Source organism: Roseateles chitinivorans (assembly GCF_002761755.1).
GTDB lineage: Bacteria > Pseudomonadota > Gammaproteobacteria > Burkholderiales > Burkholderiaceae_C > Roseateles > Roseateles chitinivorans.
Genome location: NZ_PEOG01000018.1, coordinates 1 through 57,671 on the forward strand (window position 1 = coordinate 1; position 57,671 = coordinate 57,671).

Consider the following 57,671-nt stretch of genomic DNA (forward strand, 5'->3'; position numbering starts at 1 on the left):
CCGCGCCGACGGCGCCGGCATCGGCGTAGCGATCGCCACCCGCGGCTGCGTCCGCAGCAGCCCCAGCAGGCGCCGCTCGGCCACACTGAGCCCCGCCAACGCTGGCGGCGCCTTCATCCAACGCTGTGCGGGCAAGGCGGCCAGTCGGTCCGACTGCGCCCAGTCCAGCACGGCGGGATGGATGTAGGACTTGCGACAGACCGCGGCGGTATTGCCCAGGCGCGCGGCGACGTCCTTCACCGTCTGCTTCAGCGCATCGACCGGCGCGGTGCCGGCGCGCGCATGGGCCAGCAGCAGGTCGAGCGCGAGCACGCTCGCATGCCAGGTGCGGAACACCTTGGCGCTGCAGGTCGGCCCACCGGCCTCGGCGAGCCAGTCGTTCACATCCGAGGCGTCGATGCGGTGCGCGATGCCGGCCTCGTCCTCGTAGCCGAAGAGTTCCTGCCCCGGCAGGTCGCGGCAGCGGCGCACCAGCGCCGCCACGCGGTCGTCGCGCACGGCCAGTTGGTGCCGCACGCCGCTCTTGCCGGGGAAGCTCAGCAGCAGCGCGTCGCCCTTCACCTTGACGTGGCGCGACAGCAGGCTGCTCAGGCCGTAGGAGCCGTTGCTCCGGGCGTATTCGCGATGGCCGATGCGCATCCAGGTGCGGTCGAGCAGCCGCACCAGCGCCGCCAGCACCCGCTCGCGATCGAGTCCGCCCTCGCGCAGCCGCCGCTGCACCTGTCGGCGCAGCCGCGGCAGGCGATGGCCGAAGTCCATCAGCAGACCGAACTTGTTCTCGCCTCGCAGGGCCATCCAGTCGGCGTGGTAGCGGTATTGCTTACGCCCGCGCGCATCGCGCGCCGTGGCCTGGATGTGCCCGTCGTCGCGGGCGCAGATCCAGACGTCCACATAGGCCGGCGGAATGGCCAGCGCGCGGATGCGCCGCAGCGTGGCCTCGTCCTTCACCGGACGACCCTCCGCATCGACATACCGGAAGCCATGGGCCGCGCGCACGCGGCGCAGGCCCGGTTCCTCATCACATACCCAGCGCAGTCCCATCGGCTCGTCCTCCTGCCTTCCCCAGGCAGGTCGCATGCCGAGCCGCGCGGCGGGCCGCGCAGGCGCCCTACTGCGCGGCCTTGTCGGCGGCCGTTGCGTCTTCCGCCGCGTACTCCTTGAGCCGGTTGTAGAGCGTCTTCAGGCTGATGCCGAGCACCGCCGCCGTCTGCTCCTTGTGATGCTTGTAGTGCTGCAGCGTGGCCAGGATGAAGGCCTTCTCGACCTGCGCCATCGAGCTGCCCAGCGGCATCGTGATCGACGGACCGGACGATTCGCCCGAAGCCGCGACCACCGTCGGCACCGCGGGCGCCGGCGCGGGCGCGCCGGACGCCGCGCCGAAGCTGGTCACCGCCGCGGCCGAGGCGGCCGTGGCCTGGACATCGGCGCCCTCGCCCTTGGGCAGCCACTGCTCGTCGACGATGTCGCCGGCGGCCATCACATACGCGCGCTGGACCGCGTTGCGCAGCTCGCGCACGTTGCCCGGCCAGTGGTAGGTCTGCAGCTGCGCCAGCGCCTTCGCGGTGAAGCGCTTGTTCTTGCCCTCCTTGGCCGCGATCTGGCGCAGGAAGTGGTCGGCCAGCAGCGGCACGTCGTCCAGGCGGTCGCGCAGCGGCGGCATCTCGATCGGGAAGACGTTCAGGCGGTACAGCAGGTCCTCGCGCAGCTTGCCCGCCTGCACCGCCTGCAGCAGCGGCCGGTTCGACGCGGCGATCACCCGCACGTCGGCATCCAGCGTGGTGGTCGAACCGACGCGCATGAAGCGGCCGGTCTCGAGCACGCGCAGCAGCTTGACCTGCAGCTCCATCGGCATCTCGGTCAGCTCGTCCAGGAACAGCGTGCCGCCGCTGGCGCGCTCGAAGAAGCCTTCGTGCTGCTTGTCCGCGCCGGTGAAGGCGCCCTTCTCGTGACCGAAGATCTCGCTCTCGATCAGGTTGGGCGAGATCGCGCCGCAGTTGACCGCCAGGAAGGGCTTCTTGCGGCGACGGCTGAGGTCGTGGACGGTCTGCGCCACCAGCTCCTTGCCGGTGCCGCTCTCGCCGTTGATGAAGACCGACACGCTGGTGCCGGCCACGCGCGAGATCTGCTCGTAGATCCGCTGCATCGGCTGGGTGCGGCCCCACAGCAGGCCGAAGTGGCCGCTCTGTGCCAGGTTGGCATTGAGCTCGGACACCTCCGCCTGGAGCGCGGCGGGCTTCATCACCCGCGACAGCACGCCTTGCAGCTGGGTGATGTTGATCGGCTTGACCAGGTAATCGGCGGCGCCCAGGCGCAGCGCCTGGATCGAAGTGTCCAGGCTGGCGTGGCCGGTGATCAGCACCACCTCGGAATTGGCGACCAGCTGCGGGTCCTGGAACAGCTCCATCCCGTTGCCGTCGGGCAGTTGCAGGTCGAGCAGCACCACATCGGGTTGCTGCAGCGCGATGTGCCGCCGGGCATCGCGCAAGGTGTGGGCCACCGACACGGTGAATTTCTCGCTCGCAATCAGTTCCTGCAGGGTGGCGACGGAATCGACATCGTCATCCACGATCAACGCATGGGTCACCGGTACATCCTTGTGTGTGGGAGGGAACACGCCTGGGCGTGGGGTTCGACGATCCGTGATGAATGTCTGTCGAACCGAGATAACTCATTCTTGCAGCAAGCGGCCGGCTTGCCAGCCCCTGCCCGAGTTCATTTGAAAAAAATTCCGGTGACGACCTGGCGATCATCAACCAGGCACGCACGACATCCGAACAATGGCGCATGAAAACGGCACCGGGAGGCGGTCAGCGGACCGCGCCGGTGCCGGCCAAGGGAAGGTCGGGTCAGACATCCCGACGGCGACGCTGGATCCATCCCACCAAGGCCAAGGCGACGACCAGGGTGAAGAAATTGCGGATCTCGAAGCTGGCGTCGCCGGGCTCGTCTTCCGTGTCGATCGCGGAAGACGGGCTGGGCGGGGCGACTGTCTGCAAGACCGGCGTCTGGGCTGGAGAGGCGGTTCTGACGCTGGCCGGGTGGCGGTGGGAGGGGCTGTGCGCCGGGGCCGCAGCCTCCGGTCGGCTCAGCGCCGCGAGCTTGGCACCCTCCAGGAAACTGCCGGAGCTGTCCGCCTGGGCCGCAGTCGCGGCCAGCATCAGCGGCATCGCCCAGGCGAGCTTGCGCAGGTGCATGAAAAACCTCCTGTGAAGAAAGACGGGGTTCGATCGGGGGATCGAGCGCGGCCCGGACATCCGTCCGACCACGCGGGCGCCGCGCGTCCGCGCGCAGCCCGCGACAAGGGCAACCGTCATGCCCGGCGGAACGTTCGGTGACGATTTCGCACCGTTTTTCGGGACACCCGCGGGTGGTTTTCGGACGGGATGCCGCCCGTGCGAACACGAGCGGGACCGTTTGAGAACACGTAGGGGAGCGTCGCCCGGAACGCGCGCCTCGGGTTCAGGAGAACGTCGCCTCTCGTCGCAGGGCCTGGCCCGGCAGCACCGCCGGCACGCGCGCCGCGGCGGCGATCGTCAGCGGCAGGTCGTCCGCGGCGATCATCACGCGGGCATCGGCGGCGAGCGCCGCGAGTTCGCCGATCGAGGCGACCGGTGGCAAGACCTGTCCCCGGGCGGGCATCGCGGCACGGAGTTCGGCCAAGGCGGCCTCGTCGCCCGGCCGCGCGCACAGGACCACCGCGGTGTCGTCGGCCCAGGTGTCGATCAGCACATCGACCGCCGCGGCGTAAGCCGCCACCGGGCAGTACCGCGGGCCGCCGCCACCCGGGCACACCAGCAGGTAGCGCTGACCGAAGCGCAGCCCGGCTTGCTGCAAGGCGTTCCTCATCTGGTGGCTGTCCTTGGGCAGCAGCCGCAGCCGTGGCCGCTCATCCGCCGTGCGCATGCCCACATGGGCGACCAGATCGAGCTGGCGACGGGTGTCGTCCTGGGCGGTGTCCTCGCCGAGCAGTTCATCGCTGAGCAGCCCATGCGCCGGCTCACGCACCTGCGCCAGCGTCAGCGGGATGCCCGCCATCCGGCACAGCAGCGCCGCCGGCAATGCCGCCTGCGACGAGGCGGCGAACAGCACCGCCGCGTCGAAGTGGCTGCGACGCAGCTTGCGCACCAGGTGCATCTCGGCATCGCCGCGCATCGTCGACGGTTCGGCGTTCAGCGCGGCGGCGCCATCGGCGGTCCAGGGGGCATTGAAGGTGAGCACCTCGTCGACCGCCTGCAGGTGGGGCCGCAACGCCAGCGCTTCGGGCGCGGCGAGCAGCGTGCGCTGCGTCCACGGCATCGTCTCGTGCAGGGCCGCGAAGGCGGCCGTCGAGGCCAGCACGCCGGCCACGCCGTCGAGCCTCACCAGCAGCACACGGCGCACATTGCACCAGCGGCGGTGGCGGGCCTCGGCCAGCGACCGTGCATCGATCGGCGCCGTGCCGTCGAGCACGGGAACGCCCGCCTCGCCGGGTCCCGGGGGACTTGGCGGGCGGGCGCGCTGTTCGAGGCTCGTCGCGATCATGAGGCTCGCGCGGCAAGCGGCATGCCGCACCGACAACGAGCATTCACGCGGCTTGCCGCGTGATCACCCGCTCGCGTCCGGTGACCGCCCGCGACGCGCGCCTCAGCCCGGACTCACTTGGTCTTGTTGGACGACGACCCGGAAGAGCTGGACGACGACCCCGGCGTGGTGCTGCTGCTGGAAGCTCCCGGCGTGGTGCTGCTGGAGGCGCCCGGCGTGGCGCCGGTGGAGGCGCTGGAGAGGCTCGACGAGCCGCTCGACGTCGACAGGCCGCTCTCATGCGTCCCGGTGCCGCTGCCCAGGGTGTTGCCGCCCTGCCCGAAGCGCGTCGCGTCGTTGGTGTCCTGCTGGCTCATCGACTGTCCCGACGACGAGGAACCGGTGCCGCTGGACGAGCCCTGCCGCGAGGCGCGCTCCGAGCGCCACTTGTTGAAGTCCTCGGAGAACTTCTGGTAGCGGTCCTGGCGCCAGCCGTGATAGTCGTTGTCGAGGCTGCGCATCTGCTCGGCGCGCCACTGCTCGTAGTCCGGGTCGTAATGCTGCCGGCGTTGCGACTGGGCGCCGTAGTCGCCACCCTGCTCGCCGCCGTAGCCACCGGACCCGCCATAGCTGCCCGACCCGCCGTAGCTGCCGGACCCGCCGTAGCTACCCGACCCGCCGTAGCTGCCAGACCCGCCATAGCTGCCCTGCTGGCCGCCATAACCGCCGCGCTGGCCGCTGCCCGGATAACCGCGTCCCTCGAGGCTGCGCCCTTGCGAATCCTGGCTGCCGCCGTAATGCTCGCCGAGCGACGCCCCATAGCTGCTGCTCGAGCTGGAGCCGGCCATGCCGCCATAGTCGCCGCGGCGGCCGGCATCCTCGCGCCAGCCTTCATGCCGCGGTCCCTGGTCGCGATAGCCGCCGGAGCCACTGCTGTCGCGCCCGTAGCCGCTGGACGCGCCGTAGCTGCGGCTGCCGTAGTCGCCCGACCCGCTGTAACCGCCATAGCCACCGCTGTCGCCCTGGCTGCCGCCGCCGTAGTTGCCGCTCATCGAGCGCCCACGATCGCCGCCCCAGCCTTCGTTCTCATAGCCGCCGCGATAGCCGCCCTGGCTCTGGAAATCGCCGTGGCTGCGGTAGTCCTGGCGGTAGTCGTCGCGCTCGTCGCGACCCTGGCCGTAGCTGCCTCCGTAACCGCCGCCGTAGGAGCCGCCGCGGGTGTCCTCGCGGTCCGCCTGGAAGCTGGAGCCCTGGTAGGCCGCCTGCTGGTCGTCGCGCGAACGGTCCTGACCGCGCGAACTCCCGGTCTGGGCGCCGTAGTGCGAGCGATCGCGGTCGCCCTGGCCCCATTGGTTGTCCTGACGCTGATCCTGTCTGCCTCGTTGCCCATACTGGTTCATGGCACATCCTTTCAGGCGTTTCGCCGGTTGTACAAACCCGGCGGCCGATGCCGCCGAATCCACAACGGAACAAGGCAAACCTCATGCCGGCGACCGAGGCCCCCGTCGGCCGGGATGCCCGTGTTCATCGGGCATTCCCGTCATGCCCGATCAGCCGGCATGGAGGGCGCGGGCCGCGGTGGCGGCGGCCTGCTCCCGCAGGCTGTGCCGCTTGGCGAAGGCCCAGCTGAGCTCGGCGCCCATCAGGAAGACCTGGGTCGAGTAGTAGACCCACAGCATCATCACCACCAGCGAGGCGGCCGCGCCGTAGGCGGAGCTGACACCGCTGCGGCCGATGTAGAGCCCGATCAGCGTCTTGCCCAGGCTGAACAGCGCCGAAGTGATCAGCGCGCCGACCCAGACATCGCGCCAGCGCACCGGGACGTCCGGCACCCACTTGTAGATGACGGCGAACATCACGGTGATCAGCGCATAGGCGAGCGTCGCGTTCAGCACCTGCGCGAGCAGCACGAACTCCGCGCCCAGCCAGCCGGTCCACCATTTGCTGATGGCCGCCAGCGCGGCGCTCGCGACCATCGAGACCATCGACAGGAAACCCAGGCCGAGGATCAGCCCCAGCGACAGCAGCCGCTTGCGCAGCAGCGTCAGCAGGCTTTTCCAGACGGGGCCGCTGCGCACCGGCGGCGCCTTCCAGATGCGGTTGAGCGAGTTCTGCAGCTCGGCGAAGACTGAGGTCGCGCCGACCAGCAGCACGACGGTGCCGATCGCGGCGGCCCAGCCGCCCTCGTCGGGCCGGTTCACCCGCTTGAGCAGGTCCTCCACCGCCATCGCGCCCTGCGTGCCGAGCAGGTCCGAGAGCTGCGCCATCACCTCGCCGCGCGCGGCCTGTTCGCCGAACACGAGCCCGGCCACGCTGATGACGATCAGCAGCAGCGGCGCGATCGAGAACAGCGTGTAGTAGGCCAGCGCCGCGCCCATGCTGGGCGCGTTGTCGTCGCTCCAGCCCTGCGCGGCTTCGCTGACGATCTCGACGGCTTCACGGACGGCGGTGGGCAGCTTGAGCATGCTTGGAGCCGCGACGCGGCGATGAAAGGTTCCCTTGTTCAGGCAAGGGAAATTCCCGGTCGCTTCGCGTACGGGGAAGGCGGCGGCTGGCAGGGGCTAGCGGGTGGATCGCAGGCCGGCGGGGCACGCGATTTGCCGCACTGCCTGTATCGCAACTGACTAGGAGAGCCCCTCATGGCCAGCACCACCATCGCTTCGGACCGCGTCGAAGGCACGAAGGTCTACAACGGCAACGGCGACAAGCTCGGCACCATCGACAACCTGGTGATCGACAAGCGCTCCGGCCTCGTCCGGTATGCCGCGCTCGAGTTCGGCGGCTTCATGGGCATCGGCACCGACCGGTATCCGATTCCGTGGAACATGCTGAAGTACGACACCAGCCTGGACGGCTACGTCGTGCCGCTGCGCGAAGACCAGCTCGAGAAGGCCCCGCGCTATGCCCAGACCGAACGGCCCGAGTACACCGACGAGTACGGCCGCAAGGTCTACGACTACTACGGCGTCGCCTGGATGTGACGCCCGCCGCGGCGCCGGGCTGGGCGCGCGGCGGCGTTGCGGATCCTCGCCATAGCGCCGCTATGGCTCCGGTCCGCGCCTAGCCGCGCATCCCAGCCCGGCACCGCGGCAGGCATCACATCTGGTGCCGCCTCGACGGTTGAGGCCGGGAGAACTTGAAGAAGAACGCCCCGCGGCTGCGGGGCGTTTTCTTGTTCGGCCGTCAGGGGGCGGGGGGGCTGTCTTCGGATGGCCAGTCGCGGATGTAGGCCTTGAGCATGCGGTTCTCGAAGTCCTGCGAATCCACCACCGTCTTGGCGACGTCGTAGAACGAGATCACACCCATCAGCTGCTTGCCGTTGAGCACCGGCATGTAGCGCGCGTGACGGCCCAGCATCATCCGGCGCACCTCGTCGATCTCGGTCTCCGGCGTGCAGGTCAGCGGCGCGTCGTCCATGACACTGCGCACCAGCCGCGTCCCGACACTGCCCCCATTGCCCACCACCGCCTGGATGACCTCACGGAAAGTGAGCATGCCCACCAGGTCACCGAACTCCATCACCACCAGGGAACCAATGTCGCGCTCGGCCATGGTCTCGGCGGCTTGCGCCAACGGCGTGTCGGGAGAGACGGTGAAGAGCGTGCTGCCCTTGACGCGCAGGATGTCGGAGACTTTCATGGTCGCCTGAGAAAAACATGAGGAAAAGTTGGCTGCCAACATAGCACACAATGCCCGGCGCCAGACCTCACCACACCGCATAACAAGCAGGAGACCCCCAATGTCAGGTCCTTCCGACCCGGGCTTTGATACCTTGGCGCTACACGCCGGCGCCGCGCCCGACCCGAGCACCGGCGCCCGCGCGGTGCCGCTGCACCTGACGACCTCGTTCGTGTTCGAAAGCGCCGAGCAGGCCGCCGGCCTGTTCAACATGGAGCGCAGCGGTCACGTCTATTCGCGACTGTCCAATCCGACGACCGCAGTGCTGGAGGAACGCATCGCCGCGCTGGACGGCGGCGTCGGCGCGATCGCCACCGCCAGCGGCCAGGCGGCGCTGCACCTGGCGATCGCGACGATCGCAGGCGCCGGCGACCACATCGTGGCCTCCAGCGCGCTGTATGGCGGCTCGCACAACCTGCTGCACTACACCCTCAAGCGCTTCGGCATCTCCACCACCTTCGTGCGGCCCGGCGACCTCGACGCGTGGCGCGCGGCGATCCGGCCGGAGACCCGGCTGCTGCTCGGCGAGAGCCTGGGGAACCCCGGACTGGACGTCCTGGACATCCCCTCGATCGCGCAGATCGCCCATGAGGCACATCGGCCGCTGCTGGTGGACGCGACCTTCGCGACGCCCTACCTGCAGCAGCCGATCGCGCTGGGCGCCGACCTGGTCCATCACTCGGCCACCAAGTTCCTGTGCGGCCATGGGACCGTCGTGGGCGGGCTGCTCGTCGACGGCGGCCGCTTCGACTGGGACCGCGCGCATGCGGCCAGCGGCGACCGCCGCCGCTATGCCGAGCTCTGCGAGCCGTACGACGGCTTCCACGGCATGGTCTTCAGCGAGGAAAGCACGGTCGGCGCCTTCCTGCTGCGCGCGCGCCGCGAGGGCCTGCGCGACTTCGGCGCCTGCATGAGCCCGCACACCGCCTGGCTGATGCTGCAAGGCATCGAGACGCTGCCGCTGCGGATGCAGCGTCATGTGAGCAACGCCCAGCGGATCGCGGAGTTCCTGGAGTCGCAGGACATCGTCGAGCGCGTCAACTATCCCGGCCTGCCCTCGCACCGCGACCATGCACTGGCGCAGCGCCTGATGCCCAAGGGCGCTGGCGCGGTGTTCAGCTTCGACCTGAAGGGCGGCCGAGAACCCGGCCGGCGCTTCATCGAGTCGCTGCGGCTGTTCTCCCATCTGGCCAATGTCGGCGATGCCCGGTCGCTGGTGATCCATCCGGCGTCGACGACCCATTTCCGCATGGACGACGCGGCACTGGCCGCCTCGGGCATCGGCGCCGGGACGATCCGGCTGTCGATCGGCCTGGAGGACCCCGAGGATCTGATCGCCGACCTCAAGTCCGCATTGAAGGTGGCGTCCAAATGAGCGCGATGAAGCTGAACGTCCAGGGCCGCCCGGCCTATGCCTACACCGGCGGCAAGCGATTCGACGCCGCCCTGCCCGTCGTCGTGTTCATCCACGGTGCCCTGCATGACCACAGCGTGTGGACGCTGCTGGCCCGCTACTTCGCTCACCACGGGCGCGGCGTGCTGGCAGTGGATCTGCCCGGTCATGGCCGCAGCGAGGGCCCGGCGCTCGGCGACGTCGAGACGCTCGGCGACTGGATCAACGCGCTGCTGGACGCCGCCGGAGTGACCGGCGACGGTGCGGTCGCGCTGGTCGGGCATTCGATGGGATCGCTGATCGCGCTCGAGGCCGCGGCGCGGCGTCCGGCGCGCGTGGCGCGGCTGGCGATGGTCGGCACGGCCTGGCCGATGAAGGTCTCCGACGCGCTGCTGAGCACCTCTCGGGAACGGCCACGGGCAGCGATGGCGATGGTCAATGCGTTCTCGCACGCGACGACGGCCGGCAAGCCGTCCTATCCGGGCCCGGGGGCCTGGCTGCACGGCGGCAATCTCGCGCTGATGGAGCGCATGCAGGACGGCTACAACGAGCGGGGCAACCTGTTCGAACATGATTTCCTGGTCTGCGATCGCTACCAGGGCGCGCCCGACGCCGCCGCGAAGCTGGCCGCCGCCGGCGTGCGGGCCGAGTTGATCCTGGGCGCGAAGGACGCGATGACGCCGCCCAAGGCGGCGAAGCCACTGGCCGAGTGGCTGGGCGCCCGGGTGCAGACGCTGCCCGCCGGGCATTCACTGATGACCGAGGCGCCGGAAGGGATGTTGAATGCGCTGAAGGCGGCGCTCGGTTGAGCGCCGTACGGTGAGTCCCTCACCCCGCAGACGGCCCCGCGAAGGCCGCGCCAGGAGACGCCCATGAGCACCAGCCCCCTGCCCCATGCGCCGCACGAGCCGGACGCCGGCACGGACCGCGTGAAGGCGATGCGCAGCTTCGCCGAGTTCTATCCGTTCTACCTGGGCGAGCACCGCGACCGGACCTGCCGCCGACTGCATTTCGTCGGCTCCACGCTGGGGCTGGCCTGCCTGGCCTACGCGCTGGCGACGCAGCGCTGGGGCTTCATCCTGGTCGGGCTGTTGTGCGGCTATGCCTTCGCATGGGTCGGACACTTCGGCTTCGAGAAGAACAAGCCGGCCTCGTTCAAGCGCCCGCTCTACAGCTTCATGGGCGACTGGGTCATGTACAAGGACATCTGGACGGGGAAGATCCCGTTCTGATGCCGGTCTGAGTCAAGACGGCGACGCCAGCAAGGCCTTCGCCGCCTCGATCCGCATCGTCATCGGCAGCGTCGTGTCGTTCATGACGTGCAGCAAGAACGCACGGGGGTCGGTGAAGTTCGTTGGGGCCGCCGGCGGCGTGGCGATCGACGGCGTGGCCCGTGGCGCTTCTCGCGCCGTCTGCGGAGCCGATCGCCCGTCTGCGTCCTCGCCGTGAAGCGTGCTGCCGTTGTCCTGCGGCCCGTGCGGCGAGAGCGCCGCCAGCGCCGCTTCCCAGGCCTGCGGCGTGATCGACTTCAAGGACTTCAGCAGATCCGCCTGGCCTTCGGCGCCGGGCGGGATGTCCAGCCAGGTCGCCTCGACGAACACCGGCGCGAGATCCGGTGCGACGAACGCGGACCACTGGCCCTCCCGGACTTCGGTCGGCATCGCCGGCGGCTCGGTGAGGCAGCGCACGCGCGGGTCCGCGATGCCCGCCAGGTATCGGGACTTCAGGCCATCGAAGAAGGCGGCCGCCGCCTCCGGCGCGCAGCCTCGCTCCAGCGAGAACCACAGCTGGTAGCTGTTCTCGCCGGCGATCGCGATGGCCGGCGCCGGCAGTGCGAGGTCCAGCTGCACGCCGCGCCACACCTCCGCGAGCAGCTCCCAGTCCGACGGTCGCCCCACGTCGAGCACGAGCGCGCGCAGTGCGCCGTCAGGACCGGCGGCGTAAAGACGTTGGAATTCGGCGGCGAGTCGGGACACGGGAGCGCAGAGGGAAGTGAGGACAGCCCGCGACTCTACGCCCTCAGGCCTGCGCGGCGACGGCCGGCTGGTCCGCCCGCGCCTTCAACGACGCCAGCATGTCGTCGGCCATCGCATCCAGGTCGTAGCCCAGCTTCCATCCCCAGTCGCGCTGGGCGACGCTGTCGTCGATCGACTGCGGCCAGCTCGCGGCGATGTTCTGGCGGAAGTCCGGCGCGTAGTCGATCGTGAAGCCCGCGATGCGGCGGCGAATCGACGCGGCGATCTGCTCCGGCGTGAAGCTCACGCCCGCGAGGTTGTAGCTGCCCCACTCGGTGATGCGCTCCGCCGGTGCTTCCATCAACTCGATCGTCGCCCGCAGCGCATCCGGCATGTACATCATCGGCAGCGCCTGGTCCTCCTTCAGGAAGCAGGTGTAGCGGCCGTGCTTGAGCGCCTCGTGGAAGATCTCCACCGCATAGTCGGTCGTGCCGCCGCCGGGCGGCGTCTTCCAGCTGATCAGGCCGGGATAGCGCAGGCTGCGCACGTCCACGCCGTGATTGGCGTGGTACCAGCGGCACCAGCCCTCGCCGGCAAGCTTGGAGATGCCGTAGATGGTCGTCGGGTCCATCACCGTCGTCTGCGGCGTGTCGCGCTTGGGCGTCTGCGGTCCGAAAGCGGCGATGGAGCTCGGCCAGAAGACGCGTTCCAGCTTCGCCGTGCGCGCCAGCTCCAGCACATTGAGCAGGCCCTTCATGTTCAGGTCCCAGGCCCACATCGGATGCTTCTCGCCGGTGGCCGACAGTGCGGCGGCCAGGTGGTAGATCTGGGTGATGCCGTGGCGCTTGACCACCGCGGCCAGCGCGGCCGCATCGGTGACGTCCAGCATCTCGTGGGTCAGTTGCGGCACGCGACCCTGCGGGGCCACGTCGCTGGTGATCACATTGGCGTTGCCATGGCGCTTGGCCAGCTCCACCGCCAGTTCGGAACCGATCTGGCCGTTCGCGCCGATCAACAGGATCTTGGTCATGGGCTCTCTGCTTCTCTCGCTGCGACGACGGCTTACTTCACCAGGCCCAGTTCGCGGCCGGCCTGCGCGAAGGCGGCCACCGCCTTCTCCAGATGCTCGCGCTCATGCACCGCCGAGATCTGCACCCGCACCCGGGCCTGCTCTTTGGGCACCACCGGATAGAAGAAGCCGACCGCGTACACGCCCAGCTCCAGCAGGCGCGCGCTGAGCTGCTGCGCCTTGTCCGCGTCGAACAGCATCACCGGCACGATCGGGTGCGTGCCCGGCTTGATCTGGAAGCCCGCCTGCTGGATGGCCTCGCGGAAGTAGCTGGTGTTGGCCTCGAGCTTGTCGCGCAGCGCGGTGCTGCCCTCGAGCAGGTCCAGCACCGCGATGGATGCGCCGACGATGCTGGGCGCCACCGTGTTGGAGAACAGGTAGGGCCGCGAGCGCTGGCGCAGCAGCTCGATCACTTCCTTGCGGCCGGTCGTGAAGCCACCCGACGCGCCGCCCAGGGCCTTGCCCAGCGTGCCGGTGATGATGTCGACCTTGCCGAACACGCCGCGGTATTCGTGGGTGCCGCGGCCGGTCTTGCCCATGAAGCCGCTGGCATGGCATTCGTCGATCGCCAGCAGCGCGCCGAAGCGGTCGGTGATCTCGCGCATCTTGTCCAGCTGCGCGATGGTGCCGTCCATCGAGAACACGCCGTCGGTGAAGACCATCACATGACGCGCGCCGGCCGCGCGGGCCGCCGCCAGTTGCGCCTCGAGGTCGGCCATGTCGTTGTGCTTGTAGCGGAAGCGCCTGGCCTTGCACAGGCGGATGCCGTCGATGATGGACGCGTGGTTCAGCTCGTCGCTGATGATCGCGTCCTGCTCGCCCAGCAGCGGCTCGAAGAGCCCGCCATTGGCGTCGAACGCGGCGGCGTAGAGGATGGTGTCCTCGGTCCCCAGGAAGCGCGCCAGGCGCTGCTCGAGTTCCTTGTGGATGTCCTGCGTGCCGCAGATGAAGCGTACCGACGACAGGCCGTAGCCATGGGTGCGCAGCGCCTCGTGGGCTGCCTCGACCACCTTCGGATGCGAGGACAGGCCCAGGTAGTTGTTGGCGCACAGGTTGAGCACCTCGCGCCCGTCCCGCGTCTTGACGACAGCGCCCTGCGGGCTGGTGATGATGCGTTCGTTCTTGTAGAGGCCGGCGTCGCGGATGCCCTGCAGCTCGTTCTGCAGATGGCGGTAGAAGTCGTCGGTGGACGGCAAGGACGACGAGGGGGCGATGTTGGTCATGCGGTGCTCCTGCGGCACAATCCGTTAAATCGAACGCGTTCGTTATATCGAACAGCCGTGCAGTATCAAGGAAGAGCCGAGGCCGGTCAAGGCGACGTCTTCCGCTCCGACTTCCCTCGCCCCGCCGCCGATGTCCGCCAATCCTTCCGAGAAACTGGAACCTCCCCGCGTCGGCGCGACGCTGCAATCGCTGCGGCAAGCGCAGGGCCTGTCGCTGGACGAGCTGTCGCGGCGGGCGGGCGTGTCGAAGTCGATGCTCTCGCAGATCGAGCGCAACCAGGCCAATCCCACGGTGGCCGTGGTGTGGCGGCTTGCCAATGCGCTGCGGGTGGAGTTGTCGGAGCTGCTGGGCGGCGAGCGGCCCGCCGCACCGCCGATCGAGGTGGTCGCCTCGCATGCGACGCCGGCGCTGTCGAGCCCGGATGGCCTGTGCCGGCTGCGCATCCTCGGCCCCATCGACCTGGCCGGCAATTTCGAGTGGTACGAACTGACGGTGCAGCCCGGCGGCGCGCTCGAGTCGGCGGCGCACGAGCCCGGCTCCCGCGAGCACCTGAGCGTGCTGGCCGGCGAACTCGAAGTCACGGCCGGCGGTAGCCGCCAACTCGCCAAGACCGGCGAGACCGCGCGCTATGCGGTGGACGGCGCGCATGCGATCCGCAACCTGTCGAAGAAGGCGGCGACGGCGCTGCTCGTGGTGCTGCACGCCTGATCGCGCCTGATCGCACCGGACCGCCCCGATCACCTCCTGTTACTTGACCGGCGCGTCGCCGTCGAGACAATCGCCCGATTCGCGGAGGCGAGGGAGCGTATTGCAGTCAAGGCAGTCCACATGCAGCAACGCTCGTTTTCAGAGAAGCATCCCCACATCCCCACCCCGACCCAGCCAGCCACCGTCGACACCGAAACCCAGGCGAAGCAGCTTCAGTTGCTCGACGGTTCGGCGCGCCTGCGCGTGGCCGAGCAGCGCGCCCGCGAGCACCGCGCGCAGCCGCTGATCGACAAGGCCGCGCTGCCGCTGGGCGCGACGCCCAAGTACGGCATGAAGCCCACCGGCGCGACCCGGCCCAAGCCGCCCTACCGGCGGGCGGTCTATTCGATCGTCGCCTTGCTGGCGGTGATCGGCGGCGCCGCCGTCACGCTGTGGCGGTAGCCGCCGAGGCCGGCCGCTCGATCAGCGCGCCCAGCGTGGCGCGCCCCCAGGCCGCCTGCTCCCACAGTTCCCCCAGCCCGGGCTGGCGCTCGGCCAGCAGCGCGCGGATCAGCGGCTCGGCATTCGTCGACGTCGGCTCGCACAGCAGCACCACGCGCTGGGCGCCCTCCTCTTCGAGTCGGCCGACCCAGTCCAGCTTCTGCAGTTGCTGGATCACCGGCTCGAGCTGCAGCGGATCGACGCACAGGCGCTGCGACAGCGCGAGCATCGACAGCCCCGACTCCCCGCCCGCGCGCGCGGCATCGAGCTCGCGCACCACGTCCAGCGCCAGCGCCATCTGCATGCCGGGTCGATTGCGGCGCACGCTGACGCCACCCGCCAGGGCCGGCGCATTGGCCGCCAGGATCGCGCCGAGCAGCACGATCGACCAGCCGACGTAGATCCAGATCAGGAAGATCGGCACCGCCGCGAAGGCGCCATAGAGCGTCGAATAGGTCGGCACCTGCTTCACGTACCAGGCCAGCGCCTGCTTGGCGAGGTGGAAGGCCACCGCGACGAAGGCTGCCCCGGTCAGCGCGTGGCGCCAGCGCACGTCGGTGTTGGGCACGTAATGGAAGAGTGCCGCGATCGCGCCCCACAGCACCACCAGGTCCACGCTGTTGAGCAGCACGACGAGTCCGCGCGGCATGTTGTCGACGAGATCGCGGCTGTAGGTGATCAGCACGCTGGTCACGGCCAGGCTGCCGCCCAGCAGCAGCGGGCCCAGCGTCATCGCCGCCCAGTACACCAGCACCCGCTGCGCGATCGGGCGCGGGCGCTGCACCCGCCAGATCTGGTTGAGCGTGCGGTCGATCGTCAGCATCAGCGACAGCGCCGTCACCGCCAGCACGATCAGGCCGACGACGCCGAGCCGGTTGGCCTTGGCCGCGAACTGGGTCAGCGACATCAGCACCGGGCGCGCGATGTTGTCGGGGATCAGCGACTTGAGGAAGTACTTCTCCAGCGCCGACTGGAAGCTGGAGAACATCGGGAACGCGGTGAACAGCGCCAGCGCCACGGTCAGCAGCGGCACCAGCGAGATCAGCGTGGTGAAGGTCAGGCTGCCGGCGGTCAGCCCCAGGCGCTCCTCGCGGAAGCGCAGCACGAACAGGCGCAGCGTGCGCGCATAAGGCCAGGTCAACAGCTCCCGCCCGAGCTCGCGGATGCCCTCGCGCCAGCTCTGCGGCGGCGCCTGATCACTGCTAGGTTCCCTCAACATGCTGGCTATGATGCCAGCCATGTCAACCCTCGCCGCCCTGCGGATCGCCTCGCGATGACACCGACCGCGCCACCCGCGTCCGCGACGACCGCCCGGCCCCCGACCACCCGCACCGAGCCCACCGCCCGCGAGCGCAGCAGCCGCCAGGTCGCATGCCTCGCCACGCTGGCGCTGGCGCTGGTCTGCCTGGCCTGGGAGCTCTGGCTCGCGCCGACCGGACGCGGCACCCTCGCGATCAAGGCGGTGCCGCTGCTGCTGCCGTTGCCCGGCCTGTGGCGCTATCGCCTCTACACCTACCGCTGGGTCAGCCTGATGATCTGGCTCTACACGACCGAAGGCCTGGTGCGCGGCACCTCCGAAAGCGGCGCCGGCATGGCGCTGGCGTGGATCGAGGTCGCCCTGTCGCTGACGATCTTCATCGCCTGCGCGGCGCAGATCCGCCTGCGGCTGGCCGAGGCGCGTGCGGCGGACGCCGGATCGATGAAGGACGCCGCATGAGCGCCGCGCTGATCGAAGCGCTGCGCGACTGCCTGGGCCCGGCGCATGTCCTGCTGCCCGGCGAGCACGACCTCTCCGGCTACGAGCGTGACTGGCGCAAGCGCTACGCGGGCCGCGCGCTCGCGGTCGTGCGGCCGGCCGACACGGCGCAGGTCGCCGCCGTCGTCTCGATCGCGCGCGCGCATGGCGTGCCGCTGGTCCCGCAAGGCGGCAACACCGGCCTGGTGGGCGGCGGCGTGCCGGACGACTCCGGCACGCAGCTGCTGCTGAGCCTGCAGCGGCTGAACCGCGTGCGTCAGATCGATCCCGCCAACCTCACCATGACCGTCGACGCCGGCTGCGTGCTGCAGCAGGTGCAGCAGGCGGCGCGCGACGCCGGCCTGCTGTTCCCGCTGAGCCTGGCCGCCGAGGGCAGCTGCACCATCGGGGGCAACCTGGCGACCAATGCCGGCGGCACCCAGGTGCTGCGCTACGGCAACGCACGCGAGCTGTGCCTGGGCCTGGAGGTGGTGACCGCGGACGGCACCGTCTGGGACGGCCTCTCCGGCCTGCGCAAGGACAACACCGGCTACGACCTGCGCGACCTCTTCATCGGTTCGGAAGGCACGCTGGGCGTGATCACGGCCGCGACGCTGAAGCTGCATCCGCTGCCGCTCGCGCGGATGACGGCCCTGGCCGCCTGCGACACGCTGCGAGACGCGGTCGCGCTGCTGGGCCTGGCGCAGGCGCGCTGCGGCGCGGCGCTGACCGGCTTCGAGGTGATGAACGCGCTGTCGCTGGCGCTGGTCGGCAAGCACTTTCCGCAGCTGGCGCAGCCGCTCGGGCCGCGGCCCTGGACGGTGCTGCTGGAGCTGTCGGACAGCGAGGGCGAGACCCACGCCCGCACGCAGTTCGAGGGCCTGCTCGAGGACGCGCTGGAGCGCGGCGTCATCGACGACGCGGCGGTGGCCGAGACGCTGGCCCAGAGCCATGCGATGTGGCACCTGCGCGAGTCCATTCCGCTGGCGCAGAGCGAGGAAGGCCTGAACATCAAGCACGACATCGCGCTGCCGGTCTCGCGGATCCCCGACTTCGTCGACCGCTGCGACCAGCTGCTGGCGGAGCGCTTCCCGGGCTCGCGGCTGGTGGACTTCGGCCATCTGGGCGACGGCAACCTGCACTACAACGTCCAGGCGCCGGAGGGCACCGCGCCCGCCGACTTCCTGCGCGCGCACGAGGCGGCGGTCAACGCGCTGGTCTATGACCAGGTGGTCGCCCACGGCGGCTCGATCTCGGCCGAGCATGGCATCGGCCAGCTCAAGCGCGACGAGCTCGCCCAGCGCAAGAGCCCGGTGGCCTTGCAGCTGATGCGCCAGATCAAGCAGGCGCTGGATCCGCGGGGGCTGCTGAACCCCGGCCGGGTGGTCTGACGGCACTCGTCGGCGCCAGCACGATCGTGCTGGCCGCACAGGCACAATTCGCGCGCTTCCGAGTGCCTCCCCCGCCTTTCCGTCCTCGATGCCCGTCCTGATCCCGCCCTCGATGCAAGCGCCGCGCCCGCCGCGCCCCCCCGCCGTTGTCCGCGCCGGCCTGCCGCAGGCCCTGGCGCTCGCCGCGGCCCTCGCGCTAGCCAGCCCCACTGCGCACGCCCAGTCCTCGACGCCCTCGGAGCAGCCGCTGGCCCACCTGCAGCACACCAGCTGGGGCCTGAAGGACGGCATGCCCGGGCCGGTGATGGCGATCGCGCAGACGAGCGACGGCTACCTCTGGCTGGGCACCGGCAGCGGCCTGTTCCGCTTCGACGGCCTGCGCTTCGAGCGCTTCGACACGATCGCCGGCGAGCAGTTGCCCAGCCGCCAGGTGCTGTCGCTCTTCGCGACCCCCGACAACGGCCTGTGGGTGGGCTTGCTGGAAGGCGGCCTCGCCCTGGTCCGCCAGGGCCGCATCGTCCAGGTCGAGCCGGCCACCGGTCATTTCGTCACCTCCACCCGCGCCTTCGCCGCCGAGCGCGACGGCACCCTCTGGGTCGCCACCGGCCGATCGCTGCTCAAGCGCCAGGGCAAGGGCTGGGTCGCGATGGATCCGGCCTCCGGCTTCGACGACGGCAGCGGTCATGCGCCGATCGCGATGTCGGTGGCCGTCGACGCCGCCGACAACGTCTGGTGCGTCACCGATCGCACCGTCTTCGTCCGGCCGGCCGGAACCGCCCGGTTCGTCGCCACCGAGGTGCCGTCGCTGGGCCAGACCCAGCTGGTCATCGGACCCGACGGTCGCGCCTGGGCCAACGACACCTCCGCCGCCGTGCGCGGCTTCTTCCGCCTGCCGCTGCCGGGGGAAGGCGCCAGCGCCGCGACCGGATCGGGTGCCGCCGCCGACGCGATCGGCACGGTCGCCCGGCCGCTGCCGGTCCCGCGGAGCTTCTTCATGCCGGGTTTCGACCAGGCTGGCCGGCTCTGGTACGGCGCCAGGGACGGACTCAACCGGATCGATCCCGCGGCGGTTGCCGCTCGCTCTCCCGCGAGCGCCGCCGCAACGGCCAGCGCGGCCGCACGCCCTGACAGGTCGACCCGCGACACCTCGCACCAGTTCCTCGGCACGGACAAGGGCCTCTCCGGCGAACTGGTGATGCGCGTCTTCCAGGACCGCGACGGCGCGATCTGGGTCGGCACCAACGGCGGGCTGGACCGCTTCCGCGGCGCGGCGGTCGATCGCGTCGAGCTGCCCAACCGCGGCGCCAGCATCGCGATGGCGGTGGACGGATCCGGGGGGCTGCTGGTCGCCGCCGGCGATTCGGTCCAGCGCCTCGCGCCCGGCGACACCACGCCCCGCACGGTGCCGACCGACCCGGGCATGACCACCTTCACCGCGGTCTTCGTCGACAGCCGCCAGCGGCTCTGGGTCGGCGGCCGCACCGGCCTGTGGAAACGGGAAGGCGACCGTTTCGAGCCTGTTCCGACGCCCGATGGCCAGCCCTGGCCGGCGGCCGTGTTCGAGATCACCGAGGACGCCGCCGGCGCGCTGTGGTTCAACGGTCACCGCTACGGGCTGATGCGCCATGTCGACGGCAAGACCACCCGCCTGTCGGGCTCGGGCCCCTTCCCGCGCAATGGGCCCGACGCCATCGCCGCCGACGCGCAGGGCCGGATCTGGATCGGCTACTCCGACGGCACGCTGCTGCGTCACGAGGCCGGCCAGACCACCCGGATCACCCCGGCCGACGGCCTGAAGATCGGCGCGATCAAGGTCATCGCGCGCCAGGGCACGCACCTGTGGATCGGCGGCGAGCGCGGCGTCCAGCTGCTGTCCGAGCCCGGTTTCCCGCCGCTGCGCCTGGCCGATGCCGACGCGCTGGACGGCGTGTCGGGCATCGTCGAGACACCGGAGGGCGAGCTCTGGCTCAACGGCGCGAACGGCATCACCCGGCTGCGTGCCGACGACGTCCGGCGCGCACTGTCCCCTGCGACCGCAGCGGCGCAGCGCCCGGCCGGCCGCCGCTTCGACCTGATCGACGGCCTGACCGGTCGCGCCGAACAGTCGTGGCCGCTGCGCACCGCGGTCCGCACGCCGGACGGGCTGTTGTGGTTCTCCCTGAGCAACGGCATCGTGCGCATCGATCCGCGGCGCCTGGCCGAAGGCGAATCCCCGCCGCCACCGGTGGACATCCACCGGCTGTCGGTGCACGGCGAGCCGGTCGCGGCCGGCGCGGACGGTGTGCTGCGCCTCGCGCCCGGCACCCGCGACCTGCAGATCGCCTACACCGCGATCAGCCTGGCCCAGCCCGAGCGCACCCGCTTCCGCTACCGGCTGGTCGGCCAGGATCGCGACTGGCAGGACGCGGGTGCTCGACGCGCGGCTTTCTATACCAACCTCGGTCCGGGGGCTTACGAGTTCCGCGTCGAGGCCTCGCAGGACCGTGGCCCCTGGAGCGCCACGCCGGCCATCCTGCGCTTCGAGATCGCGCCGACGCTGACGCAGCACGCCGGTTTCCGCGCGGCGGCCGTGGTCACGGGCATCGCGCTCCTGGTCGGCCTGGCCGCGCTGCGCGGCCGCCAGCGCCGCGCCCATGAGCAGGACCGCCTGGCCGCCCGCATCCAGGAACGCGAGCGCATCGCGCGGGACCTGCACGACACGCTGCTGCAAGGCGTCTACGGCCTGATCCTGCGCTTCGAGGCGATCGCGCGCCGGTTGCCCGGCACCGAACGCGCGGCTATGGAGCGCGTGCTGGTCGACGCCGACGCGCTGCTGATCGAAGGCCGCGATCGCGTCACCGACCTGCGCCTGCCGCCGCCCGACCTCAATGGGCTGGAGCAGACGCTCCAGGCGCTCGGGCGCGAGCTTTCGCATACCCACGGCGCGGCCTTCGAGCTGACCGTCGACGGCACGCCGCGTCCACTGGCGCCGGCACTGGGGGCGTCGATCTGCCTGATCGCGCGCGAGGCGATCTTCAACGCCTTCCAGCATGCGCAGGCCGGGCGCATCGAGGTCGTGCTCCGCTACGGCGATGCCGGCTTCACCCTGTTCGTGCGCGACGACGGTGTCGGCGTGCCGGACGAGGTGAAAGCCCGTGGCGGCCGCCCGGGCCACTGGGGCCTGTCGGGCATGCGGGAACGCGCGGAACTGGCGGGCGTCGCCTACCGGCTGGACTCGCAGCCCGGCATCGGCACGCAGGTCGAGCTGCATGCGCCCGCCGCGCGCGCCTACGAAGGCTCCGGCGACGCCGGGCCTGCGACCGCCCGCGGTCCGTGGTGGCGTCGCACCCGAGGCGACTGACACCCATGAAAAAGGGCGCCTCGTCGAGGCGCCCTGTCGATCGCAACTCCCGAGGGAGCCCCGCGGGATTCAGTCGTCGGCGCCCATCGCCACCGCGTCATGGCGCGGCGCCGGCTTCACGCGCCGGTAGAGCCACTCCAGGACCCAGAAGACGAACAGCACCCAGGTCAGGAAGGCCAGCCCGACCAGCAGTGTCTGGAAGATGCTGATCGCCCAGGCGCCGGCGGCGCTGAAGCGCTCGACGCGGCGGGGGAAGCGCTCGATCAGGCGATCGAAGAAGAGCTGGATGCTGTCGTAGAAGCACGGGACCATCAGCAGCGTCAGGAAGGTCGAGGTGATGGTGCCGCCGATGATGGCCACGGCCATCGGGCGGTAGAACTCGCCGCCCTCGCCCACGCCGATCGCCACCGGCAGCATGCCGGCCACCAGCGCGAAGGTGGTCATCAGGATCGGGCGGAAGCGCTTGCGGCCCGCATGCATCAGCGCCTCCTCGCGCGGCACGCCGGCGGCCTCCTCCTGGCGCGCCGCGTCCAGCAGCAGGATCGCGTTCTTCGCCACCAGGCCGGCCAGCATGATGATGCCGATGAAGCTCATCAGGTTCAGCGTGCCCTTGGTCAGCAACAGCGCCACCACCACGCCGATCAGCGACAGCTTGAGCGAGTACATCACCCCGATCGGCGCCGAGAAGCTGCCGAATTGCATCACCAGGATCAGGTACATCAGCCCGATGCCGGAGAACAGCGCGATGAACATGGCGCCGAAGACCTCCTCCTGGTCCTTGGACGCGCCGGCCAGCTCGATGCCGTAGCCCTGCGGGAAGTTGATCGAGCGCGCCAGCTTGACCGCGTCCTTGGTGACCTCGCCGGGCGAGCGGCCATGCGCATTGGCCGACACCGCGATCATCCGCTTGCCGTCCGAGTGCTGGATCTTGGCCGGCCCCTTGCCCATCGACACCGTCGCGATCTGCTCGAGCGGCACCATCACGCCGGCACCGCTCACCGCGATCGGCAGGCGCTCGATGTTGCTGGCGTCGACGCGGTCTTCCGGCGCCAGGCGCACCGCCACGTCGCGGGTCTCGCCGCTGGGATCGACCCAGTCGCCGACCTCCACGCCGGCGAAGGCCACCCGCAGCGCATTGGCCGCGTCGCCGACGGAGATGCCCAGCGAGTTGGCCAGCCCGCGGTTCATCTCGATCTGCAGCTCGTCCTGCGGATCCTGCTCCGACAGGCCCACGTCGACCGCGCCCGGCACATTGCGCAGCTTGGCCATGTACTCGGTGGTGATCTCCATCAGCTTGCGCGACTCCGCGCCGTGGAAGCGGATCTGCACCGGCTTCTGCGCGCCGTTGTTCAGGTCATCCAGCACCACGTACTCGGCGCCGACCAGGCGCGCCACGCGGGTGCGCAGGTCTGCCGCGATCTCGGCAGCGCTGCGCTTGCGCTCGGTGCTCTTGCCCAGGTCGACATAGATCCGGCCGCCGCTGACGTTGACGTACTCGTTCGTCGCCTTGGTCTCCGGCAGCTGGCGGGCCAGCGCCGAGCCGGCGGCCATCTTCAGCCGCGCGTACTCCAGGCTGGAGCTCGCGGGCGTGCGGACCTCGATGGCGATGGTGCCGGAGTCCGACGCCGGCAGGAAGCTCGAGCCGCCCAGCGTCGACTGCAGGACGATCGCCAGCACGAAGCTCGCCGCCGCGAAGAAGGCCATCCAGCGGCGATGATGCAGCGCCCACTCGATGACCAGGCCGTAGCGATCGGCCTGATGGTCGAACCAGTCATTGAAGCGCTGCAGCAGGCGCGACACGCCGGTCTTCTTCGCATGGTGGTAGCCGGGTGGGTCGCCCCAGTAGGCCGACAGCATCGGGTCGAGGGTGAACGAGATGAACAGCGACACCAGCACCGAGGCCACGACGGTCAGGCCGAAGGGCCGGAACCATTCACCGGACACGCCCGGCATGAAGGCCACCGGGATGAACACGGCGACGATCGAGAAGGTCGTCGCCGCGACGGCCATGCCGATCTCGGCGGTGCCCTTGAGCGCCGCGGTGCGACGGTCGGCGCCGCGCTCCATGTGGCGCACGATGTTCTCGCGCACCACGATCGCGTCGTCGATCAGCACGCCGATGGCCAGCGACAGGCCCAGGAGGCTCATGAAGTTCAGGGTGAAGCCGCACAGCCAGACGGCGATGAAGGCCGCGATCACCGAGGTGGGCAGCGACAGCGCCGTGATCAGCGTCGAGCGCCACGAGTTGAGGAACACATAGACCACGAAGACCGTCAGGCCCGCGCCGAAGACCAGCGCATGGATCACGTTGTTCAGGCTGTCCTGCGCGTCGCGGCCGCCGTCCTGCGTGACTTCCAGCTTCGTGCCCTTGGGCAGCGTGGCATTGATCTCCTCGACCAGCTTGCGGGTGGCGTCGGCCACCGTCACCGTCGACGCGTCGCGCGAGCGGGTGACCGAGAGGCCCACGTTCGGATGGCCATTGCGCACCGAGAAGCCGGTCTGCTCGGCGAAGCCGTCCTGCACCGTCGCGACCTGGCCCAGGCGGATCAGCTCGCCCCCGGTCCGCTTGACCACGATCTGGTTGAAGTCGCTCGGCGATTCGATGCGGCCCAGCAACCGGATCGACTGGTCCTCCATCAGCCCGCGCACCTTGCCCACCGGCGCGGTGGTGTTCTGCATCTTCAGCGCGTTGACGACCTCGGTCACCGAGACGTTGAATTCGCGCAGCTTCTGCGCGCTCAGCAGCACCGACAGCTCACGGTTCAGCGAGCCGTTGACCGTCACCGTGGCCACGCCGGAGATCGCGCGGAAGCGGTCGGCCAGCTGGTCCTCGGCCAGGCGGGAGATCTCCGCGTGGGTCTGCGAGCTCGACGACAGCGCCAGCTGCATGATCGGCTGCGCCGACGGGTCGATGCGCTGCAGCACCGGCTCGCGCATCTCCAGCGGCAGCTTGTGCCGCACCGCCGCGATCGCGTTGCGGACCTCGTCGGCCGCCTCGATCATGTTCTTGTTGAAGTTGAAGATCAGCAGCAACTGCGCGTAACCCTCGCTCGCGGTCGAGCGCACCTCGGTCACGCCCGAGATGCTGTTCAGCGACTTCTCGATGCGGTTGATGATCTCGCGCTCGGCGGTCTCGGGCGAGGCGCCCGGGTAGGTGATGCCCACGACCAGCAGCGGCTGCTCGACATCGGGAATCTGGTTGACGCGCAGCTTGGACAGCGCCAGCAGGCCCAGCGCCATCAGCCCGATGATGATCACCACCATCGAGATCGGCTTCTTGACCGAGAAATTGGACAGGAACATGGCGGAGGTCTCCTCGAGTCCGGCCGGTCGTCAGATGCCCGAGGCCGCGGAGGCGGCGAAGTCCGGCGCCGCGCCGGCGGGCACGGCCGACTTGGTCCCCGCGCCGCTGGCCATCGGCACCGCGGCCTTGGTCAGCTCGACGCGCTGGCCGTCGATCAGCGTGCTGGTCGGGTGGCGCAGGATGCGGTCGCCCTGCTTCAGCCCGGTGGTGACGACGTACAGCCCCTGGCGGTCGTCGCGGGCGCCGAGGCGGACCGCGGCCTTGCCGACCTTGCCGCCGTCCACGCGCCAGACGAAGGCCTTGTCGCCCTCGCGCACCAGCGCGCCGTCGGCCACCATCAACGCCGAGACGCTGTTCGTCTGCACCCGCCCTTCGGCGTACAGGCCGGCCACGCCGGGCTGCTGGGCACCGGCGAAGTCGACCAGCACTTCCACCTGCCGGGTGCTCGCGTTGGCGGCCTGCGCGATGCGGCGCACCTTGCCCTGGAAGTCCACCTGCGGATAACCGTTGACCCTGAAATAGACGGTCTGGCCCAGCTTGAGCTCGGCCATGCGGTCAGCGGAGACCAGGCCCTCGAAGCGCATCGACGCTGGATCCATCACCTTGATCAGCTCCTTGCCGAGCTGCGCCGAGTCGCCCGGCGAGACCTTGCGGTCGCTGACCACGCCGTCGAACGGCGCGCGCACCTCGGTGCGCTGCTGCTGCTGGCGCGCCGTGGCCACCCGGGCGCGGGCGGCCACCAGGTCGCTCTGCGCGTTGTTGCGGCGGATCTCGGCGTCCTCCATCGCCTGGATGGAGCTCATGCCCTGGGCCTGCAGCGTCTTCAGGCGCTGGTACTGGCGCTCGGCCTGCTCGAAGCTCTGCGAGGCGGCGCGGGCGGCTTCGTCGGCCGACTGCACCGTGTCGCGGATCGCGGTGTCGTCCAGGCGGACCAGCAGGTCGCCGCGCTTCACCCGCTCGCCGTTCTCCTTGAAGACCTGCAGCACGACGGCCTGCAGCTCGGCGCGCAGGTCGGCGCGGCGCTCCGGCTGGATCGAGCCGGTGATGACCGGGCCGCTGGCGTATTCGCTGACGCCCAGCGTCTGCACGTCCTCCGGCGCCACCAGCAGGCTGGGCGCGCTGGCCGCGGCGGCGGCGGCGGGCGATGCCTGCTTGTCGGGGGAAGGCTTGCCGCAACCGGCAAGCAGGGACGCGGCGACAACGGCAATCAGCGACAAACGCAACATGAAGCGGGCTCCAGCGGGAGGTGACGGGTCGTAAATAAATGTCCTTCGTGCGCAGGCCGCAAAAAGGGCGCGCTAGCTTAACTTCAATGCCCCTGCATGCAGGTGGTCACCCCTGCAGTTCATGCCAGAGAAACAGCGCTTCGTCGCGCCATTCGAGTGAGCGGGGAACCACGGTCGTCGGTTACGCCGGGTTTCATCGGCCCGCCTCTGGCGTGGCCGGCGTCGGGGTCAGTTGTTCACGGCACGTCAAGGCGAAACCGCGAATTGCGCACGCCGATGCCATCTCGGCACCCGTACACCCCACGCTTACGGGGAAACGCCGTCTATATTGCTGAATGTTAAGAAATAGACTCAGAACGTTTTTTAGCTTTTTTGCCGTTTCGACGTCATGCGCGCACTCTCCATCGTCCACGTGGTCTTCTCGTCTCGCATCGCCGGTGGTGAGCACCACTGCGTCGACCTGGCCAACGCGCAGGCCGCGCTGGGGCACACGGTCCATGTGATCGGACCGGCCGGCTCGGCCGTCCGCCATGCGCTCGACCAGCGCGTGCGCTTCCATGGCCTGCGTCTGCCGGTGCTGCGCGGCGCGCGGGTCCGGCGACTGGCCGCCCGACTGGGCGCGGACATCGTCCACGGTCACCTGGGTCCGGCCTGCAAGGCGGTGGCGGCGGCCCGGGGCCGGGTGCGGGTCGGCACGCTGCATGTGGGCTACAAGGCCCACCACCATGCGCGCATGGATGCGCTGGTGTGCGTCAATTCGGCCCAGGTCGGTCACCTGAAGGACTTCGGCGGCATGCATCGCGTCATCTACAACTGGGCTCCGGAACGCAGCCCCGCCGCCTGCGCGGCGAAGGCGCCCTCGGGCTCGCTGCGACTGGAACTCGGCATCCCGGCCGCCGCGCCGGTGATCGGTTGCGTCGGCCGCCTGCATGCAGCCAAGGGCATGCACACGCTGATCCAGGCCTTCCAGCGCCATGCGCCGGCCCAGGCCCATCTGGTGTTGATCGGCGAAGGCCCGCAGCGTGCGGAACTCGAGTCGCTGCGCGCCGGCGACCCGCGCATCCATCTGCTCGGCTTCCGCTGGAACGTCGACGAGTTGCTCGGCGAGATGGACCTGTACGTGTCCTCCTCGCGCGAGGAGCAGTTCCCGCTGGCCATCCTCGAGGCGATGCGCGCCCGCCTGCCGATCGTGGCCACGGCCACGCTAGGCGCCCGCGAGATGCTGGATCCGGCGCAGTCGGCGATCGTGCCGGTCGACAACGCGACGGCGATGGGCCAGGCGATCGCCGCCGCGCTGGCCGAGCGTGCCCGCACGGCCCGCCGCCCGGTGGACTACGACATGGACCGCTACGACCGCTCGAGCGCGGTGCGGGCCACGCTGGGGCTGTACCAGGACGTGCTCGCGCGCCAGGGCGTCGCGATCCACGACCTCGCCGGTCTGAGCGTGGAAGACGCCCGTGGTTAAGCGGCCGAAGTCGGACTTCTGGACCGTCGGCGTCGTCCCGGAACGCCTGGACCGCCTCAGCCCCGAGCGCCTGCGCGAGCTGCGCGACCGCATCGTCTGGATGCCGGAAGCCGGCGACTGGCGCTACTACGCCGACCCCTTCGCGCTGCGCGAGGGCGACGCGCTCCATGTCTTCGTCGAGCATTTCGACTACCGCACCAAGCGCGCCGACCTGCAGCGGCTGACGTTGAACCTGGCCGACGGCGTCTGGAGCGCGCCCAGGCCGGTGCTGCGCCAGCCCTTCCACCTGTCCTATCCCTTCGTCTTCGAGCACGAGGGGCAGGTCTGGATGGTGCCGGAGTCCAGCCAGGCCGCCGAGGTGGCGCTGTATCGCGCGGTGGATGGCGCCGAGCGCTGGGAGCGCTGGGAACGGGTCTGCGCGCTGCTGCCCGGCGTGCATGCGGTCGATGCCTCGCTGCTGCGGCACGAGGGGCGCTGGTGGATGTTCTATGCCGTCATCGGCCCGGACAAGCGCGACCAGCGCGAGTTGCACGTCGCCAGCGCCGATGCGCTGCAAGGGCCCTGGACGCCGCATCCGGCGAATCCGGTGAGGTCCGCACACGACGGCGCCCGGCCGGCCGGCACCCCCTTCGTCGATGCCGGTGGCCGGGTGACGCTGCCGGTGCAGGACAGCCGCACCAGCTATGGCGGCGCGACACGTTGGCTGCGCTTCGACCGGCTCACGCCGGAGGCGGTCGAGGTCCGCGCGCTGCCGGCGACCTTCACCGGCGACCTCGCGCATCCGGGATTCCTCAGCGGCCTGCACACGATGTCCGCCTGCGGTGACCTCACGCTGATCGACGTCAAGCGCATCGATCGCTCGCGCCATCGCCAGTGGCTGGACTGGAAGCGCCGCGTGCGGCGCTGGTTCGGCCGGCGCTGAGCTCGGGCGTCCGGCCGCGTCCCGCGGGCCCGGGCCCGTCGTCGACCGGTCAGCCGCGAGCCGCCGCGTTGCGCGGCGCGCCCTCGGGGCCGTCGTGCGCACCGTCCATCGACGGTGCGATGTCCTCCAGCGGCTTGCACTCCGCATCGACGCCGAAGCGCAGCGCCAGCAGGCCGGCCATGATCACCAGCGCCGAGCCGATGCCGTAGCCGATCGCCACCTGGCCGCGCTGGGCGCTCTCGACCAGCCAGCCGAACAGCAACGGCGCCGCGAAGCCGCCGGCGCCCGTGCCCACCGCATAGAAGATCGCGATCGCCATCGCCCGCATCTCGAGCGGGAAGACCTCGCTCACCGTCAGGTAGGCGGAGCTGGCGGCGGCGGACGCGAAGAAGAACACCGCCGACCAGCACAGTGCCTGCGAGCGGGCATCCAGCACGTCCGCGACGAAGGCCACGCCGGTCGCGGCCAGGCCGACGCCCGCCAGGCCGTAGGTCAGCGCGATCATCCGGCGCCGGCCGACGCGGTCGAAGAGCGGCCCCAGCAGCAGGGGGCCCAGCACATTGCCCAGCGCGAACGGAAAGATGTAGAGCGCCACGCGGTGGTCCTCGACGCCATAGAAGCGGGTCAGCACCAGCGCATAGCTGAAGAAGATCGCGTTGTAGAAGAAGGCCTGCGCCAGCATCAGCGCCAGCGCCACGGCGCTGCGCGTCCGATAGCGTCGCAGCAGCACATGCAGCACCTCGCGCAGGTCGGGCACCGCGCGCCGGTGCTCCCGGCGCGCCACCGGCGGCACCTCCGGCAAGGGGCCATGCTGGGCGGCGACCTCGGCCTCGATGTCCGCCACGATGCGTTGCGCCTCGTCGGCCCGGCCGTGGCGCAGCAGCCAGCGCGGGCTCTCGGGCACATGGCGGCGCACCAGCACCATCGCTACGGCCAGCAGCGCGCCCATCGCGAAGCCGACACGCCAGCCCCGCACCGGACCGAGCACGTCCGGATGAAGCAGCAACAGGCTGGACGCGGCGCCCAGCGCGGCACCGATCCAGAAGCTGCCGTTGATCGCCAGGTTCACGCGACCGCGCACCCGGGCAGGCACCAGCTCGTCGATCGCGGAGTTGATCGCGGCGTACTCACCACCGATGCCCAGGCCGGTGACGAAGCGGCACAGCGCGAAGAACGCGAAGTCGGTCGAGAAGGCGGTGGCGAGCGTCGCGACGGCATAGACCGCCAGCGTGGCGAGGAACAGCCGTTTGCGACCGAGCCGGTCGGACAGGCGGCCGAAGACCAGGGCGCCGATGATGGCGCCGGCCAGGTAGAGCGAGCCGGACCAGCCGACCTGCACCGCGGACAGCCCCAGCGTGTCCGGCCGCTCCAGCACCGCGCCGACGGAGCCGACCAGCGTCACTTCCAGGCCGTCCAGCACCCAGGCCACGCCCAGCGCGAGCACCACGCGCCAATGCCAGCGTGACCAGGGGAGCCGGTCGAGCCGGCGGGCGATGTCGAGGGAAGCGAGCGGGGCCGTCATCGACCGGCGATGCGGCAATCGGCGTGCCCCGTTCAGGGACTGTCGGTGCTTTCAAGGGCCCGGCGCAGGTGCCGCGCGGGCCGGCGGGCTCACTCGACTTTCCAGGCCGCCGCGGCTTCGTCCCAGACCTCGCGGCTGCGCGCCACCAGCAACCCCGGCTGGCGATCGCCGGCGCGGTAGGGCGTGCCGTCCAGCCGCGCGGCGACGCCACCGGCCTCGGTGACGAAGAGCGTGCCGGGCGCATGGTCCCAGGCGAGCTTGCGCCAGTAGAGCGTCGCGTCGAAGGCGCCTTCGGCGAGCGCGGGATATTCCGCGCCGGCGCAATTCAGGCCGGGCAGGATCTCGACGCCCTGCCAAGTGGCCACCCGGACCTGATGGTCCTGCGGCAGGAAGCGCGTCTTGACGACCGCGCGGCGCAAGCCCGGTCCCGGCGCCGCACGCAGCCGCTGGTCCTCGCGCCAGGCGCCCTGCCCGCGCCGCGCGTGATGCAGCACGCCGCCGATCGGGTCGAGCATCCAGGCACCGACCGCGACGCCGTCCTCGAGCAGCGCCACCATCGACGACAGCGGCTCGCGCCCCGAGATGAAGTTGAAAGTGCCATCCAGCGGATCGACCAGCCAGACCTGCCCCTCGTCGAGCTGGTCCAGCAGCTCCGGCGTCTCCGCGCACTGCTCTTCCCCGACCACCCGCGAGCCCGGCACCAGCGCGCGCAGTTCGGGGGTCAGGAAGGCCTCGACCTCCCGGTCCACCGTCGTGACCCATTCACCGGGCGCCTTCTGCATCACGTCGTCATCCGCCAGATGACGGAAGCGGGGCGCGATGTAGGTGGTGGCGGCATGCCGCAGCAACTCGGCGACGGGATCGGGACGGGTGGCGCTCATCCGGCGATGCTACCCGCACGGGCTTGTCCCCTGGCGGTGCCAGCGACGCCGGCGGGGTCCGCACGATGCGCGGCATGCGCCCTGGCGACGCTCAAGACCTGCCCCCGGCGGCCGATATCCCGAGGGTCGCCGAAGGAGTTCCCATGCATGTCGCCGTTCCCACCGCCGCCGCCCCCGCCGGCTCGTCCGCGTCCGCGGTGTCCGGCACGGGCGCCGATGCGCAGATCGCACGCCTGCAGTCCCAGCTCAAGCAGTTGCAGAAGCAGATGAAGGAGCTGGCGAACGATTCGACGATGGACGCGTCCGCCAAGGAGAAGCGCCAGAAGCTGCTCCAGACGCAGATGCAGATGGTGATGGAGCAGATCGCGCAGATCCAGAAGGCGGCCGCGGAAGCCGCGCAGGCGAAGGCGGCGGCCAGGACCGCCAGCACGGCGGCGCCGGCTACGGCGCGGCCCGAGGAGGCGGCCCGACGCTCGGCGACGCCTTCGATGCTGGGCGCCCTGCTCGACGAGGTCGCCTGACGCGCACTCGCTGTCCGGGCGCGGAAGCCGCCGCGCTACGATTCCCCGCCTGAAGAGGTGTCAGATGGTCACGACGATCAAGCGCGAAGAGTTCTGTTTCCTGGTGGTCGACGACTTCTCGACCATGCGTCGCATCATCTCGGGGCTCCTGCGCGAGCTCGGCTTCAAGAAGATCCTGGAGGCCGAGGACGGCAAGGCGGCGCTGCGGCAACTGGAGTTGTCGGCCGAGTCCGGCGAGCCGGTGCACTTCGTGCTCAGCGACGTGAACATGCCGGTGATGAACGGCTTCCAGCTGCTGGAGGCACTGCGCAGCAAGCCGGAAGGCAACGCGCTGCGCACGGTCCCGGTGCTGCTGGTCACCGCCGAGGGCCGCAAGGAAGACATCATCCGCGCCGCGCAGCTCGGCGCGACCGGCTACATCGTCAAGCCGTTCAACAAGGACACGGTCGGCGACAAGATCCACTTGACGCTGAAGAACCGGGGCATCCTGGTCGATTGACCGGCTGCCGCCGGCGCCGCGCGGCCGCGCTCAGCCGCCGCCGAGCGCCTTCACCACCTCCGCCGGCGCCTGCACCAGCTCGATCAGCACGCCCTCGCCCCCGATCGGGAACTCGTCGTTGCTCTTCGGGTGGATGAAGCAGATGTCGTAACCCGCGGCGCCCTTGCGGATGCCGCCCGGCGCGAAACGCACGCCGTGCGCCGTCATCCATTCGACGGCCCGGGGCAGGTCGTCGACCCACAGGCCGACGTGATTGAGCGGCGTGACATGCACCGCCGGCTTCTTCTCCGGATCCAGCGGCTGCATCAGGTCGACCTCGACCTTGTGCGGCCCGCTGCCGATCGCGCAGATGTCCTCGTCGACGTTCTCGCGCTCGGACACGAAGTTGCCGGTGACCTCCAGCCCGAGCACATCCACCCACAGCCGGCGCAGCGCGGCCTTGTCGGGCCCGCCGATCGCGATCTGCTGGATGCCGAGGATGCGGTAGGGCTTCGCCGCGGCGGCCGTCGATGCGGTTGTCGATGCGGATGCGCTCATCGCCTGCTCCTTCATTCGAAACGCACGATCGGCTGATCGACAGCCAGGCTCTCGCCCACCTTCGCCAGCACCTCGGCCACCTTCACGTCCTGCGTGGCGGTGAGGATGTTCTCCATCTTCATCGCCTCGATCACCGCGAGCCGCTCGCCGGCCTGCACCAGTTGCCCCGGCTGCACCGCCACATGGACCAGCAGCCCCGGCATCGGCGAGAGCAGCAGCTTGCTGGTGTCCGGCGGCGCCTTGTAGGGCATCAGCCGATGCAGCTCCGCCGCGCGCGGCGACAGCACCGTCACCTCGATCGCGCGGCCGTTGTGCTGGATGCGGTAGGCCAGCGGTGCGCGGGGCGTGCCGCGCTCGGCCTGCGCGACGAAGGGCTGTCCGTTCACCGTGCCGAAGAGCCGGGTGTCGTTCAGTCGCGAGGTGCTGACGATGCGGTAGGACTTGACGCCGCCCCGCCCGATGTCGCCGCCCTCGGTGCCGTCGGCGCCGACCTGGATCAGCGCCTCGCCCTGCGCGCCGACGTACTCGGTGATGTTGAGCGGATAGCGGCGGAAGCGGCCCTGCCCTTCGCTCACGACCGCCACATAGTCGTGCTCGATGCGGACCTCATGCCCCGGCAACTGGCCGGTGATGCCGGCCTCCCGCTCGCGGGCCTTGCGGCGGATGAAGCCGGCCAGCGCGACGAGGAAGTCCGGATCGTCGTGCGGCACGTCCTCGGCATGGAAGCCGCCGCCGTAATGCTGCGCGATGAAGCCGGTGTTGAAGTCGCCCGAGCGGAAATCCGGATGCGCCAGCAGTGCCGACTGGAACGGGATGTTGCTGGAGATGCCGCGGATGACGAAACCGTTGAGCGCCTCCCGCATCTTGGCGATCGCGTCGTCGCGGTCGCGGCCGTGCACGATCAGCTTGGCGATCATCGAGTCGTAGAACATCGGGATCTCGCCGCCATCGAAGACGCCGGTGTCCACCCGCACGCCGAAGCGCTCGTCGCCCGCAGCCTCCATCGAGGTCTCCGGCGGCTGGTATTTCACCAGCCGGCCGGTCGACGGCAGGAAGTTGCGGAACGGATCCTCGGCATTGATGCGGCACTCGATCGCCCAGCCTTCGCGCCGGATCTCCTCCTGCTTGAACGGCAGCGGCTCGCCGGCCGCCACACGGATCATCAGCTCGACCAGGTCCAGCCCGGTGATGCACTCGGTGACCGGATGCTCCACCTGCAGCCGCGTGTTCATCTCCAGGAAGTAGAAGGACTGGTCCTTGCCGACGACGAACTCGACGGTGCCCGCGCTCTGGTACCTGACCGCCCTGGCCAGCGCCACCGCCTGCTCGCCCATCGCGCGGCGGGTGGCCTCGCTGATGAACGGCGACGGCGCCTCCTCGATCACCTTCTGATGGCGGCGCTGGATCGAGCACTCGCGTTCCCAGAGGTAGACGACATTGCCCTGCGCGTCGCCCAGCACCTGGATCTCGATGTGCCGGGGCGACTCGACGAACTTCTCCATGAACACGCGGTCGTCGCCGAAGCTCGCGCGAGCCTCGTTGCGGCAGCTGGTGAAGCCGTCGTGGCAGTCCTTGTCGTTGAACGCGACGCGCAGGCCCTTGCCGCCGCCGCCGGCGCTCGCCTTGATCATCACCGGGTAGCCGATGCGATTGGCGATGGCCACGGCCTCGTCGGGCGACTCGATCGGCTGGTTGTGGCCGGGAATCGTGTTGACCCGCGCCTCGCCGGCCAGCTTCTTCGAGGCGATCTTGTCGCCCATCGCCGCGATCGAGTAATGCTTGGGGCCGATGAACACCAGCCCTTCCTCTTCGACGCGGCGCGCGAAATCCTCGTTCTCCGACAGGAAGCCGTAACCCGGGTGGATGGCCTCGGCGCCGGTCTGCTTCGCGGCGGCGAGGATCTTGTCGGCGACGAGATACGACTCGCGCGACGGCGCCGGGCCCAGCAGCACCGCCTCGTCGGCGAGTTCCACGTGACGGGCGTCCTTGTCCGCCTCGGAATACACCGCCACCGTCTTGATGCCCATCTTGCGGGCGGTCTTGATGACACGGCAGGCGATCTCGCCGCGATTGGCAATCAGGATCTTCTTGAACATGGCAAACCTTGAATTCGGATTCAGGCCGGCGAAGCCGGGCCTCGGTCAAGCAACGCCCGCGGATCCGGCTCCGCCGGGCCGCTGGGCGGCGCCCCTTGGGGGCAGGAGCGAAGCGACTGGGGGGCCCGGTTCACAGCGGGATGTTGCCGTGCTTGCGCCACGGGTTCTCGAGCTGCTTGTCCTTGAGCATCACCAGCGAACGGCAGATGCGCTTGCGCGTCTCGTGCGGCTGGATGACGTCGTCGATGAAGCCGCGCGCGCCGGCCACGAACGGATTGGCGAAGCGCGCCTTGTACTCGGCCTCGCGCGCCGCCAGCTTGGCCGGATCGTTCTTGTCCTCGCGGAAGATGATTTCCACCGCGCCCTTGGCGCCCATCACCGCGATCTCCGCGTTGGGCCAGGCGAAGTTCACGTCGCCGCGCAGGTGCTTGGAGCTCATCACGTCGTAGGCGCCGCCATAGGCCTTGCGCGTGATCACCGTCACCTTGGGCACCGTGCATTCGGCATAGGCGTACAGCAGCTTGGCGCCGTGCTTGATGATGCCGCCGTACTCCTGCGAGGTCCCCGGCATGAAGCCCGGCACGTCGACGAAGGTGATCACCGGGATGTTGAACGCATCGCAGAAGCGCACGAAGCGCGCTGCCTTGATGCTGCTCCTGATGTCCAGGCAGCCCGCCAGCACCAGCGGCTGGTTGGCCACGATCCCCACCGTCTGCCCCTCCATGCGCGCGAAGCCGGTCAGGATGTTCTTCGCGTTCTCCGGCTGCAGCTCGAAGAAGTCCCCGTCGTCGACGACCTTCAGGATCAGCTCCTTCATGTCGTAGGGCTTGTTGGGGTTGTCCGGCACCAGCGTGTCGAGCGAGTGGTCCAGCCGCGCGCCCGGATCGCCGCTGGGCCGGCACGGCGCCTTCTCGCGGTTGTTCAGCGGCAGGTAGTTGAAGAAGCGCCGCAGCATCAGGATCGCTTCGACGTCGTTCTCGAAGGCCAGGTCCGCCACGCCGCTGCGGGCGGTGTGGGTGGACGCGCCGCCGAGCTCCTCCGCGGTCACCTCCTCGTGGGTCACCGTCTTCACCACCTCCGGACCGGTGACGAACATGTAGCTGCTGTCCTTCACCATGAAGATGAAGTCGGTCATCGCCGGCGAGTACACCGCGCCGCCGGCGCAGGGGCCCATGATCATGCTGATCTGCGGGATCACGCCGGAGGCCATCACATTGCGCTGGAAGACCTCCGCATAGCCGCCCAGCGAGGCGACGCCCTCCTGGATCCGCGCGCCGCCCGAGTCGTTCAGGCCGATCACCGGCGCGCCGACCTTCATCGCCTGGTCCATCACCTTGCAGATCTTCTCGGCATGCGCCTCGGACAGCGCACCGCCGAAGACGGTGAAGTCCTGGCTGAAGGCGAAGGCCAGCCGGCCGTTGATCATCCCGTAGCCGATGACGACGCCATCGCCGGGGATCTTGTTGTCCGCCATGCCGAAGTCGACGCAGCGGTGCTCGACGAACATGTCCCATTCCTCGAAGGTGCCGTCGTCGAAGAGCAGGTCCAGCCGCTCGCGCGCGGTCAGCTTGCCCTTGGCATGCTGCGCCGCGATGCGTTTCTCGCCACCGCCCTGGCGCGCCTGCTCGCGCTTGTCCTCGAGCATCTGTTGGATGTCATGCATGTCGTTGGTCCTTTGAATCCTCGGGATTCCTGTCTCCGGAAAACTTCGCCAGCAGCTCCCGCGCCGCCGTCGACGCCGCGAGCTGCCCGCCGAGCACCCGCGCCGTGATGTCCTCGAGCGCCCCACGCACCGCGGGCGCCGCCTTGAACTGCTGCTTCAGGCCCGACTGGATGCGTTCCCACATCCACGCCAGCGCCTGCTGCTGGCGCTTCTCCTCGAAGGCGCCGTTGGCCCGCTGGAGCGCCTGGAACTCGGTCACCGCGCGCCAGAACGCGTCGACGCCCTCGCCCTTCAGCGCCGACATCCGCATGACGCGCGGCTCCCAGAAGGGTCGATGGGCGCCCTCACCGTGCTCGCCGCGCTCGCTGCCCGCCTCCCCGGCGCCGGCAACTCCGGCGAGGCCGGGCGCATGGCCGAGCGGCGACCGGTGATCGTGCGCCGGCCGCCGGTGCATGCCGTACAGCCGCAGCGAGGAGGTGATCTGCGCCTGCGCCCGCGTGGCGGCGGCATCGTCCAGATCGGCCTTGTTGATGACGACCAGGTCGGCCAGCTCCATCACGCCCTTCTTGATCGCCTGCAGGTCGTCGCCGGCATTGGGCAGCTGCAGCAGGCAGTACATGTCGGTCATGCCGGCGACCGCCGTCTCGCTCTGCCCGACACCGACCGTCTCGACGATGACGATGTCGAAGCCCGCGGCCTCGCACACCAGCATCGCCTCGCGGGTCTTCTCGGCCACGCCGCCCAGGGTGCCGCTCGACGGGCTCGGGCGGATGTAGGCGCGCGGGTCCATGGACAGCCGCTCCATCCGCGTCTTGTCGCCGAGGATGGATCCGCCCGAGACCGAGCTCGACGGATCGACCGCCAGCACCGCGACGCGGTGGCCCTGGTCGAGCAGCGCCAGCCCGAGCGCCTCGATGAAGGTGCTCTTGCCGACGCCGGGCACGCCGGAGATGCCCAGCCGCAGCGAGCGCCCGGCGCGCGGCAGCAGCCCGGTGAGCAACGCGTCGGCCTGGGCCCGATGGTCGGGCCGGGTCGATTCCAGCAGCGTGATGGCCTTGGCCATGGCACGGCGCTGCGCCGGTCCGGGCGCGCCGAGCAAGGGCGCCGCCAGCGGGTGATCCGCCGTCGTCGTTCCACCGGGGGCGGCGGACCGGTTGTCCTTGGGTGGCGGCGCGTTCACGCGATCCGCTCCGCTCACGCCGCGACGGTCTTGCGGATCTGCTCGAGCACGTCCTTGGCGCTCGCCGGGATCGGCGTGCCGGGGCCGTAGATGCCCTTGACGCCGGCCTCGTAGAGGAAGTCGTAGTCCTGCGCCGGAATCACGCCGCCGACGAACACGACGATGTCGTCGCCGCCCTGGTCCTTGAGCGCCTGGATGATCGCCGGCACCAGCGTCTTGTGACCGGCCGCGAGGGTGGACACGCCCACCGCGTGCACATCGTTCTCGATCGCCTGGCGCGCGCATTCCTCGGGCGTCTGGAACAGCGGGCCCATGTCGACGTCGAAGCCCAGGTCCGCGTAGGCCGTGGCCACGACCTTGGCGCCACGGTCATGCCCGTCCTGGCCGAGCTTGGCGATCATCACCCGCGGCCGGCGGCCCTGGTCCTCGGCGAAGGCGGCGATCTCGTCCTGCAGCTTCGCCCAGCCCTCGGCCGAGTCATAGGCCGCCGCGTAGACGCCGGTGACCTTCTGGGTGTCGGCGCGATGGCGGCCGAAGACCGCCTCCAGCGCGTCGGACACCTCGCCCACCGTCGCCCGCAGCCGGATCGCCTGGATGCTCAGGTCCAGCAGGTTGCCGGTGCCCGAGCGCGCCGCTTCGGTCAGCGCGGCCAGCGCCGCCTGCACCTTCGCCGCGTCGCGCTGAGCCTTGATCTTCTGCAGGCGCGCGATCTGGCTGTCGCGCACCTTGACGTTGTCCACCTCGAGGATCTCGACCGGATCCTCCTTCGCCAACCGGTACTTGTTGACGCCGACGATCACGTCCTTGCCGCTGTCGATGCGCGCCTGCTTCTCCGCGGCGCTGGCCTCGATCTTCAGCTTGGCCCAGCCCGAGTCGACCGCCTTGGTCATGCCGCCCATCGCGTCGACCTCCTGGAGGATCGACCAGGCCTTGTCGGCCATGTCCTGCGTCAGCGACTCCATCATGTAGCTGCCCGCCCAGGGATCGATGACGCTGGTGATGTGCGTCTCCTCCTGGATGATCAGCTGGGTGTTGCGCGCGATGCGGGCGCTGAACTCGGTGGGCAGCGCGATCGCCTCGTCCAGCGAGTTGGTGTGCAGCGACTGGGTGCCGCCGAACACCGCCGCCATCGCCTCGATGGTGGTGCGGACCACGTTGTTGTAGGGATCCTGCTCGGTCAGGCTCCACCCGGAGGTCTGGCTGTGGGTGCGCAGCATCAGGCTCTTGGGGTTCTTCGCGCCGAAGCCCTTCATGATCCGGCACCAGAGCAGCCGCGCGGCCCGCATCTTGGCGATCTCCAGATAGAAGTTCATCCCCACCGCCCAGAAGAAGGACAGCCGGCCGGCGAAGTCGTCGACGTCCATGCCCTTGGCGATCGCGGTCTTCACATACTCCTTGCCGTCGGCCAGGGTGAAGGCCAGCTCGAGCGCCTGGTTCGCGCCCGCCTCCTGCATGTGGTACCCGCTGATCGAGATCGAGTTGAACTTCGGCATGTGCGAAGCGGTGTACTCGATGATGTCGCCGATGATGCGCATCGACGGCTCGGGCGGGTAGATGTAGGTGTTGCGGACCATGAACTCCTTGAGGATGTCGTTCTGGATGGTGCCGCTGAGCTGATCCTGCGCGACGCCCTGCTCCTCGGCCGCGACCACGTAGCCGGCCAGCACCGGCAGCACCGCGCCGTTCATCGTCATCGACACCGACACCTTGTCCAGCGGGATGCCGTCGAACAGGATCTTCATGTCCTCGACCGAGTCGATCGCCACGCCGGCCTTGCCGACGTCGCCGGTCACGCGCGGATGGTCGGAGTCGTAGCCGCGGTGCGTCGCCAGGTCGAAGGCCACCGACACGCCCTGCCCGCCCGCGGCCAGCGCCTTGCGATAGAAGGCGTTGCTCTCCTCGGCGGTCGAGAAGCCGGCGTACTGGCGGATGGTCCAGGGCCGGACCGCGTACATGGTCGCCTGCGGCCCGCGCAGGAAGGGCTCGAAGCCGGGCAGCGTGTTCGCATGCGGCAGGTCGCGGGTGTCCGCCGCGGTGTACAGCGGCTTGACGACCAGCCCTTCGGGGGTGTGCCAGTTCAGGTTGGCGGGGTCCCCGCCAGGGGCGGACTTCGCCGCCGCCTTGTGCCATTGCTCCAGCGTCGCCGGCGCGAACTCCGAAGGAGTGTTCGTGCCGCTTGTGGCGGCCGGCGCGGCGGAGGGGACCTTGTGTTCGTTCGACATGGGGGACTCCTGGAAGCGGCGGATCATAGCGCGGCACGAATTCATAATTATGAATTTCAGATTCGCTACACTCCCGCGCCATGTCGCTCACCGCACCGCTCGCTCCCCGCGCCCCGCTGTATGAGGAGGTGGCCGAGCGGCTGCGCCAACGCATCTTCGCCCGCGAGCTCGAACCCGGCAGCTGGATCGACGAGCTCAAGCTCTGCGCCGAACTCGGGATCAGCCGCACGCCGATGCGGGAGGCGCTGAAGGTGCTGGCATCCGAAGGCCTGGTGACGATGCGGGTGCGACGCGGCGCCTACGTCACGGAGATGTCCGAACGCGATGTGCGGGAGGCCTACCAGCTGCTGTCCCTGCTCGAGAGCGACGCCGCCGCGGTCGTGGCCCGGACGGCGACCGACCCGGAGCTGGCGGAACTTCGCCAGTTGCACCAGGACCTGGAAGAAAGCCTGGCCGCCGGCGAGGCCGGCCGCGAGCGCTTCTTCGCCGCCAATGAGCGCTTCCACCTGCGCATCATCGAGATCGACGGCAACCGCTGGCGGATGCAGATCATCACCGACCTGCGCCGGGTGATGAAGCTCAACCGCCACCATTCGCTGTTCAAGCAGGGCCGGCTGCAGGAATCGCTGCAGGAGCACCGCGACATGCTGGAGGCCCTGCTCGCCCGCGATCCGGACCGGGCCGCGCGGCTGGTCCGGTGTCACTTCGACAATGGACTCAAGGCCACCGGCCGGGCTGCCGATTAGGCGCGCGCGCGAGCGCCAGGTCGCCTCGCCAATATCTCGGCATTAATTCACCGGCGATATTCCCGGCGCGGTGGAGATAACCCTCGGAAAACCCCTTTTCGAGGGCTCCGGAAAATCCGTGAACTTGTCACGGACGACACATCCCACCCTGCGAGCCGCCCCGGCGACCGGCGCCTGCGCGCGGTCTTCGTTCACATTGCTCACATCTTGTTGCAGGCGGAGGCGACATCACGCAAGCCTCACCGCCGTGGCATGGCCGGGCCGCGCTGCTTCAGAGTCGCTGCTAAGTGCCGATCAGCATTGGATGTCCCGGCCGCGACAAGTGAACGACCGTTCGATCACGGGCCGTCCGAACCTTGCCCCGGCAAGCATCCCTCCCCCGCATTCACGGGCTTTACGCGCGGTCTGTAACCGTGAACTGAGGCCGACTCCCGGCCCTTTTGTTCGGTTCACGTTAAGCGGAGCCCCAATAACATTTCTGGGCTAGCTCAAGTTCGTCATCCCGTGTCCGAAAACCGGATGACGGCATCCGGAAGTCGGGTGCCAAAACTGACCCAAATCACCTCGCGCCTATGGGCGCATCCCGCCCCATAGGTTCACGGAGTTCCAAGATGGCATCGCTGATTACCAACCTGACGACCGACCAGATCGCCGCCCTCACGTCGACGACCCTGGCGCGCCTGACCAGCGAAGACTGGGCAGCGTTTACCACCGAACAGTTCCAGGCGCTGACGACCTCGCAGTTCGCGACGCTCGGCACCCGGGCGGTGTCGTTCTTCACGACGACCAACATCGCCGCCATCGAATCGGACGACCTGCGCGCCCTGTCGACGGCCGCGGTCCAGACCTTCACCAGCGCGCAGCTCAATGCGCTGGGCTCCGACCAGTTCGGCGCGATGACCACCCGGCAGGTCGGCGCGATGACCACGCAGCAGGTCCGGAACCTGGAGTCCGACGACCTGAACGCGCTGGCCTCGGACCAGATCCGCGCGCTGAGCACCCAGCAGGTGGCCGCCATCTCCACCAGCCTGATCAACAGCCTGGCCTCCGATGACCTGCAGGCGCTGAAGACCGAGCAGATCAAGGCCCTGAGCTCCCAGCAAGTCGCCGCCCTCGCCACCGAGGGCGTCGCCGCTCTGGGCACCGGCCAGGCCGCCGCGCTGACCAGCACCCAGACCGCCGCGCTGAATTCCGACCAGGCCGCCGCGCTGACCTCGGACGCCGTGCATGCGCTGAGCACCGCCGCCGTCAAGGCGCTGGGCACCGACCAGGTCGCCGCGCTGAACTCGGACCAGATCGCCGCGCTGACGACCGCGCAGATCAATGCGCTGTCCACCCAGCAGATCCGCCAGCTGGCCAGCGACGAGATCGCCGCGCTGGACACCAACCAGATCCGCGCCATCACCACGCAGCAGATCGCCGCGCTGACCACCGACCAGCTGGCCGGCGTCGACAGCGCCGATGTGCAGGCCCTGTCCACCGCGCAGGTGCGCGCGCTCAGCTCCGCCCAGATCGGCGCGCTGAGCTCCGATTCCATCGAGGCGATGAGCTCCGGCCAGATCGGCGCGCTGACCTCGACCCAGGTCAAGGGCCTGACCACCGACCAGATGGCCGCGATCAGCTCCGACGACATGAAGGCGCTGTCGACCGCCACCGTCCGCGCGCTGTCGACCGACCAGGTCCAGGCGCTGAATTCGGACCAGGTCGCCGCGATGTCCAGTGCCCAGATCGGCGCGCTGACGACCGGCCAGGTCGCCGTGCTGTCCACCGATGAGCTGAACGCGCTGAGCAGCAGCCAGATCCGCGCGCTGGGCACCGCCCAGATCGCCGCGCTGTCGACCGACCAGGTCCAGGGCATGGAGTCCGCCGACGTCCAGGCCTTCACCACCGCCCAGATCGCCGCGCTGAGCTCGGCCCAGATCGCCGCGCTGTCCACCGACGCGATCGTCGCGCTGAGCTCCGCCCAGGTCGCGACCCTCACCTCCCGGCAACTGGCCGGTCTCTCGACCGACCAGATCGCCGCCATCGAGACCGGCGACCTGCGCGCGCTGTCCTCGACCGCGATCCGCTCGCTGACGACCGACCAGTTCGATGCGCTGAGCTCCGACCAGGTCGGCGCGCTCACGACCGGCCAGGTCGCCGCCCTGACCACCGGCCAGGTCCAGGCGATGGCCAGCGATGACCTGAACGCGCTGGGCTCGGCCCAGATCCGCGCGCTGGGCACCGCCCAGGTCGCCGCGCTGTCGACCGCCCAGGTCAACACGATGGAAAGCGCCGACGTGCAGGCGCTGAGCACCCAGCAGGTGCAGGCGCTGAGCTCGGCCCAGGTCGGCGCGCTGTCCACTGACAACGTCGCGGCGCTGAGCTCGCAGCAGGTCGCCGCGCTGTCGACCCGCCAGATCGCCGGCCTGACGACCGACCAGATGGGCGCGATCGAGACCGGCGACCTGCGCGCCATGTCCACCGCCGCGATCCGCTCGCTGACCACCGAACAGTTCGACGCGCTGAACTCCGACCAGGTCGGCGCGCTCACGACCGGCCAGGTCGCCGCCCTGACCACCGGCCAGGTCCAGGCGATGGCCAGCGATGACCTGAACGCGCTGGGCTCGGCCCAGATCCGCGCGCTGGGCACCGCCCAGGTCGCCGCGCTGTCGACCGCCCAGGTCAACACGATGGAAAGCGCCGACGTGCAGGCGCTGACCACGCAGCAGGTCGCCGCGCTGGGCTCGACCCAGGTCGGCGCGCTGTCCACCGACAACGTCGCCGCGCTGAGCTCGGCCCAGGTCGCCGCGCTGTCGACCCGCCAGATCGCCGGCCTGACCACCGACCAGATGGGCGCGATCGAGACGCAGGACCTGCGTGCCATGTCGACCGCCGCCATCCGCTCGCTGACCACCGAGCAGTTCGACGCGCTGGGCTCGGCCCAGGTCGCCGCGCTGACCACCGGCCAGGTCGCCGCGCTGACCACCGGCCAGGTCCAGGCCATGTCCAGCGACGACCTGAACGCGCTGGGCTCGGCCCAGATCCGCGCGCTGGGCACCGCCCAGATCGCCGCGCTGTCGACCAGCCAGATCGCCAACATGACCAGCGAGGACGTGCAGGCGCTGAGCTCCGGCCAGATCGCCGCGCTGAGCTCCGACCAGATCGCCGCGCTGTCGACCGAGAACATCGTCGCCCTGACCTCCTCGCAGGTCGGCGCGCTGTCGACGAAGCAGGTCGCGGGCCTGACCACCGACCAGATGGGCGCCATCGAGACCGGTGACCTGAAGGCGCTGGGCACCGCTGCCGTGCGCGCGCTCACCACCGACCAGCTCGGTGCGCTGGGCTCCGACCAGGTGGCCGCGCTGTCGACCCAGCAGGTCGCCGCGCTGTCGACCGCCCAGGTCAGCAACCTGTCCTCCGACGACCTGAACGCGCTGACCAGCGGCCAGATCAAGGCCCTGTCCACCCAGCAGGTCGCGTCGCTGACGACCGCCCAGATCAACACGATGGAAAGCGCCGATGTGCAGGCGCTGACCACGCAGCAGATCGCCGCGCTGAACTCCGACCAGGTCGGCGCGCTGTCCACCGAGAACATCGCCGCCCTGAGCTCGCAGCAGGTCGCGCCGCTGTCGACCAAGCAGGTCGGCGGCCTGACGACCGACCAGGTCGGCGCGATCGAGACGGTGGACGTCCGCGCGCTGTCGACCAACGCGCTGCGCGCCCTGACGACCGCGCAGATCGACGCCCTGAGCTCCGACCAGATCGCCGCGCTGACGACCGCCCAGGTCGCCGCGCTGACGACGGCGCAGGTGCAGGCCCTGGCCAGCGACGACCTGAACGCGATGGGCTCGGCCCAGATCCGCGCGCTGTCGACCGCCCAGGTCGCCGCGCTGACCACCGGCCAGATCAACGGCATGGAATCGGCCGACGTGCAGGCGCTCTCGACCCAGCAGGTCGCCGCGTTGGGCTCGGCCCAGGTCGGCGCGCTGTCGACCGAGAACGTCGCCGCCCTGACCTCCGCCCAGGTGGGCGCGCTGACGACCAAGCAGGTCGCCGGCCTGACCACCGACCAGATGGCCGCCATCGAGACCGGTGACCTCAAGGCGCTGTCCACCGCCGCGCTGCGCGCGCTGGGCACCGACCAGCTCGACGCGCTGGGTTCGGACCAGATCGCCGCGCTGTCGACCCAGCAGGTCGCCGCGCTGTCGACCGCCCAGGTCAGCAACCTGTCCTCCGACGACCTGAACGCGCTGACCAGCGGCCAGATCAAGGCGCTGTCGACCGCGCAGGTCGCCGCGCTGACGACCACGCAGGTCTCGACCATGACCAGCGACGACGTCGCCGCGCTGACCACCGCGCAGCTGCAGTCGCTGGGCTCGGCCCAGATCGGCGCGCTGAGCACCGACGCGATCGTCGCGCTGAGCTCCGCCCAGGTCGGCGCGCTGACGACCAAGCAGGTCGTGGGCCTGACCACCGACCAGATGGCCGCCATCGAGACCGGTGACCTGCGCGCGCTGAACACCGCCGCGCTGCGGGCCCTGTCCACCGACCAGCTCAATGCGCTGGGCTCCGACCAGGTTGCCGCGCTGAACACCGTCCAGGTGGCCGCGCTGACGACCGCCCAGGTCGCCGGCCTGACCAGCGACGACCTCAACGCCCTGGGCAGCGCCCAGATCAAGGCGCTGGGCACCGCCCAGGTCGCCGCGCTGACGACCGCCCAGGTCAACACGATGGAAAGCGCCGACGTGCAGGCGCTGTCGACCCAGCAGGTCGCCGCGCTGGGCTCGGCCCAGGTCGGCGCGCTGAGCACCGAATCGGTCGTCGCCCTGACCTCCAGCCAGGTCGCCGCGCTGAGCAGCAAGCAGGTCGCGGGCCTGACCACCGACCAGATGGCCGCCCTCGAAACCGGCGACCTGAAGGCCCTGTCCACGACCGCCCTGCGCGCCCTGGGCACCGACCAGCTCGATGCGCTGAACTCCGACCAGATCGCGGCGCTCTCGACCCAGCAGGTCGCCGCGCTGACGACCGGCCAGGTCAGCAACCTGTCCTCGGACGACCTCAACGCGCTGACCAGCGCGCAGGTCAAGGCGCTCTCGACCCAGCAGGTCGCCGCGCTGACCACCGGCCAGGTCAACACCATGGAATCCGCCGACGTCGCGGCGCTGACGACCCAGCAGGTCGCCGCGCTCAGCTCGGCCCAGGTTGGTGCGCTGAGCACCGAGGCCGTGGTGTCCCTGAGTTCCAGCCAGGTCGCCGCGCTGAGCAGCAAGCAGGTCGCGGGCCTGACCACCGACCAGATGGCCGCCCTGGAGTCCGCCGACCTGCGGGCGCTGTCCACGGTCGCCCTGCGCGCCCTGACCAGCGACCAGCTCGACGCGCTGAGCTCCGACCAGGTCCAGGCGCTGACGACCCAGCAGGTCGCCGCGCTGACGACCACGCAGGTCAGCCAGCTCGCCACCGATGACGTCGGCGCCCTGACCTCGGGCCAGCTGCGCGCCCTGGGCACCGCCCAGGTCGCCGCGCTCGGCACCGCCCAGCTCGACGCGCTGAACAGCGACCAGGTCGCCGCGCTGACGACCCAGCAGGTCGCCGCGCTGACCACGACGCAAGTCAGCAACCTGTCCTCCGACGACCTGAACGCGCTGACCAGCGCCCAGATCAAGGCGCTGACCACGCAGCAGGTCGCCGCGCTGACGACCGGCCAGATCAACACGATGGAATCGGCCGACGTGGCCGCCCTGGCGACGAACCAGATCGCCGCGCTGAGCTCGTCGCAAGTCGGCGCGCTGAGCACCGAGGCCATCGTCGCGCTGACCTCCTCGCAGGTCGCCGCGCTGACCACGAAGCAGGTCGGCGGCCTGACGACCGACCAGATGGCCGCGATCGAGACGGGCGACCTCAAGTCGCTGTCCAGCGTCGCGCTGCGCGCCCTGGGCACCGACCAGCTCGATGCGCTGAACTCCGACCAGATCGCCGCGCTGTCGACCCAGCAGGTCGCCGCGCTGACGACCGGCCAGGTCAGCAACCTGAGCAGCGATGACCTGAACGCGCTGACCAGCGGCCAGATCAAGGCGCTGACCACGCAGCAGGTCGCCGCGCTGACGACCACGCAGGTCTCGACGATGACCAGCGACGACGTCGCCGCGCTGACCACCGCGCAGGTGCAGGCCCTGGGCTCGGCCCAGGTCGGCGCCCTGAGCACCGACGCGATCGTCGCGCTGGGCTCGGCGCAGGTCGCCGCGCTGACCACGAAGCAGGCCGCCGGCCTGACGACCGACCAGATGGCCGCGATCGAGACGGGCGACCTCAAGTCGCTGTCGACCGCCGCGCTGCGTTCGCTGGGCACCGACCAGCTCGACGCGCTGGGCTCCGACCAGATCGCCGCGCTGACGACCCAGCAGGTCGCCGCGCTGTCGACCGGCCAGGTCAGCAACCTGAGCAGCGATGACCTGAACGCGCTGACCAGCGCGCAGATCAAGGCGCTGTCGACCGCGCAGGTCGCCGCGCTGACGACCACCCAGGTCTCGACGATGACCAGCGACGACGTCGCCGCGCTGAACTCGGCGCAGGTCGCCGCGCTGAGCTCGGCCCAGGTCGGCGCGCTGAGCACCGAGGCGGTGGTGGCCCTGAGCTCCGCCCAGGTCGCCGCGCTGAACAGCAAGCAGGTCGCCGGCCTGACCACCGACCAGATGGCCGCCCTCGAAACCGGCGACCTGAAGGCCCTGTCGACCAACGCCCTGCAGGCGCTGAACTCGGCCCAGCTGGAAGCGCTGGGCTCCGACCAGATCGCCGCGCTGACGACCCAGCAGGTCGCCGCGCTGACGACCGGCCAGGTCAGCAACCTGAGCAGCGATGACCTCAACGCCCTCACCAGCGGCCAGATCAAGGCGCTGTCCACGCAGCAGATCGCCGCGCTGACGACCACCCAGGTCGCCGCGATGGAGTCCGCCGACGTGCAGGCGCTCGCCACGAACCAGGTCGCCGCGCTGAGCTCGGCCCAGGTCGGCGCGCTGAGCACCGAGGCCGTGGTCGCCCTGACCTCGGCCCAGGTGGCCGCGCTGAGCAGCAAGCAGGTCGCGGGCCTGACCACCGACCAGATGGCCGCGATCGAGAGCGGTGACCTGAAGTCGCTGTCCACGCTCGCCCTGCGCGCGCTCGGCAGCGACCAGCTGGAGGCGCTCAGCTCCGACCAGATCCAGGCCCTGACCACCGCGCAGGTGTCGTCGCTGACGACCACGCAGGTCAGCCAGCTGGCGACCGACGACTTCGCCGCGCTGACGACCGGCCAGCTGCGTGCCCTGACCACCGGCCAGGTTGCGTCGCTGAGCTCGGCCGAGCTGGAAGCCCTGGGCTCCGACCAGGTCGCGGCGCTGACGACCCAGCAGGTCGCCGCGCTGACGACCACCCAGGTCGCCAACCTGACCAGCGACGACCTGAATGCGCTGACCAGCGCGCAGGTCAAGGCGCTCAGCACCGCGCAAGTCGCCGCGCTGACCACCACGCAGGTCAATGCGATGGAGACCGCCGACGTGGCCGCGCTGGCCACGAACCAGGTCGCCGCGCTGAGCTCCGACCAGGTCGGCGCGCTGACGACCGAGGCGGTCGTGGCGCTGAGCTCGACCCAGGTCGCCGCGCTGACCAGCAAGCAGGTCGCCGGCCTGACCACGGACCAGATGGCCGCCCTGGAATCGGGTGACCTGAAGGCCCTGTCGACGGTGGCGCTGCGCGCGCTGACCAGCGACCAGCTGGGTGCCCTGGGCTCCGACCAGGTCGCTTCGCTGACGACGACGCAAGTCGCCGCGCTGACCACCGGCCAGGTGAGCACGCTCGCCAGCGACGACCTGAACGCGCTGACCAGCGCCCAGGTCCGCGCGCTGACGACGCAGCAGGTGGCCGCGCTGACGACCACGCAGGTGTCCACGATGGAGAGCGCCGACGTCGCGGCCCTGAGCTCGCAGCAGGTCCAGGCGCTGAGCTCGGCCCAGATCGGCGCGCTGAGCACCGAGGCGGTGATCGCGCTGAGCTCGGTCCAGGTGGCCGCGCTGACCTCGGCCCAGGTCAAGGGCCTGACGACGGACCAGATGGCCGCGCTGGAGACCGGTGACCTGCGCTCGCTGTCCACGGTCGCCCTGCGCGCCCTGGGCACCGACCAGATCGAGGCCCTGGGCTCCGACCAGATCGCCGCGCTGACGACCGTCCAGGTCGCCGCGCTGACGACCGCGCAGATCGCCAACCTGAGCAGCGACGACCTGAACGCGCTGACCAGCGGCCAGATCCGCGCGCTGGGCAACAGCCAGCTGCAGGCCCTGACGACCACGCAGATCTCGACGATGACGACGGACGACGTCGCCGCGCTGAGCTCCGCGCAGCTGCAGGCCCTGGGCTCGGCCCAGGTCGGCGCCCTGAGCACCGACGCGATCCAGGCGCTGAACTCGGCGCAGGCGGCGGCCCTGAGCTCGGCCCAGGTCGACGGCCTGACCACCGACCAGATGGCGGCCTTCGAGTCGGCCGACCTGCGCAGCCTGAGCACGCTGGCGATCCGTTCGCTGGACAGCGCTCAACTGGAAGCGCTGGGCTCCGACCAGATCGCGGCGCTGACCACCCAGCAGGTCGCCGCGCTGAGCACGCTGCAGGTGAGCCAGCTGGCCACCGACGACGTGCAGGCGCTGACCTCGACCCAGGTCGTGGCGATGAGCTCGGCCCAGCTGAACGCCTTCACCACCGACCAGGTGCAGGCGATCGACACCGGTGACCTGGCGGCGATCGCCAGCGGCAACCTGGTGGCCTTCGGCTCGGCGGACTTCGAGGCCTTCAGCTCGGATCAGATCCATGCGCTGACCTCGCAGCAGTGGAGCGCGGTGAGCGCGACCCAGGTGGCGGGCATCGAGACGGCCGACATCGCCTCGATCTCCACCGCCGGCATCCATGCGCTGAGCACCGCGGCGATCCACGCCTTCAGCACCGACCAGATCGCGGCGCTGACCAGCGACCAGGTCCATGAGTTCAGCACCGCGCAACTGCGCGCGCTGGGCACGGACCAGATCGCGGCCATCACCACGGACGACATCGGCGCGCTGACCAGCACGCACTTCTCGACGATGACCTCGTCGCAGCTGCATGCGTTCACGACCGACCAGATCCTGGCGCTGGACTCGAGCGACATCCACGCGCTCACCTCGGTGCAGATCCAGGGCCTGTCGACCGACCAGATCGTGGCGATGACCTCCGACCAGTTCATCGGCTGGGACACGCAGGACCTGGCCAGCATGAGCATGGATCAGGTGCTGGCGATGACCACCGAACAGAAGGCGGGCTGGACCGACGAGCAGATCAATGCCCACTTCATGGCCACGCCGATCATGCTGGACCTGGATGGCAACGGCATCCAGACGCTGGCGGCCAAGGACGGCGTGCACTTCGACCTCAACGCCACCGGTCACAACGACAAGTGGGGCTGGGTCGGCGGCAACGACGGCCTGCTGGTGATGGATCGCAACGGCAACGGCGCGATCGACAGCGGCGCCGAGCTCTTCGGCTCGGGCACCACGGTCAACGGCCGCAAGGGCCTGGACGGCTTCGCCGCCCTCGCCGCGCTGGACGCCAACCATGACGGCCACGTCAATGCCAAGGACGCGGACTTCAGCCACCTGCAGGTCTGGGTCGACGCCAACCACGACGGCAAGACCGACGCGGGTGAACTCAAGTCGCTGACCGACCTGGGCATCGTCGACCTGAACCTGGGCGCGACCAAGGGCACGGACGTCGATCACGGCAACCTGATCGGCCTGGTGTCGAGCTACACCAAGGCGGACGGCACGACCAGCGAGATGTCCGACGTGTGGTTCACCAAGGACGGCGCGACGCAGCAGGTCCATGGCACGACGCGGGAAGCCGCGCCGCAGCTGGGCGACCTGCTCGCCCAGCCGGAAGCCAACCTGCTCGGCGGCGCGACGGCGCACACCGCGACGGCGGCCACGGCGGCCACCACCGCGGCGTCCACCGACGCGGTCAACCACGACGTGCTGAGCGCGGCCTACAAGAAGCTGCATGACGACGACCAGAACGGCGCTGTTCCGCTGATCTAAGCGGCAGTCCGGAACCGGGGGCCTCGCGCCCCCGGTTTGCCGTTTGCGGCCCTCGCCCGCGCGCCCGGCCGGCGTGGGCCGCAAACGACAGACCGTCAGGTTCCCGCAGTACCCTCCCCTCCCCATGGCCACTTTCGACGTCGGTTCGCTCACTCCCGAGGAGATCGCAGCCCTCACCACCGCGCAGCTCGCCACGCTGACCGGGCCGGAGTGGGCCATGCTGAGCGCCGCGCAGGTGGTGGGCCTGACCACGCTGCAGGTGCATGCGCTGACCGCGCGGCAGCTCAACTACCTGGCCTCCGGCCAGCTCGCGGCGCTGGAGCTGCAGGATGTGCAGGCGCTCAACACCGGCGCGCTGCGGACGCTGACCACCGCCTCGCTGGCGGCGCTGACCACCGACCAGATCCACGCGCTGACCACCGCGCAGATCCCGGCGCTGACGGTGGACCGGCTGCGCCGCATGGACAGCGACCAGTTCAGCGCGCTCGACAGCGCGCAGATCGCGGCGCTGTCCTCGGTGCAGGTGCGCGGCCTGGGCAGCCAGCAGATCGGCCTGCTGAGCACCGAGGAGGTGGCCGTGTTCAGCACCGCCTCGATGCAGGTGCTCAACACGGTGCAGATCGGCGCCCTCAGCGTCGACCAGCTCAACGCCTTCAGCACCGCCCAGATCGGCGCGCTGCGTGGCAACCAGACCCGCGGCCTGAGCGGCGACCAGCTCAGCGCGCTGAGCACCGACGCGCTGCAGGCGCTGAGCACCGGAGCGATCCGCGGCCTGACCACGGCCGCGGTGTCGCAGCTGTCCTCGGACGCGGTGCAGTCGCTGGACAGCCGCCAGATCGCCGCGATGACCAGCCAGCAATTCCGCACGCTGGGCACCGACGCGCTGGTGGCGCTGACCACCGAGCAGGCCGGCGCCCTCAACACGCTGCAGATCAAGTCGCTGAGCACGGCGCAGGTCGCCGCGCTCGAGGGCGAGGACCTGGCGGCCATCGGCACCAAGGGCCTGCGGGCGCTGAACTCGGCGCAGCTCGGTGCGCTGTCGTCCGACCAGGTCGACGCGCTCAGCTCGCGCCAGGTGCAGAGCCTGACCTCCACCCAGCTGATCGGCGTCGGCAGCGAGCAGCTGCCGGCCTTCAGCACCGACGAACTGCGCCTGCTCAGCAGCAGCGCGCTGATCGGCCTGAAGCCGGAGGTGCTGGGCGCGATGAGCGCCGAGCAGCTCGGTGCGCTGAAGACGCTGCAGATCGCGATGCTGACCACGCGCCAGCTGGCCGCGCTGGACACCGACGACCTGGCCGCGCTGTCGACCGCGCAGCTCGCCGCGCTGAGCTCCAAGCAGCTGCAGTCGCTGACGACCGAGCAGTTCCACTCGCTGGGCACCGAGGACCTGGCCGCGCTCGGCAGCGCGACGCTGCGCGGGCTGACGCCGGCGCAGATGGCCTCGCTGAGTTCGGAGCAGATCGCCTCGCTGAGCGGAGCCCAGACCGGCACGTTGACGACGGCGCAGCTGCGCGACCTGAGCGACGAGCAGCTCGCCGCCCTGGGCACGGCGGCGATCCAGGCGCTGTCCACGCGGGTGATCGCGACGCTGACCGATCACCAGCTCGGCGTGCTGAGCTCCGACCAGCTGCAGGCGCTGACCAGCGGCCAGATCCGCGCGCTGGGCACGGCGCAGCTCGCGGCGATGAGCCCGGAGGACCTGAACGCGCTGAGCACCGCGCAGTTCGCGACCTTGACGTCGGCGCAATTCCGCGGCCTGACGACCGACCAGGTGGCGCAGCTGGAGCCCGAGGACTTCGGCGCGCTGAACGCGACGGTGATCCGCTCGCTCAGCAGCGCGCAGGTGCAGGCGCTGGATGTCACCCTGGTCGCCGCCTTCAGCACCGCGCAGACCGGCGCGATGACCGCGGCCCAGGTGGCGGCGCTCACGCCGGCCCAGCTGCAGGTGCTGGCGCCGGCCTCGCTGCAGGCCATCAGCACGCTGGCGATCCGCGGCCTGAGCGCCGACCAGCTCGATGCGCTCGGCCCGACCGGTCTGGCGTCGCTGCGCGACGGCCAGCTCGCCGCGCTCAGCACGGCGCAGGTGCGCACCCTCGACCATGACAGCCTCAATGCGCTGGGCAGCGCGCACTTCGCGGCGCTGACCTCCTTCCAGCTCGCCGCGATCTCGACCGACGAGATCGGCGCGCTCGACCCGACGCTGCTGGCCGCCGTCAAGCCGATCTACCTGACCGCGCTGACGACCGAGCAGATCCATCTGCTGAGCCGTGAGCAGGTCGGTGCCTTCGGCAGCGCGCAGACCGCGCTGCTGGGGACCGGCCAGGTGGCGGCGCTGACGCCGACCCAGATCGACGCGCTGTCCACCGACGGCGTGCGCGGTCTGAGCGTCCAGGCCCTGCAGGGCTTCACCACCGAGCAGCTGAACGCGCTGGTGCCCGACCAGTTCGCGGCGATGCGCACCAACCAGGTCGCCGCGCTCACGACCACCCAGCTGGCCGCGCTGGAGCAGGCCGACCTGAACGCGCTGGATTCGTCGCAGTTCTCGGTCTTCTCCTCCCGGCAACTGGCGGCGCTGGGGACCGACCAGATCGCCAACCTGGAGTTCCAGGACGTGGTCGGCCTGACCACCCGCGCGCTGGCCGGCCTCAGCTCGGCCCAGATCGCCGCGATGAACGGCGACAGCATCGCCTCGCTGAGCAATGCCCAGCTCGCGGCGCTGAGCTCGAAGCAGTTGATGGGCCTGACGGCCGACCAGATCGACCGGCTGGGCACGGCGCAGCTGGCCAGCCTGGGCTCGCAGGCCTTGCTGGGCCTGAGCAGCGACCAGTTCGGCTCGCTCGACCTGGACCAGATCGGCGCGCTGTCGGTCAAGCAGATCGCGGCGCTGAACTCGCTGCAGATCGCGGCCATGGATCCGACCGCGCTGGCATCGCTGACGACGCTGCAGTTCGCGGCGCTGCGCTCGTCCCAACTGGCGGCGCTGAATGCCACCCAGATCGCCGCGCTGGAGACCCAGGACCTGGCGGTGCTGCACACGACGGCCCTGAAGGCGATGGGCTCCGACCAGATCGCGCTGCTGAGCGTCGATCAGGTGGCGGCGCTGCGGCCCGACCAGGTCGGCGCGCTGAGCTACCAGCAGGCGGCGGCGATGACCACCGAGCAGATCCAGGCGCTGGGCACGGCGCAGATCCTGGGCCTGACCAATGTGCAGGTGCTGGCCTGGACCAGCGACCAGATCGCGGCGCTGGACGCGCAGGACGTGGCGCTGCTGCCCGGCCGCGCGATCCGGGTGATGGACGCCGGCGACTTCGCCGGGCTGACCACCGACCAGGTCCATGCCATGACCAGCCTGCAGCTGGCCGAGATGACGACCGCGCAGCTGGCCGGATTCGGCACCGAGGACTATGCGGCGCTGAGCTCGTCGGCCTTCCGGGCGCTGGGGACGGCGACGCTGAACGCCTTGTCGACCGAGGTGTTCGCCTCGCTCGGCTCGGACCAGGTCCACGGGCTGACGACGCAGACGCTGCGCGCGCTGCACACCGAGGCGATCGCGGCGATGCACTCCGACGCGATCGAGGCGTTGGACAGCCGCCAGGTCGCCGCGCTGACCTCCCAGCAGGTGGCGGCGATCTCGTCCGAGGGCTTCGCGACGATGTCCAGCGACGACCTGGCCGCGCTCAGCCGCGACCAGGCCCGGGCGCTGACCCTGGACCAGATCCACGCGATCGGCACCGACGCGGTCATCGGCTTCGAGACCCGCGACCTCGCCGCGCTGAACATGGACCAGGTGCTGGCCTTCAGCACCGAGGCGCTGCATGCGATGAGCGGCGCTCAGCTCGACGCGCTGTTCCTGGCCACGCCCATCCTGCTGAACCTCGACGGCCATGGGCTGGGCACGGTCGCCGCGGCGCAGGGCGTCAGCTTCGACATGAACAACACCGGCCACGCCCAGCAATGGGGCTGGATGGCACAGGGCAACGGGCTGCTGGCCCGCGACCTGAACGGCAACGGCCAGATCGACTCGGGCGGCGAGCTCTTCGGCAGCGGCACCGTGCTGGCCAACGGTCACCGCGCGGCCAACGGCTACGAGGCGATGCTGGCGCTCGATGCTAATGCGGACCACGTGCTGAACGCCCACGACGCCGCCTTCTCCCAGTTGCGGATCTGGGCCGACGCCAATGGCAACGGCAAGACCGACGCGGGCGAGCTGAAGTCGCTGTCCGACCTGGGCATCGTCGAGCTGGACCTGGCCGCCCGCTCGAGCTCGACCGTCGACCACGGCAACCTGGTCGGGCTGCTCTCAGGCTACAAGACCGCCGACGGCGTCACGCACCAGATGGGCGATGTCTGGTTCGCCAAGGCCACCGACGGCACGGCGGACGGCCACGCCGCGTCCGCCAGGCCGCAGGTGTCCGCCGAGGACGTTCTGGCCGCGCCCGCGGCATCGACCACCGCCCTGCTGTCCGATGCGGCGCACACCGCGGCCTCCGCCTCGGCGACGGTCTCCCCGGGGGTGACGGCAGGCCCGGCCTCGGCGCCGGAGGAGACCGCCGCCTCGGTGCACCACGCCGCGATGGCGGCCCTGCACGCCACCGCCCGGCGGCTGGAAGAGGACGGCGCGGCCCCGCTGCTCTGACCCCTGAGCGCGGGACTGGGCCGGACCCATCCCCCTTATCGGCGTATGGCCCTCGGGACGAGGGGACACAATCGGCCGGATGAAGACACTCTGCATCGAGGGCTGGCGGGGGGTGAACCACTCCATCGCGATGGTCAACCAGAACCAGATCCTGGAGATGGTGAAGGACCCGCGGTTCGAGCTGTTCCACCGGGACGCGCCCTTCTTCATGCCGCATTGGGACAAGGGCAAGCTGGACTCGGGCTTCGCGCCGGAGGAGCGCGCCATCATCGACGCGCTGCCCGATCCCGGTGACCGGGTGATGGACGTGCGGCTGCGCATCGCCTCGCCGGTGCGGCTGGGCGATCCGGCGGCCGCGCGCCGCAACGCGACCTTCGTCGTCACCGAGTTCGGCCTGTCCGGCAAGAGCTTCGACCCGCCCGAGATGCCGCCCGCCGCACTGACCCAGGGCGACGACTTCGTCGTCACGCCGACCCGCTGGTCCAAGGCGCGGCTGGTGGACTACGGCTTCGAGGCCGACAAGGTCCTGGTCGTGCCGCACGGCTACAAGACCGACACCTTCTTCCCGATGACGCCGGAGCAGCGCCAGGCCGCCCGCGCGGCGCTGGGCATGCAGCCGCACGAAACGGTGTTCACCAACGTCGGCGTGGCGACCTGGAACAAGGGCATCGACCTGCTGCTGCTGGCCTTCGCCGAGCTGCGCCTGAAGGGCCTGCCGGTGCGGCTGATCCTCAAGGACCATCAGGGCCTGTACGGCATCGGCGTCGAGCGCCTCTTCGCCGAACTGGCGACCCGGGCGCCGGCGCTGAACTCGCCCCAGGTACGCGAGGGCATCGCGATCCTGTCGACCAGCCTGAACCTGCCGCAGTTGCGCTCGCTGTACGCGCTGTCCGACGCCTATGTCTCGCCCTACCGCGCGGAAGGTTTCAACCTGCCGGTGCTGGAGGCGATGGGCTGTGGCACGCATGTGATCGTCAGCGGCGGCGGCGCCACCGACGACTTCACCCCGCCCGAGCTGTGCCACCGCCTGCACAGCCGCCCCGGCACCGCGGCCGACGCGCCGCAGCCGGTCGGCGCCTTCGTCGTGCCCGACCTGGACGACCTGCGCGAGGCGATGCTGCAGGTCGTCGAGCAGCGCCTGACGCCGGCGCCGCGCCGCGAGGCCGCCCGGCAGCGGCTGGAACAGCGCTTCTCCTGGGGCACGGTCACGAAGCAGCTGCTGGACCTGATGTGAGATGAGCACCGCCGCCAAGCCCAGCATCGCCGTCGCCATCGTCGACACCGACCTGCATGTCCTGGCGCGCCAGGCGCTGCTGCACAGCATGCGGCAGATGGAGCTGCAGGGCCTGCCCTTCAGCCAGGTGCTGATCTACTCCGACAAGCCGGAGCTCTGGCCCGGCCTGCCGGTGATCCCGGTGCCGACGCTGCGCTCGATCGCGGAGTACAACCTGCTGATCACCCGCGAGCTGGCCAAGCACCTCAGCGCCGACCATGTGCTGGTGATCCAGTACGACGGCTTCGTGCTCAACGCCGACCAGTTCTCGCCGCACTTCCTGCACTACGACTACATCGGCGCGCCCTGGCCCAACTACGAGGTCAACGAGGTCGGCAACGGCGGCTTCTCCTGGCGCTCGCGCCGGCTGGTGCATGCGGTCGCTCAGCTGGACTATCCGGACCCGACCGAGGCCGAGGACCTCTACATCTGCCGCACGATGCGCGAGACGCTGGAGCGCGCCGGCTGCCGCTTCGCGCCCAAGGCGATCGCCTCGCACTTCTCGGTCGAGTTCCCGGCGGTGCCCTACCCGACCTTCGGCTTCCACGGCATCTTCCACCTGCCGATGGTCTACCGCGAGATGCCCGACTTCCTGCTGGAGCATCTCTCCGACCGGATCATCAAGACACGCAGCGGCTTCCTGCTGCCCGGTTTCCAGGCGGTTTCCCCGGCCGCGGCCGAGAAGCTCCAGCAGCGGCTGGCGTCACTGAACGCGGCGCATTGAGCACCCGGCCGCCCATCTTTCCCTTCCCAAGAACGACCACCGATCCACAAGGCCACCGATGAACGCGAAGCAGCAGATCGTCATCCTGATTCCCCACGGCGTGCAGACCGGCGGGCCGGAGGCCTTGCACCAGCTGTCGGACTCGCTGATCCGCCAGGGCCACGATGCGCGCGTCTGGTACGTGCTGCCCACCGACCTGCCGGCCGTCGACGACCTGTTCCGCCGCAACGGCCTGGGCGCCGGCACGGTGCTCAAGCTGCAGCCGCGGCCCAACACCGTCGCCGACTACGACAAGTACCAGGTGCGGCTGGCCGAGGAGATCGCGATGACGCCCGATACCTGCGTCGTCCTGGCCGAGACCTATGTGCATTGGCTGCGCTACTTCCAGCCCTGCACGCCGATGGTCTGGTGGCTGAGCATCGACAACGCCTTCGAATACCTGTCGGTCAACAAGATCAACCTGAACCTGCTGCGCAGCGAGCGCGTCCTGCACACCTACCAGTCGAGCTATGCGCGCGACGTCATCCGGGCGCTGGGCTGCAACCGCACGCTGCCGCTGTCGGACTACACGCCTGGCAAGCCGGTGCCGGCCGCGGGCGAGCCGGTCTTCGAGACCGCCGCCAAGACCGACATCGCCCTCAATGCCAACCACAAGGTGGTCTACGACGTGGCCGCGATCGCCGCCCGGCTGGAGCGCGAGAACGGCTGCAAGGT

At 70.2% G+C, this 57,671-nt stretch carries 39 protein-coding genes (1 of these 39 running past the window's edge); 19 read left to right on the top strand and 20 right to left on the bottom strand.

The features are described 5' to 3' along the window. The 6 genes from CS062_RS08375 to CS062_RS08400 all read right to left on the bottom strand — a co-directional run. Nucleotides 1-1,041, bottom strand: a 1,041-nt coding sequence (locus tag CS062_RS08375) for a DNA topoisomerase IB (RefSeq protein ID WP_099861158.1), incomplete at its 3' end; no start/stop codon positions are given. A 67-nt stretch (nt 1,042-1,108) separates the two neighbouring features. Then, complete coding sequence (locus CS062_RS08380) at nt 1,109-2,584, bottom strand: sigma-54-dependent transcriptional regulator (protein ID WP_099861159.1); 1,476 nt, start codon at nt 2,582-2,584, stop codon at nt 1,109-1,111. 262 nt (nt 2,585-2,846) lie between these two features. Next, nucleotides 2,847-3,194 carry a hypothetical protein gene (locus CS062_RS08385; RefSeq protein ID WP_099861161.1) on the bottom strand — a complete coding sequence of 116 codons (348 nt, stop codon included), beginning with the start codon at nt 3,192-3,194 and terminating at the stop codon, nt 2,847-2,849. A gap of 265 nt (nt 3,195-3,459) precedes the next feature. Next, a complete protein-coding gene (locus CS062_RS08390) occupies nt 3,460-4,449 on the bottom strand; it encodes a glycosyltransferase family 9 protein (RefSeq protein ID WP_158238711.1) in 990 nt (329 codons plus the stop codon). A 185-nt stretch (nt 4,450-4,634) separates the two neighbouring features. After that, entirely contained in the window at nt 4,635-5,900 is a 1,266-nt protein-coding gene (locus CS062_RS08395) for a hypothetical protein (RefSeq protein ID WP_099861165.1), read from the bottom strand. Nucleotides 5,901-6,050: 150 nt separating this feature from the next. Further along, on the bottom strand, nt 6,051-6,965 hold the full coding sequence (locus tag CS062_RS08400; protein WP_099861167.1) for a YihY/virulence factor BrkB family protein: 915 nt from the start codon (nt 6,963-6,965) through the stop codon (nt 6,051-6,053). Between the two features lie 174 nt (nt 6,966-7,139). On the opposite strand from CS062_RS08400, the gene CS062_RS08405 reads away from it, so the two are divergent. Continuing rightward, the gene (locus CS062_RS08405) at nt 7,140-7,481 is read left to right on the top strand and encodes a PRC-barrel domain-containing protein (RefSeq protein ID WP_091724800.1); all 342 of its coding nucleotides are present in this window, start codon (nt 7,140-7,142) and stop codon (nt 7,479-7,481) included. Nucleotides 7,482-7,683: 202 nt separating this feature from the next. Here the strand turns inward: CS062_RS08405 and CS062_RS08410 are convergent, their stop codons facing one another. Further along, entirely contained in the window at nt 7,684-8,139 is a 456-nt protein-coding gene (locus CS062_RS08410; protein ID WP_099861169.1) for a CBS domain-containing protein, read from the bottom strand. A 100-nt stretch (nt 8,140-8,239) separates the two neighbouring features. On the opposite strand from CS062_RS08410, the gene CS062_RS08415 reads away from it, so the two are divergent. The 3 genes from CS062_RS08415 to CS062_RS08425 all read left to right on the top strand — a co-directional run bounded on the left by CS062_RS08415 (nt 8,240) and on the right by CS062_RS08425 (nt 10,803). Continuing rightward, the gene (locus tag CS062_RS08415; protein ID WP_099861171.1) at nt 8,240-9,553 is read left to right on the top strand and encodes an O-acetylhomoserine aminocarboxypropyltransferase; all 1,314 of its coding nucleotides are present in this window, start codon (nt 8,240-8,242) and stop codon (nt 9,551-9,553) included. A 5-nt stretch (nt 9,554-9,558) separates the two neighbouring features. Further along, entirely contained in the window at nt 9,559-10,380 is an 822-nt protein-coding gene (locus CS062_RS08420; protein WP_099861257.1) for an alpha/beta fold hydrolase, read from the top strand. 63 nt (nt 10,381-10,443) lie between these two features. Further along, nucleotides 10,444-10,803: an Mpo1-like protein gene (locus tag CS062_RS08425; RefSeq protein ID WP_099861173.1), complete on the top strand. Its 360-nt coding sequence runs from the start codon at nt 10,444-10,446 to the stop codon at nt 10,801-10,803. A 12-nt stretch (nt 10,804-10,815) separates the two neighbouring features. On the opposite strand, the gene CS062_RS08430 is transcribed toward CS062_RS08425, so the two are convergent. Genes CS062_RS08430 through kbl form a run of 3 tightly spaced genes read right to left on the bottom strand, consistent with a single transcriptional unit; the run spans nt 10,816 to nt 13,818 of the window. Continuing rightward, complete coding sequence (locus CS062_RS08430; RefSeq protein WP_143742285.1) at nt 10,816-11,547, bottom strand: hypothetical protein; 732 nt, start codon at nt 11,545-11,547, stop codon at nt 10,816-10,818. 43 nt (nt 11,548-11,590) lie between these two features. After that, nucleotides 11,591-12,556 carry an NAD-dependent epimerase/dehydratase family protein gene (locus tag CS062_RS08435; protein ID WP_099861177.1) on the bottom strand — a complete coding sequence of 322 codons (966 nt, stop codon included), beginning with the start codon at nt 12,554-12,556 and terminating at the stop codon, nt 11,591-11,593. Nucleotides 12,557-12,588: 32 nt separating this feature from the next. Next, nucleotides 12,589-13,818, bottom strand: coding sequence for a glycine C-acetyltransferase (gene kbl, locus CS062_RS08440; RefSeq protein ID WP_438270466.1), 1,230 nt, complete (start codon nt 13,816-13,818; stop codon nt 12,589-12,591). A gap of 130 nt (nt 13,819-13,948) precedes the next feature. Between kbl and CS062_RS08445 the strand changes: the two genes are divergently transcribed. Both CS062_RS08445 and CS062_RS08450 read left to right on the top strand, forming a co-directional pair. Further along, nucleotides 13,949-14,527 (top strand): helix-turn-helix domain-containing protein, encoded by a 579-nt coding sequence (locus CS062_RS08445; protein ID WP_099861178.1) that lies wholly within the window; start codon nt 13,949-13,951, stop codon nt 14,525-14,527. 120 nt (nt 14,528-14,647) lie between these two features. Next, the gene (locus tag CS062_RS08450; RefSeq protein WP_091724808.1) at nt 14,648-14,968 is read left to right on the top strand and encodes a hypothetical protein; all 321 of its coding nucleotides are present in this window, start codon (nt 14,648-14,650) and stop codon (nt 14,966-14,968) included. Here CS062_RS08450 and CS062_RS08455 read toward each other — a convergent pair. Further along, nucleotides 14,952-16,226 carry a YihY family inner membrane protein gene (locus CS062_RS08455; protein WP_233217981.1) on the bottom strand — a complete coding sequence of 425 codons (1,275 nt, stop codon included), beginning with the start codon at nt 16,224-16,226 and terminating at the stop codon, nt 14,952-14,954. The genes CS062_RS08450 and CS062_RS08455 overlap by 17 nt on opposite strands. Before the next feature lie 54 nt (nt 16,227-16,280). Between CS062_RS08455 and CS062_RS08460 the strand changes: the two genes are divergently transcribed. From CS062_RS08460 to CS062_RS08470, 3 genes are all read left to right on the top strand, one after another. Then, entirely contained in the window at nt 16,281-16,724 is a 444-nt protein-coding gene (locus tag CS062_RS08460) for a DUF2069 domain-containing protein (protein WP_099861182.1), read from the top strand. Further along, nucleotides 16,721-18,133 carry an FAD-binding oxidoreductase gene (locus tag CS062_RS08465; protein ID WP_099861184.1) on the top strand — a complete coding sequence of 471 codons (1,413 nt, stop codon included), beginning with the start codon at nt 16,721-16,723 and terminating at the stop codon, nt 18,131-18,133. The genes CS062_RS08460 and CS062_RS08465 overlap by 4 nt, the downstream gene beginning before the upstream one ends. 112 nt (nt 18,134-18,245) lie before the next feature. Continuing rightward, entirely contained in the window at nt 18,246-21,473 is a 3,228-nt protein-coding gene (locus CS062_RS08470) for a sensor histidine kinase (protein ID WP_158238712.1), read from the top strand. Between the two features lie 69 nt (nt 21,474-21,542). Here the strand turns inward: CS062_RS08470 and CS062_RS08475 are convergent, their stop codons facing one another. Beyond that, complete coding sequence (locus tag CS062_RS08475) at nt 21,543-24,776, bottom strand: efflux RND transporter permease subunit (protein ID WP_099861188.1); 3,234 nt, start codon at nt 24,774-24,776, stop codon at nt 21,543-21,545. 30 nt (nt 24,777-24,806) lie between these two features. Then, nucleotides 24,807-26,003: an efflux RND transporter periplasmic adaptor subunit gene (locus CS062_RS08480; protein WP_099861190.1), complete on the bottom strand. Its 1,197-nt coding sequence runs from the start codon at nt 26,001-26,003 to the stop codon at nt 24,807-24,809. Between the two features lie 388 nt (nt 26,004-26,391). Here CS062_RS08480 and CS062_RS08485 point away from each other — a divergent pair, with 388 nt between their 5' ends. Both CS062_RS08485 and CS062_RS08490 read left to right on the top strand, forming a co-directional pair. Next, nucleotides 26,392-27,468 (top strand): glycosyltransferase, encoded by a 1,077-nt coding sequence (locus tag CS062_RS08485; protein ID WP_099861192.1) that lies wholly within the window; start codon nt 26,392-26,394, stop codon nt 27,466-27,468. Further along, a complete protein-coding gene (locus CS062_RS08490; protein WP_099861194.1) occupies nt 27,461-28,390 on the top strand; it encodes a glucosamine inositolphosphorylceramide transferase family protein in 930 nt (309 codons plus the stop codon). The genes CS062_RS08485 and CS062_RS08490 overlap by 8 nt, the downstream gene beginning before the upstream one ends. 49 nt (nt 28,391-28,439) lie before the next feature. On the opposite strand, the gene CS062_RS08495 is transcribed toward CS062_RS08490, so the two are convergent. Beyond that, nucleotides 28,440-29,912: an MFS transporter gene (locus CS062_RS08495; RefSeq protein WP_099861196.1), complete on the bottom strand. Its 1,473-nt coding sequence runs from the start codon at nt 29,910-29,912 to the stop codon at nt 28,440-28,442. An 89-nt stretch (nt 29,913-30,001) separates the two neighbouring features. Beyond that, nucleotides 30,002-30,793: an inositol monophosphatase family protein gene (locus CS062_RS08500; RefSeq protein ID WP_099861197.1), complete on the bottom strand. Its 792-nt coding sequence runs from the start codon at nt 30,791-30,793 to the stop codon at nt 30,002-30,004. Nucleotides 30,794-30,936: 143 nt separating this feature from the next. On the opposite strand from CS062_RS08500, the gene CS062_RS08505 reads away from it, so the two are divergent. Further along, entirely contained in the window at nt 30,937-31,314 is a 378-nt protein-coding gene (locus CS062_RS08505) for a FlxA-like family protein (RefSeq protein ID WP_158238713.1), read from the top strand. A gap of 64 nt (nt 31,315-31,378) precedes the next feature. After that, nucleotides 31,379-31,813, top strand: coding sequence for a response regulator (locus tag CS062_RS08510; protein WP_099861201.1), 435 nt, complete (start codon nt 31,379-31,381; stop codon nt 31,811-31,813). Between the two features lie 30 nt (nt 31,814-31,843). Here the strand turns inward: CS062_RS08510 and CS062_RS08515 are convergent, their stop codons facing one another. The 5 genes from CS062_RS08515 to scpA form a co-directional block, all read right to left on the bottom strand. Beyond that, complete coding sequence (locus CS062_RS08515; protein ID WP_099861259.1) at nt 31,844-32,350, bottom strand: VOC family protein; 507 nt, start codon at nt 32,348-32,350, stop codon at nt 31,844-31,846. 11 nt (nt 32,351-32,361) lie between these two features. Beyond that, on the bottom strand, nt 32,362-34,446 hold the full coding sequence (accC, locus tag CS062_RS08520; protein WP_099861203.1) for an acetyl-CoA carboxylase biotin carboxylase subunit: 2,085 nt from the start codon (nt 34,444-34,446) through the stop codon (nt 32,362-32,364). A 130-nt stretch (nt 34,447-34,576) separates the two neighbouring features. Further along, nucleotides 34,577-36,109, bottom strand: coding sequence for an acyl-CoA carboxylase subunit beta (locus CS062_RS08525; protein ID WP_099861205.1), 1,533 nt, complete (start codon nt 36,107-36,109; stop codon nt 34,577-34,579). Continuing rightward, the gene (gene meaB, locus CS062_RS08530) at nt 36,102-37,172 is read right to left on the bottom strand and encodes a methylmalonyl Co-A mutase-associated GTPase MeaB (RefSeq protein ID WP_099861260.1); all 1,071 of its coding nucleotides are present in this window, start codon (nt 37,170-37,172) and stop codon (nt 36,102-36,104) included. The genes CS062_RS08525 and meaB overlap by 8 nt, the downstream gene beginning before the upstream one ends. A gap of 131 nt (nt 37,173-37,303) precedes the next feature. Then, nucleotides 37,304-39,511, bottom strand: a complete 2,208-nt coding sequence (gene scpA, locus CS062_RS08535) for a methylmalonyl-CoA mutase (RefSeq protein ID WP_099861261.1) — start codon at nt 39,509-39,511, stop codon at nt 37,304-37,306. An 80-nt stretch (nt 39,512-39,591) separates the two neighbouring features. Between scpA and CS062_RS08540 the strand changes: the two genes are divergently transcribed. From CS062_RS08540 to CS062_RS08565, 6 genes are all read left to right on the top strand, one after another. Beyond that, nucleotides 39,592-40,257 carry a GntR family transcriptional regulator gene (locus CS062_RS08540; protein ID WP_099861207.1) on the top strand — a complete coding sequence of 222 codons (666 nt, stop codon included), beginning with the start codon at nt 39,592-39,594 and terminating at the stop codon, nt 40,255-40,257. A gap of 611 nt (nt 40,258-40,868) precedes the next feature. After that, the gene (locus CS062_RS08545) at nt 40,869-50,324 is read left to right on the top strand and encodes an SPM autocatalytic domain-containing protein (RefSeq protein WP_099861209.1); all 9,456 of its coding nucleotides are present in this window, start codon (nt 40,869-40,871) and stop codon (nt 50,322-50,324) included. 124 nt (nt 50,325-50,448) lie between these two features. Further along, complete coding sequence (locus tag CS062_RS08550; RefSeq protein ID WP_099861211.1) at nt 50,449-54,960, top strand: SPM autocatalytic domain-containing protein; 4,512 nt, start codon at nt 50,449-50,451, stop codon at nt 54,958-54,960. Between the two features lie 79 nt (nt 54,961-55,039). Then, a complete protein-coding gene (locus CS062_RS08555) occupies nt 55,040-56,194 on the top strand; it encodes a glycosyltransferase family 4 protein (RefSeq protein WP_099861213.1) in 1,155 nt (384 codons plus the stop codon). A 1-nt stretch (nt 56,195) separates the two neighbouring features. Then, entirely contained in the window at nt 56,196-56,957 is a 762-nt protein-coding gene (locus CS062_RS08560) for a DUF5672 family protein (RefSeq protein ID WP_099861215.1), read from the top strand. A gap of 58 nt (nt 56,958-57,015) precedes the next feature. Continuing rightward, a protein-coding gene (locus CS062_RS08565) for a hypothetical protein (RefSeq protein WP_099861217.1) crosses the window boundary here: on the top strand, nt 57,016-57,671 show its 5' portion. Its footprint extends 352 nt past the window's final position; the window shows 656 of its 1,008 coding nt (coding positions 1-656); its start codon is at nt 57,016-57,018; the stop codon falls past the right edge of the window.

Excerpts from the sequence above, each read along its gene's own strand:
- CS062_RS08525 (WP_099861205.1), bottom strand. The coding sequence starts at position 36,109 with ATGCATGACATCCAACAGATGCTCGAGGACAAGCGCGAGCAGGCGCGC.
- CS062_RS08455 (WP_233217981.1), bottom strand. The coding sequence starts at position 16,226 with ATGTTGAGGGAACCTAGCAGTGATCAGGCGCCGCCGCAGAGCTGGCGC.
- CS062_RS08515 (WP_099861259.1), bottom strand. The coding sequence starts at position 32,350 with ATGAGCGCATCCGCATCGACAACCGCATCGACGGCCGCCGCGGCGAAG.
- CS062_RS08550 (WP_099861211.1), top strand. The coding sequence starts at position 50,449 with ATGGCCACTTTCGACGTCGGTTCGCTCACTCCCGAGGAGATCGCAGCC.
- CS062_RS08395 (WP_099861165.1), bottom strand. The coding sequence starts at position 5,900 with ATGAACCAGTATGGGCAACGAGGCAGACAGGATCAGCGTCAGGACAAC.
- kbl (WP_438270466.1), bottom strand. The coding sequence starts at position 13,818 with ATGACCAACATCGCCCCCTCGTCGTCCTTGCCGTCCACCGACGACTTC.
- CS062_RS08510 (WP_099861201.1), top strand. The coding sequence starts at position 31,379 with ATGGTCACGACGATCAAGCGCGAAGAGTTCTGTTTCCTGGTGGTCGAC.
- accC (WP_099861203.1), bottom strand. The coding sequence starts at position 34,446 with ATGTTCAAGAAGATCCTGATTGCCAATCGCGGCGAGATCGCCTGCCGT.
- CS062_RS08500 (WP_099861197.1), bottom strand. The coding sequence starts at position 30,793 with ATGAGCGCCACCCGTCCCGATCCCGTCGCCGAGTTGCTGCGGCATGCC.
- CS062_RS08540 (WP_099861207.1), top strand. The coding sequence starts at position 39,592 with ATGTCGCTCACCGCACCGCTCGCTCCCCGCGCCCCGCTGTATGAGGAG.
- CS062_RS08480 (WP_099861190.1), bottom strand. The coding sequence starts at position 26,003 with ATGTTGCGTTTGTCGCTGATTGCCGTTGTCGCCGCGTCCCTGCTTGCC.
- CS062_RS08560 (WP_099861215.1), top strand. The coding sequence starts at position 56,196 with ATGAGCACCGCCGCCAAGCCCAGCATCGCCGTCGCCATCGTCGACACC.
- CS062_RS08415 (WP_099861171.1), top strand. The coding sequence starts at position 8,240 with ATGTCAGGTCCTTCCGACCCGGGCTTTGATACCTTGGCGCTACACGCC.
- scpA (WP_099861261.1), bottom strand. The coding sequence starts at position 39,511 with ATGTCGAACGAACACAAGGTCCCCTCCGCCGCGCCGGCCGCCACAAGC.
- CS062_RS08465 (WP_099861184.1), top strand. The coding sequence starts at position 16,721 with ATGAGCGCCGCGCTGATCGAAGCGCTGCGCGACTGCCTGGGCCCGGCG.
- CS062_RS08445 (WP_099861178.1), top strand. The coding sequence starts at position 13,949 with ATGTCCGCCAATCCTTCCGAGAAACTGGAACCTCCCCGCGTCGGCGCG.
- CS062_RS08495 (WP_099861196.1), bottom strand. The coding sequence starts at position 29,912 with ATGACGGCCCCGCTCGCTTCCCTCGACATCGCCCGCCGGCTCGACCGG.
- CS062_RS08410 (WP_099861169.1), bottom strand. The coding sequence starts at position 8,139 with ATGAAAGTCTCCGACATCCTGCGCGTCAAGGGCAGCACGCTCTTCACC.
- CS062_RS08475 (WP_099861188.1), bottom strand. The coding sequence starts at position 24,776 with ATGTTCCTGTCCAATTTCTCGGTCAAGAAGCCGATCTCGATGGTGGTG.
- CS062_RS08505 (WP_158238713.1), top strand. The coding sequence starts at position 30,937 with ATGCATGTCGCCGTTCCCACCGCCGCCGCCCCCGCCGGCTCGTCCGCG.
- meaB (WP_099861260.1), bottom strand. The coding sequence starts at position 37,172 with ATGGCCAAGGCCATCACGCTGCTGGAATCGACCCGGCCCGACCATCGG.
- CS062_RS08470 (WP_158238712.1), top strand. The coding sequence starts at position 18,246 with ATGCAAGCGCCGCGCCCGCCGCGCCCCCCCGCCGTTGTCCGCGCCGGC.
- CS062_RS08385 (WP_099861161.1), bottom strand. The coding sequence starts at position 3,194 with ATGCACCTGCGCAAGCTCGCCTGGGCGATGCCGCTGATGCTGGCCGCG.
- CS062_RS08435 (WP_099861177.1), bottom strand. The coding sequence starts at position 12,556 with ATGACCAAGATCCTGTTGATCGGCGCGAACGGCCAGATCGGTTCCGAA.
- CS062_RS08485 (WP_099861192.1), top strand. The coding sequence starts at position 26,392 with ATGCGCGCACTCTCCATCGTCCACGTGGTCTTCTCGTCTCGCATCGCC.
- CS062_RS08420 (WP_099861257.1), top strand. The coding sequence starts at position 9,559 with ATGAAGCTGAACGTCCAGGGCCGCCCGGCCTATGCCTACACCGGCGGC.
- CS062_RS08545 (WP_099861209.1), top strand. The coding sequence starts at position 40,869 with ATGGCATCGCTGATTACCAACCTGACGACCGACCAGATCGCCGCCCTC.
- CS062_RS08400 (WP_099861167.1), bottom strand. The coding sequence starts at position 6,965 with ATGCTCAAGCTGCCCACCGCCGTCCGTGAAGCCGTCGAGATCGTCAGC.
- CS062_RS08555 (WP_099861213.1), top strand. The coding sequence starts at position 55,040 with ATGAAGACACTCTGCATCGAGGGCTGGCGGGGGGTGAACCACTCCATC.
- CS062_RS08460 (WP_099861182.1), top strand. The coding sequence starts at position 16,281 with ATGACACCGACCGCGCCACCCGCGTCCGCGACGACCGCCCGGCCCCCG.
- CS062_RS08405 (WP_091724800.1), top strand. The coding sequence starts at position 7,140 with ATGGCCAGCACCACCATCGCTTCGGACCGCGTCGAAGGCACGAAGGTC.
- CS062_RS08425 (WP_099861173.1), top strand. The coding sequence starts at position 10,444 with ATGAGCACCAGCCCCCTGCCCCATGCGCCGCACGAGCCGGACGCCGGC.
- CS062_RS08450 (WP_091724808.1), top strand. The coding sequence starts at position 14,648 with ATGCAGCAACGCTCGTTTTCAGAGAAGCATCCCCACATCCCCACCCCG.